Origin of the sequence: Streptomyces sp. PT12 (assembly GCF_003311645.1) — a bacterium.
GTDB lineage: Bacteria > Actinomycetota > Actinomycetes > Streptomycetales > Streptomycetaceae > Streptomyces.
Genome location: NZ_QEST01000090.1, coordinates 1 through 41,456, shown reverse-complemented (window position 1 = coordinate 41,456; position 41,456 = coordinate 1). Strand labels below are relative to the sequence as shown.

The 41,456-nt window shown below is 69.2% G+C and carries 32 protein-coding genes, 2 tRNA genes, 1 other RNA gene and 1 pseudogene; 17 read left to right on the top strand and 19 right to left on the bottom strand.

Annotation, left to right across the window (positions count from 1 at the left end; genetic code table 11):
• Nucleotides 1-920: 920 nt before the first annotated feature.
• The 6 genes from DEH69_RS32000 to DEH69_RS10470 are packed head-to-tail and all read left to right on the top strand — an operon-like array spanning nucleotide 921 to nucleotide 6,925.
• A complete protein-coding gene (locus tag DEH69_RS32000) occupies nucleotides 921-1,721 on the top strand; it encodes a hypothetical protein (protein ID WP_220131218.1) in 801 nt (266 codons plus the stop codon).
• A complete protein-coding gene (locus DEH69_RS10490) occupies nucleotides 1,711-2,628 on the top strand; it encodes an alpha/beta fold hydrolase (RefSeq protein WP_113686667.1) in 918 nt (305 codons plus the stop codon). Before DEH69_RS32000 ends, DEH69_RS10490 begins: the two co-directional genes overlap by 11 nt.
• The gene (locus DEH69_RS30960) at nucleotides 2,625-3,170 is read left to right on the top strand and encodes a hypothetical protein (RefSeq protein ID WP_147255511.1); all 546 of its coding nucleotides are present in this window, start codon (nucleotides 2,625-2,627) and stop codon (nucleotides 3,168-3,170) included. The genes DEH69_RS10490 and DEH69_RS30960 overlap by 4 nt, the downstream gene beginning before the upstream one ends.
• A gap of 17 nt (nucleotides 3,171-3,187) precedes the next feature.
• Nucleotides 3,188-3,820, top strand: coding sequence for an ABC transporter ATP-binding protein (locus tag DEH69_RS10480; protein ID WP_181727359.1), 633 nt, complete (start codon nucleotides 3,188-3,190; stop codon nucleotides 3,818-3,820).
• Nucleotides 3,817-5,097 carry a hypothetical protein gene (locus tag DEH69_RS10475; protein ID WP_113686664.1) on the top strand — a complete coding sequence of 427 codons (1,281 nt, stop codon included), beginning with the start codon at nucleotides 3,817-3,819 and terminating at the stop codon, nucleotides 5,095-5,097. Before DEH69_RS10480 ends, DEH69_RS10475 begins: the two co-directional genes overlap by 4 nt.
• A 13-nt stretch (nucleotides 5,098-5,110) precedes the next feature.
• Nucleotides 5,111-6,925 (top strand): NAD(P)/FAD-dependent oxidoreductase, encoded by a 1,815-nt coding sequence (locus DEH69_RS10470; RefSeq protein WP_113686663.1) that lies wholly within the window; start codon nucleotides 5,111-5,113, stop codon nucleotides 6,923-6,925.
• A gap of 269 nt (nucleotides 6,926-7,194) precedes the next feature.
• Here the strand turns inward: DEH69_RS10470 and DEH69_RS10465 are convergent.
• Nucleotides 7,195-7,268: transfer RNA gene (locus DEH69_RS10465), tRNA-Pro, on the bottom strand.
• Nucleotides 7,269-7,312: 44 nt separating this feature from the next.
• Nucleotides 7,313-8,254: a metallophosphoesterase gene (locus tag DEH69_RS10460; protein ID WP_113686662.1), complete on the bottom strand. Its 942-nt coding sequence runs from the start codon at nucleotides 8,252-8,254 to the stop codon at nucleotides 7,313-7,315.
• Between the two features lie 42 nt (nucleotides 8,255-8,296).
• Between DEH69_RS10460 and DEH69_RS10455 the strand changes: the two genes are divergently transcribed.
• Both DEH69_RS10455 and DEH69_RS10450 read left to right on the top strand, forming a co-directional pair.
• On the top strand, nucleotides 8,297-8,749 hold the full coding sequence (locus DEH69_RS10455; protein ID WP_113686672.1) for a GatB/YqeY domain-containing protein: 453 nt from the start codon (nucleotides 8,297-8,299) through the stop codon (nucleotides 8,747-8,749).
• A 58-nt stretch (nucleotides 8,750-8,807) separates the two neighbouring features.
• Nucleotides 8,808-9,530, top strand: a complete 723-nt coding sequence (locus DEH69_RS10450; RefSeq protein ID WP_147255509.1) for a hypothetical protein — start codon at nucleotides 8,808-8,810, stop codon at nucleotides 9,528-9,530.
• 41 nt (nucleotides 9,531-9,571) lie between these two features.
• Here the strand turns inward: DEH69_RS10450 and DEH69_RS10445 are convergent, their stop codons facing one another.
• The 3 genes from DEH69_RS10445 to DEH69_RS10435 form a co-directional block, all read right to left on the bottom strand.
• The gene (locus DEH69_RS10445; protein WP_113686660.1) at nucleotides 9,572-13,669 is read right to left on the bottom strand and encodes a GDSL-type esterase/lipase family protein; all 4,098 of its coding nucleotides are present in this window, start codon (nucleotides 13,667-13,669) and stop codon (nucleotides 9,572-9,574) included.
• Between the two features lie 303 nt (nucleotides 13,670-13,972).
• The gene (locus DEH69_RS10440) at nucleotides 13,973-14,536 is read right to left on the bottom strand and encodes a hypothetical protein (RefSeq protein WP_147255508.1); all 564 of its coding nucleotides are present in this window, start codon (nucleotides 14,534-14,536) and stop codon (nucleotides 13,973-13,975) included.
• 173 nt (nucleotides 14,537-14,709) lie between these two features.
• A complete protein-coding gene (locus DEH69_RS10435; protein ID WP_113686658.1) occupies nucleotides 14,710-17,001 on the bottom strand; it encodes a transglycosylase domain-containing protein in 2,292 nt (763 codons plus the stop codon).
• Between the two features lie 339 nt (nucleotides 17,002-17,340).
• Here DEH69_RS10435 and DEH69_RS32525 point away from each other — a divergent pair, with 339 nt between their 5' ends.
• The gene (locus tag DEH69_RS32525; RefSeq protein WP_258534575.1) at nucleotides 17,341-17,781 is read left to right on the top strand and encodes a WhiB family transcriptional regulator; all 441 of its coding nucleotides are present in this window, start codon (nucleotides 17,341-17,343) and stop codon (nucleotides 17,779-17,781) included.
• Here DEH69_RS32525 and DEH69_RS10425 read toward each other — a convergent pair.
• Nucleotides 17,763-19,091, bottom strand: coding sequence for an ArsA family ATPase (locus DEH69_RS10425; RefSeq protein WP_113686657.1), 1,329 nt, complete (start codon nucleotides 19,089-19,091; stop codon nucleotides 17,763-17,765). The two genes, DEH69_RS32525 and DEH69_RS10425, sit on opposite strands and share 19 nt — an antisense overlap.
• 11 nt (nucleotides 19,092-19,102) lie before the next feature.
• Nucleotides 19,103-20,194: an ArsA-related P-loop ATPase gene (locus tag DEH69_RS10420; protein ID WP_113686656.1), complete on the bottom strand. Its 1,092-nt coding sequence runs from the start codon at nucleotides 20,192-20,194 to the stop codon at nucleotides 19,103-19,105.
• Between the two features lie 78 nt (nucleotides 20,195-20,272).
• Between DEH69_RS10420 and DEH69_RS10415 the strand changes: the two genes are divergently transcribed.
• From DEH69_RS10415 to DEH69_RS10405, 3 genes are read left to right on the top strand one after another with little or no spacing between them, the layout of a single operon-like run.
• Entirely contained in the window at nucleotides 20,273-20,434 is a 162-nt protein-coding gene (locus DEH69_RS10415) for a DUF4177 domain-containing protein (RefSeq protein WP_113686655.1), read from the top strand.
• Complete coding sequence (locus DEH69_RS10410; RefSeq protein ID WP_113686654.1) at nucleotides 20,431-20,925, top strand: RidA family protein; 495 nt, start codon at nucleotides 20,431-20,433, stop codon at nucleotides 20,923-20,925. Before DEH69_RS10415 ends, DEH69_RS10410 begins: the two co-directional genes overlap by 4 nt.
• Nucleotides 20,918-22,774: a prolyl oligopeptidase family serine peptidase gene (locus tag DEH69_RS10405; protein WP_258534574.1), complete on the top strand. Its 1,857-nt coding sequence runs from the start codon at nucleotides 20,918-20,920 to the stop codon at nucleotides 22,772-22,774. Before DEH69_RS10410 ends, DEH69_RS10405 begins: the two co-directional genes overlap by 8 nt.
• On the opposite strand, the gene DEH69_RS10400 is transcribed toward DEH69_RS10405, so the two are convergent.
• The 9 genes from DEH69_RS10400 to ffs all read right to left on the bottom strand — a co-directional run bounded on the left by DEH69_RS10400 (nucleotide 22,692) and on the right by ffs (nucleotide 31,807).
• Nucleotides 22,692-23,612 (bottom strand): SURF1 family protein, encoded by a 921-nt coding sequence (locus tag DEH69_RS10400; protein ID WP_181727358.1) that lies wholly within the window; start codon nucleotides 23,610-23,612, stop codon nucleotides 22,692-22,694. The two genes, DEH69_RS10405 and DEH69_RS10400, sit on opposite strands and share 83 nt — an antisense overlap.
• 30 nt (nucleotides 23,613-23,642) lie before the next feature.
• The gene (locus DEH69_RS10395) at nucleotides 23,643-25,076 is read right to left on the bottom strand and encodes a DUF4232 domain-containing protein (RefSeq protein ID WP_113686652.1); all 1,434 of its coding nucleotides are present in this window, start codon (nucleotides 25,074-25,076) and stop codon (nucleotides 23,643-23,645) included.
• Nucleotides 25,073-25,672 (bottom strand): SigE family RNA polymerase sigma factor, encoded by a 600-nt coding sequence (locus tag DEH69_RS10390; RefSeq protein ID WP_113686670.1) that lies wholly within the window; start codon nucleotides 25,670-25,672, stop codon nucleotides 25,073-25,075. The genes DEH69_RS10395 and DEH69_RS10390 overlap by 4 nt, the downstream gene beginning before the upstream one ends.
• 367 nt (nucleotides 25,673-26,039) lie before the next feature.
• Nucleotides 26,040-27,311 (bottom strand): aspartate kinase, encoded by a 1,272-nt coding sequence (locus DEH69_RS10385; protein WP_113686651.1) that lies wholly within the window; start codon nucleotides 27,309-27,311, stop codon nucleotides 26,040-26,042.
• 570 nt (nucleotides 27,312-27,881) lie between these two features.
• Nucleotides 27,882-28,571 carry a DUF5063 domain-containing protein gene (locus tag DEH69_RS10380; RefSeq protein ID WP_113686650.1) on the bottom strand — a complete coding sequence of 230 codons (690 nt, stop codon included), beginning with the start codon at nucleotides 28,569-28,571 and terminating at the stop codon, nucleotides 27,882-27,884.
• Between the two features lie 39 nt (nucleotides 28,572-28,610).
• Nucleotides 28,611-29,210: a recombination mediator RecR gene (gene recR / locus DEH69_RS10375; protein ID WP_113686649.1), complete on the bottom strand. Its 600-nt coding sequence runs from the start codon at nucleotides 29,208-29,210 to the stop codon at nucleotides 28,611-28,613.
• Nucleotides 29,210-29,548 (bottom strand): YbaB/EbfC family nucleoid-associated protein, encoded by a 339-nt coding sequence (locus DEH69_RS10370; RefSeq protein WP_113686648.1) that lies wholly within the window; start codon nucleotides 29,546-29,548, stop codon nucleotides 29,210-29,212. The genes recR and DEH69_RS10370 overlap by 1 nt, the downstream gene beginning before the upstream one ends.
• Before the next feature lie 90 nt (nucleotides 29,549-29,638).
• Nucleotides 29,639-31,681, bottom strand: a complete 2,043-nt coding sequence (locus DEH69_RS10365; protein WP_113686669.1) for a DNA polymerase III subunit gamma and tau — start codon at nucleotides 31,679-31,681, stop codon at nucleotides 29,639-29,641.
• Between the two features lie 29 nt (nucleotides 31,682-31,710).
• Nucleotides 31,711-31,807, bottom strand: an RNA gene (gene ffs, locus DEH69_RS10360) — signal recognition particle sRNA small type.
• An 85-nt stretch (nucleotides 31,808-31,892) separates the two neighbouring features.
• On the opposite strand from ffs, the gene DEH69_RS10355 reads away from it, so the two are divergent.
• From DEH69_RS10355 to DEH69_RS10340, 4 genes are all read left to right on the top strand, one after another.
• Nucleotides 31,893-31,977, top strand: a tRNA-Ser gene (locus tag DEH69_RS10355).
• A gap of 380 nt (nucleotides 31,978-32,357) precedes the next feature.
• Complete coding sequence (locus DEH69_RS10350; protein ID WP_113686647.1) at nucleotides 32,358-33,932, top strand: type I restriction-modification system subunit M; 1,575 nt, start codon at nucleotides 32,358-32,360, stop codon at nucleotides 33,930-33,932.
• Nucleotides 33,925-35,091, top strand: a complete 1,167-nt coding sequence (locus tag DEH69_RS10345; protein WP_113686646.1) for a restriction endonuclease subunit S — start codon at nucleotides 33,925-33,927, stop codon at nucleotides 35,089-35,091. The genes DEH69_RS10350 and DEH69_RS10345 overlap by 8 nt, the downstream gene beginning before the upstream one ends.
• Nucleotides 35,092-35,094: 3 nt before the next feature.
• Nucleotides 35,095-38,172, top strand: coding sequence for a type I restriction endonuclease subunit R (locus tag DEH69_RS10340; protein WP_113686645.1), 3,078 nt, complete (start codon nucleotides 35,095-35,097; stop codon nucleotides 38,170-38,172).
• A 132-nt stretch (nucleotides 38,173-38,304) separates the two neighbouring features.
• On the opposite strand, the gene DEH69_RS10335 is transcribed toward DEH69_RS10340, so the two are convergent.
• The 3 genes from DEH69_RS10335 to DEH69_RS10325 all read right to left on the bottom strand — a co-directional run bounded on the left by DEH69_RS10335 (nucleotide 38,305) and on the right by DEH69_RS10325 (nucleotide 40,964).
• Nucleotides 38,305-40,071, bottom strand: a complete 1,767-nt coding sequence (locus tag DEH69_RS10335) for a site-specific integrase (protein WP_113686644.1) — start codon at nucleotides 40,069-40,071, stop codon at nucleotides 38,305-38,307.
• Nucleotides 40,068-40,367: a helix-turn-helix domain-containing protein gene (locus DEH69_RS10330; protein WP_113686643.1), complete on the bottom strand. Its 300-nt coding sequence runs from the start codon at nucleotides 40,365-40,367 to the stop codon at nucleotides 40,068-40,070. Before DEH69_RS10330 ends, DEH69_RS10335 begins: the two co-directional genes overlap by 4 nt.
• 117 nt (nucleotides 40,368-40,484) lie before the next feature.
• Nucleotides 40,485-40,964, bottom strand: a complete 480-nt coding sequence (locus tag DEH69_RS10325) for a helix-turn-helix transcriptional regulator (RefSeq protein ID WP_113686668.1) — start codon at nucleotides 40,962-40,964, stop codon at nucleotides 40,485-40,487.
• Between the two features lie 266 nt (nucleotides 40,965-41,230).
• On the opposite strand from DEH69_RS10325, the pseudogene DEH69_RS30950 reads away from it, so the two are divergent.
• Nucleotides 41,231-41,456 (top strand): annotated as a pseudogene (locus DEH69_RS30950) (hypothetical protein); the annotation flags it as partial.

Here is a 41,456-nt window from a genome sequence, read left to right as displayed (position 1 = left end):
CAGGCCATCCTCACCCTGCACCTGACCTGCTCAAACTGAGGTTGGAAAACGCTCAGTGTCGCCCTGGTCGAAACCGCCATCGAGCGACGATCCGGCCAACCTAGTACGGCTGCGTGCCGTGGACCGCAACCAACTGCCGTACCGCTTGGCGCCGGTTCGCGCTGTCGCAACAACTCGCCCTCTGCAGCCTATAGTTACGGTGCCCTCAGTCGGGAACCAGCAGCGCCGCCTACGCCGCGGCGATTGACTGCCTGGGCGAAGCACCCGCCGCGAGCGCCCCATGGAACGGCGCGTCGCCGTCCGGCCAAGCTGGTCATTCGCGCTGCTACCCCCGCGGCCGAGCCTGCGCCAGGCGTGCGCAGAGGGCCGCAGGCAAGGACCGCCGGTGCGGTTACGTTCGGCTCCCAGGCAGTCACAGTTTCACCCGGGAGCACCGAAGACCAATCTCGGCAACCACTCACCGTGACGATCGATCGACGCTTCGGTGCCGCGTTCTCGGTCAAATTTGGACGTGACCGAAAACGGGCACCGCCCAATTGCCGTCCTCTGCCGGCTGAAGTTACCGTTCTTCGCGGTCAGTAATGCTGGCGATTTAACTGGCCAGACAGTCTGTGTCTTTGCTCTTGGGAAAGGGGTGCAACATGGGAAAGTACGAGTTCCAGAATGGACGTCTACTGGAGGCAGCGAATGAACAGTTCGGGAACGTGAAGCCGGGCTTCTGCGAGGTAACGGACGCGCCGGTGCTGGTGACCGCTGTCGTTGTCCCCGCAGTCGTTGTGGCGGTTCAGGGAAGCGTTACGACCGCCGCTTGCTAGTGCACGTCGTCGACTGCTGAGCTGATCCGCTTTCTTGTATCAGGGGCAGGTGCTCGTCGGTGAGCTGGGTGCCTGCCCCTGCCATCCTTATGGCAGGGGGCAAGCGTGACAGACCCGTCCACCTATGTGCAGCGTACACTCAGAATGTCCGCCGTTGGCCAGTTGATCAACGCCGTCGAGTCGATCCGTTCAATCAAGCAGTACCGTTCGGACGGCATCATGCGAGGCCGCGCGACGGCCAACCGGACGAGTTTCCTTCCGCTTCCCGTGAGAAGATTCCTTGATTCCACGGGCGGGATCACAGCCATTCACGTGGTGAATGCTGCCGCTCCAGTACTGACTCTACTCGGTGGCAGGAAAAGCAACATAGCCGCCTCCGCTCTCTCGCTACTGGTCAACAAATCGTTCGAGACGCGCAACCCGTATGGCCGGGACGGATCGGATCAGCTGCAAGGTGTTATCAACGGATACCGATTGGCCACCGCGCTGATCCCTGACGCCAAGCGCTCCGACGACCTGTTCCTGCGGGCACTCAACGCCCAGCTGTGCCTCTCCTACCTGGCTTCGGGCCTGGCGAAGCTTGTTTCAAGCGACTGGCGTTCTGGGCGGGCCATGGAACTGATCATGCGCACGAACACCTATGGCAATACTTCATTCGCCCGCTTTATCATTTCCCATCCAGATATCGGCCGGCTGATCTCCTGGGCCACCATCGCGGGTGAGGTTGCCTACCCGGTCGTATATGTGGCCGATCCGCGTATCGCTCGGCATGGCCTGACTCTGGCGAAGCTATTCCATCTCGTCGTCGCATACACAATGGGGCTACCGCGCTTCTTCTGGACCTTCGGGGCCACCCACCCCTCAGCGCACTACGTCATCGGGCAGAGGACAGAGAATGCGTCTTGAGAGCATGGTCGGTTCCGCGCTCGCCGGCGCGCTCACCGTCAGCACCTTCGTCGCCGCCACTAGGAGGCAGGAAGAGGCGCGCCGCCGCCGAGCTCCAGGCGGTACCAGCGTACTGGCCGACAGAATCGGAGGCGAGATCGAGTACGTGCTGTCCGGGCCACCCCCGGCGGGCGGCTGTCCGGTCATCGTCTGCGAGAACGGACTAGGCTCTCCGTTGGAATCCTGGGACTGGATCGTCCAGGAACTCCAGGAGGAGTTCACACTACTGCGCTACCACCGTAGAGGCTATGCCCGGACCAGCAGTGTGCATCGCCCTGCTGCACTCATCGAATCTCTGCTCGAGGGACTATTCGGCTCCGTCCCCGTTCTCTGCTTCGTCTCGCACTCGATTGGATCGCTGGTGACGGCGAACGTGCTGCATGAATCGCCTCGGCTGAGGCAGCGCACTAAGGCGGTATTCACAATCGACGGGACGGATGCGACGCTGTTAGAGACTGCCCGTAATTCTCCGGAAGGCCTCGGTCGCTATCGCCAGATGTCCATTCAGGAAGGGTTAGCTTCGGTCACCGGACTCTCCTGGTGGACTGTGAATAAGATGGCGATCGACGTCAACTATCGAGCGAGGGTGCAGGAGAGCTACCTAGTTGAGGCATCACATCCGCGCACACTTTTCGTCGCGCACCGCGAGTATCTGAATGAGCCGCTTATTGGCCAGGAGGCTCTCGCCTCGTATGAATTTGACCGCCATGTCATAGCCGCTGGCGACAACGTGACACAGCAGCGGGAACTTGCGAAGCGGACTGCTGCGGATTTTTCGTTCATCGAGAAGAGTAATCACCGGTCAATCATCGGGAAGATTACTTTTGCCCGGACTGTCGCGCGAACCGTGAGGGATGCGCTCAAGTGAGGCTTGATCGAGCCATTTATGCCGTCGTCGCAGCCGGTATGGCTGCGCATGTGACGCTCACTGCACTGGAAAACACCCCTGATGCCAAGGTTCGCTTCAGCACCCGATCGAAATTACTTGCCCGCCTTCCGCAGTGGAGATTCTTCGCCCCAAATCCAGGAATCGACAATATTCACCTGATGTACCGGACAAGAACTGGTGGGGTATGGAGTGAATGGGCTGAGATTCCGTACAGTAACTCCCTGCGGTGGTACTCGCTGGTGTGGAACCCGGCGAGCCGGGCACCCAAGGTACTGTTTGATACCGTGGAGTCGCTGCGTGTCATGGCTGGGCTCGGAGCATCGTACGAATGGACGACCCAGACCTCAGCTTACCGACTCATTGAGGACGTGATCAGGGATATGTGCCTGAAAGACTATAAGGGTGCCGAGTATTTTCAGTTTATGGTGCTCACGACAAGGCCGGGCGACACTCACTCGGTCATGCAACCGGTCGTCGTCTCGCGGGAGGGCGCTTTGGCCCGCTCGACTGATACGGCGTGAGCCTCACTGATAGGAACGTGGAATCCCCGTTCCTACTCCAAGCGTACGGCCTGTGCAAGTCGTTCCGCGATGATGTGGTATTCGAGAACCTCGATTTGGAGATCGGCGACGGTGACATCGTCGCCGTGGTCGGCCCGAACGGCGCAGGTAAATCCACACTGTTGGAGTGTCTGGCCGGGGCTACACCGCTTAACGCGGGTTCCATCACTCTCGCAGGCAGGGTCTCCGAACCGTCGTCGGCCGCGCACTGGCGGTCGGTGTTCGGCGTGCTGGACGACTTCACCTGGCTCCCGGATCTTACTGTCACCGACCACCTGCTCTTGATGTCGCCGGAGAATGACGCGGACCATGTGGTCCGGGCCTTGACGCGCTTCGCTGTCGCCGGTATTCGAGATCGGTTACCGGAGTCGCTGAGCGCCGGTCAGCTACAGCGCGCAGCTCTGGCGACCGCATTGGTGCGTCCCTGGGAGGTGTTGCTGCTCGACGAGCCGGAACGGCACTTGGACGCCGCAGGCATCGATTGCCTCGCTGAAGAGTTAAACGTCATGGCGACGCGCGGTCGCTGCGTGCTGGTCTCGACGCACTCTTCTGAACTCCTGGCCCAGCTCGGTTGCCGCTCTTTCAGCCTGGCGGGGAGGGACTTAGCATGAGGCCGCAGTCCTGGGCCGCCCTGTATGAGCTCGCGCTCATGGTGGGCTTGACAGCGATGCTGCTTTTCGCGGTCGGCAACAGTCTCCTACCGGATGTGCTCAACCAGGCAGAGCGACGAGGTTACTCGGCTGATTGGTTCGCCGTGGCGCTGCTTCTGTTCACCCTGGGGCTGTGGGTGCGGTTCTGGTACTTTGCGGGGCCACTGGCTGTTTCGGCAGGCAGGCTCCAGTGGTTTATGTGGCAGCGGGACCCACGAGGTTGGTTGCGGCGGGAGGCAGTCAAGGCCTACCTCATCGGTGGGGGCCTTGCGACCGTGCTGGCCGTACTCAGCGCTTTGGTGATGGCAGCTGGGGACGGCCCCTACCTCGCCCTGGCGGTTGCCGTCTGGGGTTTGCTCCAGCTCTTTCTGGTGCTCGCCGTGCAGCTGCAACGCCGCGACCTTGACGCGGTGGCGCGGCTACTCCCTTTCATCCTCTGCTCGCTCGGCGTCGTGTTGGCCGTGGGCGAAGCCTGGAACGGTCCTGTCTCGGCACTTACTGGTGTATGCCTATTGAGTTGCCTAGCGGTCGCGCGACGCGGGATCTTGACCCTGCCGGGGACGCGGACTGAACTGACACCACGTTGGCAGCTGTACCGCGGTGCGCGCGGCAGATGGTCGCTGGGCGCGGGAGCCACCATGCTCGACCATGAGGTCGTCCGAGTGATGCGGCACCGCGAGGCCAAGGTCACCAGGGAGCCGTTGCCAGCCTTCGTCTACCGCCTCCGGTGGCCCCTCGGCCTCGCTGGAGCCGTCCTGGCACGCAACCTCCGAGCCGTCATCCCGACCATCGGTCTCATGTTCCCGCTGATCTTCGCGCTCCACCGGTTACTCGGCCCGTTGCCAGCCCTGTTACTCACGGCACTGCTGGAGCTAACCGTGACGGTGACGATGGTCCGAAGTTCCGAAGAGTGGCTGCGTTCAAACGCGCTGTCCCGGATCTGGGGCACCGGGGGGTCGCGCGTCCCGGTGGCTTTGGCGCTGCCGGGTGTGGCTGTCTCCTTGGCGATCGCTGCCGCGGTCTCCCTCGCACTGGGATTTCCGCCGCTGGCGGCACTAGTCCTCCTCGTGCTACCGGGCGCAATCATTGCGCGGCGCCACTCGGCGCGCGGTGGCTCGACTGAATTCGGCATCCTCGCGACACCGCTCGGCGCCGTTCCCTTGAACACAGTGAACCGAGTAATCGCCGGGCCGGACATGGCGCTGCTGTGCCTGTGGATCGCGAGCTGGGTGATGTAGAGAAGGAGCGAGAATGAGTGATACCACGGCGGTCCCGTCATTCGACCACCGGGCTGTAATGGGTGACTGGGTAGCAGCTTTTGATTGCGCGTTGTCTACAGGTGACACCCGTGCGGTCGCAGGACTCCTCGGGGCCGACCCATGGTGGAGGGATCTGTACGCGCTGCGCTGGGATATCTCTACCCTGCGCGGAGCAGTGGACATCTGCGAGTTTCTCGACGAGCGACTCGCGGCATCCGGCTTTCGCGAGGTGCGACTTGACGATCGGCATGCCGTGAGCTTCCCGGAGGAGACCTATATCGAAGCCGTGATCAATTTCACCACTCGGGTGGGAACCCGGAGCGGTGTTGTCCGGTTGTTGTCTGACAAGAGTGGCGCCTGGCGAGCGTGGACCATCTCGACCTCCCTCCAGGAGCTCACCGACCGCCCCTTTCAGCAGGTCAAGATCTCCGATATTGAGCAAGACGCCGCCACCGCATCGGCCATGTCCGCAGAGGGAGAGGCTCGCCACGCAGCTGGCGGATCACGTGGGCGGGCCCAAGCAGACGACTTGAACCCCAGCGTGCTGATCATCGGTGCCGGCCATTGCGGGCTTTTTCTGGCTGCGCACCTCAAGCGCCTGGGCATCACGACACTTCTCGTGGACCGCAATAAACAAGTTGGGGACAACTGGCGGCACCGCTACCACGGGCTCGTCTTGCACGAGCCCAAGTGGTCGGCGCAGTTCCCGTACATGAGCTTTCCCGAGACTTGGCCCCTACTGCCCAATAAGGACATGATCGCGGATTGGATGGAGGCCTATGCCCGGTTTCTCGACTTGCGCGTGTGGACCGCGGCGGAGGTTACGGAGGCGGTATACGACACGGTATCCGGCTCCTGGACCGTGGTGGTCGACCGGGGTAGACAGCGCTGCGTGCTGTCCACGAAGCAGTTGGTCTTCGCGACCGGCAACCATGGAGTGCCGCAGCTACCGGACATCGCGGGGGCGGCGGACTTCACGGGCACCATGACGCACTCTTCCGAGCATCAAGGGGGTCCCTCGCTCAGGGGCTTGGACGTGGTTGTTGTCGGAAGCGGATCAAGCGCTCTGGACGTAGCCCAGGACGCGTGCGATCAGGGCGCGCACGTGACGTTGGTGCAGCGGGGTCCCACGCATGTGGTGTCCCAACGGGCCGCGATACCCGCCTTCCACGGCGCCTACTACGGTGAGTCCGGACCATCCATTGAGGAAGCGGACTTGATGGCCACCTCAATGCCGACCCGGCTCACCTTCGAGCTGATTCCCCATCTGACGCGTTCACTCGCGGAAGCCGATAGCGAATTGCTCTTCGGGCTGGAGGAAGCCGGTTTCGCGACCACACTCGGCCCGGACGACTTGGGAATCATGTATATGACTTTCGTGCGTGCTGGAGGATACTACCTTGACAGAGGAGGGGCGCAGCTCATCATCGGCGGGCGCATCGCCGTGCGCCGAGCACAGATCGAGCGGTTAACGGCCACTGAGGTTGTATTCGAGGACGGTATGCGCGTCCACGCCGACATGGTTGTCTGCTGTACGGGATACACCAATATGCGCGACGCCGCACGGCCGATCCTGGGTGACGAGGTAACCGAGCGGTTAGCCACAGTATGGGGGCTCGACGACAGCGGCGAACTACGAACTGCCTTCCGGCATTGTGGGCACGACCGGCTGTGGTTTCTTGCCGGTGGCTTTCGGGATGCCCGTATTTACAGCCGGTACGTGGCGTTGGCGATCACTGCCGTGGAGGCCGGCATTGTGGATTCGGCCAGCCTGGCGGCTGCGAGCGCCACCACCGTGAAGGGGTGAGCACGGCCGCGCACCAACCTCGGGCGGTGGCAGCCGGTGGCGCACCCGACTCGGTTACGTGCCGCTTTCGGCAGTTGTGACCGCTCCACTGATCACCGCTTCCGCGGTGTCCAGCGCAGCCGCGAGGTTTGCGTAGGCCCGGGGGCGCGTGCCGGGACCGGGAGACCCCGACCAAGATCTTCTCCCAGGTTTCTCCCAAACGATCAGCGGAGACACAGGAAGAGTCCGACCCACACTGCGGATCGGACCCCTGACCTGCTATCTCTCTGTCGGGGTGGCGGGATTTGAACCCACGACCTCTTCGTCCCGAACGAAGCGCGCTGCCAAGCTGCGCCACACCCCGGTGCAGCGTTCAACACTGTAGCCGACCCCCGCGTGTACGGGAAATCAGGTTTCTCGCGCGGTCAGGGTCAGGAGCGTGGCCTCGGGGGGGCAGGCGAAGCGGACCGGGGTGTAGCGGTTCGTCCCGCAGCCCGCCGAGACGTGGAGGTAGCTGCGGTGGGACGGGGTCTCGTGGGTCGAGAGGCCCTTCACGCGCTCCGTGTCGATGTCGCAGTTGGTGACCAGCGCGCCGTAGAAGGGGACGCACAGCTGGCCGCCGTGGGTGTGGCCCGCCAGGATCAGGGGGTAGCCGTCGGCCGTGAACGCGTCGAGCACCCGCAGGTACGGGGCGTGCACCACGGCGAGGGAGAGGTCGGCGTCCCGGGCCGGGCCGCCCGCGACCTCGTCGTAGCGGTCGCGGCGGATGTGGGGGTCGTCGAGCCCCGTGAGGGCGATCTCGGTGCCCGCGGCCTTCACGTGGCCGCGGGCGTTGCTGAGGTTGGCCCAGCCCGCCTGGTCGAACGCGTCCCGCAGCTCCCACCAGGGGTTGCGCGGAACGTTGTGCGCGGGCGCGTTGCCGTTGAGGCCGTAGCGCCCCGAGGCGCGTTCCACCAGGTAACGCGCCGGGTTACGCAGGCGGGGCGCGTAGTAGTCGTTCGAGCCGAAGACATACGCCCCTGGGAACTCCATCAGCGGCTCGAGCGCGTCGATCGTCTCCGGGACGGCCTCGGGGTCGGAGAGGTTGTCGCCGGTGTTGATCACCAGGTCGGGGCGGAGCCCGGCGAGGGAGCGCAGCCACCGCTGCTTCTTGCGCTGGCCAGAGACCATGTGGATGTCCGACACGTGCAGCAGCCGCAACGGCCCCGCCCCCGGGGGCAGGACCGGGACGCTCACCCGGCGCAGCCGGAACGAGCGGGCCTCGAATCCCGCGGCATAGGCCACGGTCGCCGCGGTGAGGGCGGTGGCGGTGAGGGCGGCGTTGAGGGGGATGCGGTAACGGGCGCGCATGGGGCCATCGTTTCAGATGGGCGGTGCCGCACAATGGGGGGCATGACCACGTTCAAGTCCCAGCTCCAACACGATCTGACGGCCGCCATCAAGCAGCGCGACGAGCTGCGTTCCGCGACGCTGCGGATGACCCTGGCCGCGATCACGACCGAGGAGGTCGCGGGGAAGTCGGCCCGTGAGCTGTCGGACGAGGAGGTGCGGAAGGTGATCACCCGCGAGGCCAAGAAGCGACGCGAGGCGGCCGAGGCGTTCGACAAGGGCGGGCGCCCCGAGCAGGCCGCGCGGGAGCGGGCCGAGGGCCAGGTGCTCGCGGAGTACCTGCCCGCGCAGCTCACCGACGAGGAGCTGGACGCGCTGGTCGCCAGGACGTTGGCGGGGATCGGCGGGACGCCGAACATGGGCGCCGTGATGAAGGCCGTCACCCCCGAGGTCGCGGGCCGGGCCGAGGGCGGCCGGGTCGCGGCCGCCGTCAAGAAGGCCCTGGCGGGCGGCTGATCGCGCGGGGCGCTCCCCGCGGGGGTGGCGCAACGCGCTGGCGGGGCAGGTATCCGTCATGGCGAAGTCGTCGTTGGCGCGCCCGGGCCCGATGAGCCCCGCGCGCCCCCGACTGGTGCGGCCGGTGAGCGCGGCCCTGCTCGCCCTGCTGGTCCTCGCGCCGTCCGCCGCCTGCGCCCTGGCCGAAGGGGGCCCTTCGACCGGGGAGTTGCGGGCGCGGGCCACATCGGCGGCCACGGAGGAGGACCGCGCGGGCGCGGAGCGCCGGGTGCGGGACGAGATCGCGCGGGTGGCCCAGCGCCTGCCGGGGCTGCGCCCCTACGGCGTGGTGACCACGGACAGCTGTGTGCGCGGCCCCGGATACGACTGGAAGGCGCAGGGGGATTCGGGCCGGGAGATGACCTGCTCGGTGAACGCCACCGCCTACTACGGGTGGGACGAGGACATTCCCGCGCTGCTCGACGCGGTCGCCGCCGCGTTCCCCGAGCGCGCGGAGGCGGCGGCCAGGGAGGCGCGGGTGTGGGAGCGGCTCCTGGCGAACGGCGGCCCCTCTGCGCCGTCCCTGGTCACGGGCCTGGCGTGGGACATCCCCGGGGAGGGGCTGGCGGAGCCACGCCCCTGCCCCGAGGAGTCGGACCACATGGTCTATGCGCGCTGTTCGGTGGAGCCCGCCTCAGGGCCCGTGCCGCTCGACGAGATCCGGCGCGCCCACCGCCTGGTGGTCACCTGGTCGGAGGGCGCCGGGTATCTGGCGGTGGGCGGGCCCGACGCGACGGGGTGAGGGCCGGGCGGCCCTCACCCCTCCACAGCCCTGCAGCGGCCCTACAGCCCCATGCCGCTCATCGTGCGCTCGAGGGAGTCGGCGTAGAGCGCGGCGCCCCCGCGTTTGGGGTGGAACGACTGCGCCGACAGGCCGCGTTCGCCGATGAGCGGCCAGTCCACGAGCGGGTCGTCGCTCTCGGTGGTGTCCGTCACGATGCCGTGCACCTGCTCGGGGTCGCCGCACACGGACATGCCCTGGAAGTCCTGGCGTGGATCGGAGAAGTAGGCGTCCACGCCGCGGGCCCTGGCGTCGGTGACCGCGCTGTTCATCTCGTCCGCCAGCACACCGGCGAGGTCGTTGAGCCAGTTCGCGGACTCCGCGCGCAGCCCGATCCAGCCGAAGAACGTGCGCAGGCAGGAGCCGCTCGACGAGAACAGCTCGGGGTATCCCATCAGCACGATCTTGGCGTTGGGCGCCTGCTCGTGGATGCGGTCGAGCGTCGCGAGGACGTCCACGCGCACCACCTCGTGCAGCAGCGCGGGAAGTGCCTCGCGCATCGGCAGGCCCTGGTAGGGCCCGTCGCGCCCGTCGCCCCACTCCTCGTCGATGAGCGGGTCGCTGCTCTCGAACGCCTCTCCCGAGCAGCCGCTCACCCCGATCTCCAGCAGGCACTCCTGCACGACGTGCGAGAACCTGGCGTCGTTGCCGCCGATGGAGACGGTCACCAGGGAGGTGTGCTGGTCCAGATAGCCCTGGTCGAGCTGGGGCAGCTCGCCGCCGTTGTCCTGCGTGTACCGGTGCATGTTGTAGGTGCGCGCCCCCGAGCAGGCCGTGAGGTGGTAGTCCATGTCCGGGTGCAGGCCGTCGTCCATCGCGCCGATGGACTGGGAGAACCCCGGTGCCCTGGCCTGCCTCGACCAGGTCTCGGTGGAGCGGTGGCACGCGTTGCGGGTCGAACCGTCGCTCGCGCCGCGGTAGTTGGTCTCCGGGTAGTAGTGCTCGTTCCCGTCGGACGCGCCCTCGCCCGATGAGTACGAGTCGCCCATCGCGACGATCTGGTGGCGCGGCTGGTCCGGCAGCGGCTGGAACGCGACGGCGTCCCAGGCGATGTCCTCCGAGCCGTTCCCGTCCTCCGTGTAGTTGTCGAGCGAGACGGCGGGGGTGCCGGTGAAGCGGAACGCGCCCAGGCTCACCCAGCGGTTCTCGCGCGTGCGCTGGGGTACGACGCGGCGCGGGCTGGTGGAGTCGGTGCCGTGCACCTCGTAGCTGGCCTGGCGGGTGTGCGCGCCGTGGTCGGGGATGTGGACCAGCACGCGGGCCCAGCCGTCGATGGGCTGGTCCAGGGTCCAGGTGCCCTTCATGTACAGGCGCTCGTCGTCTTCGCGGGTGTGCGTGAACCAGAAGTGGTTGCCGTACGCCGCCCCGATCTGGTGAAGGTCGATCTTGCCGGGATAGGTGGCGTTCCACTGGGTGAACGCGAACGAGAAGCGCCCCGCCGACTGGACGGGGCCGCAGGAGTGGCCCGCCGATCCCGCGGGGTAGACCCCGTCGGGGACGTCGTCGACGACGAGCGTGCCGCTCGGGAGGCCGTCGCCGCACCGGGGCGGGTAGGAGGAGTTCTGGTCGGGCTGCTCGGGAAATGTCTCGTTGAACCGGTGCACGGCGTAGCCGCACGTCGCCGCCGCCCCACAGTCCTTCCACCGCGCCGCCTGGTTCCACCAGCAGTGCAGCTCGAAGCCCGGGGTGAACTCGCCGCAGGCGCCGAGGCCGGGCTCGTTGTCGTCGCCGTCGCCGATGAGGCCGGGGTCGCAGTCGTTGGACTCGTCGCAGAAGAGCGCGATCGGGGGCTTGGCCGCGGTGCGGTACTGGTTCGAGTTCCACCAGGAGGCGCGGTAGCCCTCGGCGAACTCGCCCGGCGCGGTCATGGCCGACAGCGGGCGTGCGGCCCAGCCGATGACCTTCTCCGGGTAGGGCCAGTCCTGCGGGTGCGCGGCGTGCGCGTAGTCGTCCCTGCCCTGGGCGTCCTCGAGGAACGGCGTGCGGTTCGCCTTCCACAGCGGGTTCGCGGGGTTGTTCGTCCAGCCGACGCCCCAGTGGCCGCCGTGCTCGCCCGCTGAACTCTCCGGGTAGAAGCCGGAGTTGTAGGCCCACAGGGCGAAGAACCAGTTCTCGATCCAGCGGGGGTCGCCGTCGTTGACGACGAGTCCCGCCGACATCGTCTGGTTCCACTTGTCGGCGAGGATGTCGGCCCCGGCCGCTATGTTGGCCGTGTAGTCGAGCGCCACGGCCTCCTGCTGCCGCTGTGTCAGGGCGGTCTCGCCCGGCTTCTCCCGCCCTGCCATGCGCATGCCGTCCGTGACCTGGGTGATGCCGTAGCCGCAGTCGGCGTCCGCCCAGTTGATGGCCCAGGGGTCGGTCTGCTCGCCGTCGGGGGCGTACTCGACGCCGTAGTAGTTGCCGATGAGCGGGTTCGCGGTCAGGCCCGGCACGGCGTACCTGGTCGCCTGCCACATGTTGGACTCCTGCGCGGTGATCCCGAGCATGATCTGCGCGGGGATGTGCCACTCGTCCTCGGAGTCCGGCTCGTAGGCGCCCGTCGGGTCGCCGTGCAGCACGCTCAGCGGGAACAGGCTCTGCGGCCGGTAGGCGGCCATGCCGGTGCCCTTCCAGTCGGCGCCCCGCGACACATGCCGGTCGAGGCCGCCCACGACGGCCTGGTCGACGGCCCACTCGACCTGGCGGGGAGTGGGCTGGAACGCCTGCTTGTTGACATCGCCGCGCGGCACCGAGCAGGAGCGCTCGTCGTCCACGGGGTCGGAGGGGGAGGCCGCGGCGGCGTCCGCGCCCTCGGGCGCCGCGCCGGGGGCCAGGGCCGGGGAGGGCGTGGTGCCCTGGCCGAGCCGGTCCGCGTCGAGGGGCTCGGCGGCGGGCGCCGCCTCGAGAACGGTCGAACGCCGGGTGTCGAGCGCGGTGATCTCCGCGCGCACCAGCCGGGCCGACACCGACTCCTCGGGGGTGATTCGCGCGTCCCTGCCGTCCGCCCAGCGCGCGCGCACGGCCGCCTCGCCCCGGGTGCTGACCCGCGCGTCCTTGGGCAGCGTGCCCGGGTTGCTCACCACGTCGGGCAGCGCGCCCTCGGTGTCGGCGGCTCCGGTGACGACGACGGTGCCGTCCGCGGCGCGGGCGAGGTCGAACGCCGTCAGCTCGCCGGTCGCCAACTCCTCTGGCGGGATCTCGGCGTTGGGCCGGTCCACCAGGTCGGGGCCCACCCGGGCGACGGCGGCGCGCTCGACGCCGTCCCCTTCGGGGCCCGTGCGCTCGATGAAGACGAAGCCTCCGTCGGCGTCGGCCGCGATCTGGAACGGGACGCCGCGCGTGCGGGCGAGCCTGGTCCGCTCGCCCTCGGCGTCGATGCGCACGAGGTTCGCGCCGCTGGCCGCGACGACGCCGTCCCCGTGAGGAACGGCCGACGTCACCTGCCCGGCCAGGGTCAACGGCTCGCCCAGGGCGCCGTCCGCCGCGTCGATCCCGACCAGGCGCGTGGCGTTCCGCTCGGAGGCGTCGTCGGAGAACTGGGAGACCACCGCGGTCTCGCCCGCGCCGCAGCCGGGCGAGAAGTGGGCGAGGGAGGAGAGCACGGGAAGCTTGGTCACCTCGCCGCTCGTCAGGTCCACGATGGCGGTGAACGCGCCCCTGGTCATCAGCTTCGGCTCGTTGGTGAAGGTTCGGGGCGCGTACACCACGACCGCGCGCTGCCCCGAGGCGGTCACACACGCGTTGCCGATCCAGGCGTCGGCCTCGAAGCCGGGCTCGGACAGCGACGCGGCGGTGCGCCAGGCGTATCCCCGGCTCTCCTCGGCCACGAGCACATGGAAGCCGGTGCCATCGCCCGAGGTCGTCCACAGCAGGTCGTCCGACTCCCGCCAGCCCCCGCCCAGCAGGCGGTCGCGTTCGGACGGCGGAACGGCGTCGGGCGCGGGGACCTCATCGGGGCTGTTGGCCTCGGGCTCCCGCTGGGCCGCCGCGGCGGGTGACGCCGTGGCGGGTGACGCCGTGGCGCCCTCCTGCGCCCGCGCTGGCCCGGTGGGCGCCAGCAGGACCAGCGCCGACAGCGCGGCCGTGGCGACGGCGGCGCGTCGCCTGAGGAGTCTTCGCATCGTCTTTTCCCATTCCCTCACATCGATGTGTCGTGCGGCGCCCGCTGGGTTTTTCGCGGGGTGGCGCCCTGTCGCTCGGCCGAATGTGCCGGTCGGGCCGCCGCAAGGGCGGCAAAGGTGCGGGAAAGGACCGGCGCACGGCACATGAGAAGCCTCTGGCGGGACGGTTTCTCGGCGGGAGTTCGTCCGGGCCAGAGGCTTCACATGAAAAGAGGAGTCCGCGTGCTTCGGCCTATGCCGGAAAGGTGAGCGGAAAGGCGGATCGGAGACGTGCGCGGGAGGCTTTTCTCCGTGGCGTGGTGATCACCACCAGGCGGTGCAGTAGGTGTTCCCGCCGGTCGCGGCGCAGGCCCGCATCTGGTAGCCGGTGCCGCTCCCCGCGCCCGGGGGGTTGTAGTACATCGGGGTCCAGGAGTAGTGCGCGTTGCCCGTGTCCTTGGCCGTGTAGCCGGACGGGCCTGGGATGCTCGTCCAGCCGAGGGACTCGGTGCCCTGCGTCACGCCGCCCACGATGTAGCGCCGCTGCGCCCAGAACGACGCGCTGCCCGAGGCGCCGTACCAGCGCAGCCGCGTCCAGGAGTACTGGCGCCCGTCGTAGGTGCCGTACCTGAGCTGGATGGTCCCGATCGGGGTGGGGCCGTCGGCGATCGCCGCCTGCGCGGGCCCCGAGGAGAAGTTGAGCCCGTTGGGGTTCCTGCCGTCGTGCGTCCAGAGGGGGGACACATCGGCCGGAACGCCATCGGTCGGGACCACGGCGGGTGCGGCGGACGACGACGGGGCGGTCAGCAGGCCGGTGGAGACGCACAGCACGGAAAGGAAATTGAATACGAGCAGCGGTCTTTTGCGCGACGCTCTCGGGGACTTCACGATCGCCTCTTCTCGTCACATGACCCAAAGGTCATTCACACGATTTCCGCGATCAAGCGTCCTCGGTGTCCGTAGACACGTCAACGCCATTGTTCCTGGCCTTGTTCGGCGTTGTATCTGGTATGTACGCCGACGATATGTCGGTGCATTTTCCCCGGCCCCGGCCCGGCCGTTCAGTCGAAGAAGCCGCCCGGGCCGTTGCCGTTGCCGCCGTTGCCGTTGCCGCCCAGCAGGTCGCCCCACGCGTTGCCCTCGTCGGGCGGCCCGTTGTCGCCGTTGTCGCCCTCGTCGCCGTTCCCGCTGTCGTTGTCGCCACCGGGGCGGTCGTCGTCGTCGCGGTCGTCGTCGCGGTCGTCGGGGCGGCTCGGGCGGTCGTCGCCGCGGGGGACGTCCACGTCGTTGAACGCCGTGCCCGGGACCCCCTGGAGGGCTCCGGACATCGCCTGCCGCCAGATGGGGCCCGCCACGCTGCCGCCGCCCGCCGTCTCGTAGAACTGCCCCGCGATGGTGATGTCCACCATCTGCTGGCGTTCGTTCTCGTTGCCCACGTGGACGGCCGTGGCGATCTCGGGGGTGTACCCGGCGAACCAGACGTCCTGCCGGTCGTTGGTCGTGCCGGTCTTGCCCGCGCTCTCGCGGACGAGCCTGGCGGGCGCGCCGGTGCCGTTCTCGACGACGTTGACGAGCATCTGGTTGACCGTGTCGGCGGTGCGCTGCGACATCACCTGCTGGCAGTCGGACTCGGGAACGGTCAGCTCCTCGCCGTTCGAGTCGGTGACGGCCGTGATGGCGACGGGCTCGCAGTAGGTGCCGCGGTTGGCGAACGTGGCGTAGGCGTTGGCGATCTGGAGGGGGGCGACCGTCTCGCTGCCCAGGGTCAGGGAGGCGACGGCGTCGAGCGGCTCGTTGTCGCCGCGCTCAATCCCCAGGGCGGCGGCCATCTCCAGGGTCTCGCACAGGCCGACCTGGCGTTCGAGCTCGACGAAGTACGTGTTGACGGAGTCGGCGAGGGCCTCGGTCATGTCCCAGGTGCCCCGCAGCTCCTCCCGCTCGTTCGCCAGCTCGTACTCCGTCTCGCCCGAGCCGTCGCTCAGGGGGCGGTTCTCGCAGTCGCGGAAGTCGGCCAGCGGAACGGTCAGCTCGTTGCCGGTGGTGTACTCCTGGGCCGGGGAGATGCCGTCCTCCAGGGCCGCGGCCGCGGTGATCGGCTTGAACGTCGAGCCGGGCTGGAAGCCGTAGTTGGAGCCGCCCATCTCCTGCGAGACGTTGAGGTTGATCGTGGTCTGGAACTGCTCGGGGTCGTTGCCGTAGGGGCGGCTCTGGGCCATCGACAGGATATGGCCCGTGCCGGGCTCGACCTGGACGACGGTGGCGGACACCGAGTCCTCGGGGAGCGCGCCGTCCTTGGCCGCCGCGGCGGCGGCCTGCTGGGCCCGCGGGTCGAGCGTCGTGGTGATCGTGAGGCCGCCGAGCGCCCACAGGGCCTGGCGGTCCTCCCTCGTCTCGCCGAAGACGGGGCTGCTCAGGAACTCGCGCTCGACGTAGTCGCAGAAGAACTGGGCGTCGTTGACGGCGGTGATGCAGCCGTTCCGCGGCTCGCTGACGTTCAGGCCGAGGTCGCGCTCCATGGCCTCGTCGGCCTCGGCCTGGGTGATGTCGCCAGTGTCGACCATGGCCTGGAGCACGGTGTTCCGGCGCTGGATGGCGGCCTGGTCGTCCACGGTCGGGTCGTACTGGCTCGGGGACTGCACCAGACCGGCGAGCAGCGCCGACTCGTGCAGGTCGAGCTCGGCGGCGGACTTCGAGAAGTACCGCTGGGACGCGGCCTCCACGCCGTACGCCTGCTGGCCGAAGTACGTGATGTTCAGGTAGTTCTCCAGGATCTCGTCCTTGGTGAGCTCCTGCTCCAGCTGTATCGCGTACTTGATCTCCTGGATCTTGCGGCCGAGGCCCGCGGCGCCGGTCTGCGTGATGGCCTCGGCGATCGCCTCGGCGTCGTCGCCCGCGGCCTCGACGAACACGTTCTTCACATACTGCTGCGTGAGCGTGGAGGCGCCCTGCTCGACGCTGCCCGACTCGACGTTCTGCGTCAGGGCGCGCACGATGCCGCGGAGGTCGACGGCGCCGTGCTCGTAGAAGCGGGCGTCCTCGATGGCGACGATCGCCTGCGTCAGCGTGTCGGCCATGTCGTCGAGCGGTACGACCGTGCGATTGCGGTTGTACACGTCGGCGATCTTCTCGCCGTTGGCGTCCAGGATGGTGGTCCGCTGGCTGAGCGGGGGGCGCTCCATCATGGCGGGGATCTCGTCGAACCCTTCCATCGTGCCGCGGGCCGCGAGGCCGAGGGCGCCGACCGCAGGCAGGGCGATCCCCGCGAGCACCGCGCCGGAGAGCACGCTGACCCCGAGGAACTTGGCCGTCTGCTGGAAGGTGGTCAGACCGCCACCGGGACGCTTCCTACTCATGGCGCAAGCCTACGTTCTCAAAAGCCGGACAGGGGTCCATCTGTTCGCCTAAGCTACTCACGGTTCACACAATGACCCCCGCGTCAAGCGAGCCATCACCCATAGGGGTGAGTTGGCGAAGGCGGTGTGCCGCCGACCAGCGGAACGTTTACCTGCGTCGGCCCCGCTTCACTCGTGAGGGTGGCTTCGCGCTTCCCATAGTCCGATCGGGCCATTCAAGATTAGACCCCCTGGGGGTGTTGTGCGGTGCCAGCCTTCCGTAACGTCCTCAACTGGCAAGGGTGAATATGCCACTTGCCGCCGTGGGGGAGCCTCGATTCGGGAGAGGACGGCACCGGCATGAGCTGGGTTACCGACTGGAGTGCGCAGGCCGCCTGCCGCACGACGGATCCGGATGAACTGTTCGTACAAGGGGCTGCTCAGAACAGGGCCAAAGCGGTCTGCACCGGCTGTCCGGTGCGCACGGAGTGCCTCGCCGACGCCCTGGACAACCGCGTGGAGTTCGGCGTCTGGGGAGGCATGACGGAGCGCGAGCGGCGCGCGTTGCTGCGTCGGCGCCCGACTGTCACCTCCTGGCGCCGCCTGCTTGAGACCGCGCGCACGGAGTACGAGCAGGGCACACGCCCGCTCGCCGCGCGCTCCGGCGAGCGGGAGGACCACCGGGACTACGAGGGTGGCGAGCGCTACGAGAGGTACGACGACTACGAGCGGGGTTACGAGCGGGACTTCGAGCGATACGAGGGCTTCGGGGACTTCCCCGGCTACGCGAACGTCGGCTGATCCCCCCGGCCGCCGAGCCGCTCGCCAATGGCGCGCAGCCCTGCCAGGTCGTGCACGTCGCCGGGCAGGGCGGGCACCTCCACCACGGGCACCTCGGGGTGGAGTGCGGTGAAGCGCGCCCGCGTGCGCTCCTCGCGCGCGAGCTGGCGCATGCGCTCCGCGTGCACGCGCAGCAGCGCCGCCGCGAGGCGGTCGGACGCGTCGTCGCCGGTCTCGGCCGAGGCGTCGTCGCCCCCTGGGGCCGCCGGGGAGTGGTCTTCGGGAGAGCGGCGGCCGCTTCGAGAGGCATCATCCCCAGCCGGATGATCCACAATTCCGTTTGACGCAAGATTCTTTGCGTCGAGCACCTCGGCGGCCGCAAGGGCGCGTTCCGCGCTGAGCCGTGAGGCGGCGGACGTGCCCACGCGGTTGAGCACGAGCCCGGCGAGCGGCATGCGGTCGGCCTTGAGGCGGTCGACGAAGTACGCGGCCTCGCGCAGCGCGTCGCGCTCGGGCGCGGCCACCACGAGGAACGCCGTGCCGCCCGCCTGGAGCAGCCGGTAGGTCGCGTCGGCCCGCGCCCTGAAGCCGCCGAACATCGTGTCCATCGCGGCCACGAAGGTCTGCACATCACGCAGCAGCGCCGTGCCGAGCACCTTGCCGAGCGTGCCGGTGAACAGCGAGAGTCCGGCCATCCCCAGGCTCATCACCTTGCGCCCCGCGCGCCCGCCCGCCTTGGCCGGGCCCATCAGGACCCTGATGAAGCGCCCGTCGAGGAACGAGCCGAGCCGCTGCGGGGCGTCAAGGAAGTCGAGCGCCGAGCGGCTCGGCGGGGTGTCCACCACGATGAGGTCCCACGCGCCGCGGGCGGCGAGCTGGCCCAGCTTCTCCATCGCCATGTACTCCTGGGTGCCCGCGAATCCGGCGGAGAGCGACTGGTAGAAGGGGTTGTCCAGGATCGCGCGGGCGCGCGCCGGGTCGCTGTGCGCCTCGACGATCTCGTCGAACGTGCGCTTCATGTCGAGCATCATGGCGAACAGCTCGCCCCCCGCCGACCGGTCGGCGCCCGGCACGGGGCGCGGGACGTTGTCGAGCTCGGTCAGGCCCATCGACTGGGCGAGCCGCCGCGCCGGGTCGATCGTCAGCACCACGGCGCGCCGTCCACGTTCGGCCGCGCGCAGGCCGAGCGCCGCGGCCGTGGTCGTCTTGCCCACGCCGCCCGAGCCGCAGCACACGACGATGCGGACCGAGGGGTCGTCGAGCAGCGCGTCGACCGCGAGCGCGGGCGCCCGTTCCGTCTCGCGCGCCCTCTCGTTCACCGCGTCGTTCATCAGCCCTTCCCTCACGCGCCCCCCGCCCAGTCGAACTCCCGCAGGCGGCGCGCCAGTCGGTACAGGCCCGCCAGGTCCACGCCCTCGCCAAGCAGCGGCAGCTCGCGCAGCGGTCGGCCGAGCCCGGCCAGCTCGGCGCGCTGGGCACGTTCGAGCGCGAGCCGCCGCGCGTACGCGTGGCCCTGGGCGAGCAGGGGCCCGGCCAGCCGCGTGGCGCCCCTGAGCCCGGCGCGGCCGAGCGCGGCGGCCAGCCCCGGGGCGCGCCCTGGCAGCGGGACGTCCAGGCTCTCGGCGGCGCGCACCATGTTCACCACCACGGCGCCCACGGGCAGCTCGGCGGCGCGCAGCTCGGCGACCCCGTCGGCCGTCTCCTGCACGGGCATCTCCTCGAGCAGCGTGACCAGGTGCACGGCGGTCTCGGGCGAGGTCAACACGCGCATCACGGCCTGCGCCTGGTGGTGGATGGGGCCCACCCTGGCCAGGCCAGCGACCTCGTGGTTGACGCCGAGGAAGCGCGCGACGCGGCCGGTCGGCGGGGCGTCGAGGATCACCGCGTCGTACGCCCAGCCCGTGCCGTCCCTGCCGTCCCTGCCGTCCCTGCCGTCTTCGCCGTCCCTGCTGTCCCTGCTGTCCCTGCCGTCCCTGCCGTCCTTGCTGTCCCTGCCGTCCTTGCTGTCCCTGCCGCGCCGCCTGACCGCCTCGCAGACCTTGCCGGTCAGCAGGACGTCGCGCAGACCCGGGGCGACCGTGGTGGCGAAGTCGATCGCGCCGATCCTGCGCAGGGCGCGGCCCGCGCCGCCGAGCTTGTAGAACATCTGGAGGTAGTCCAGCAGCGCCTGTTCGGCGTCGATCGCGAGCGCGAACACCTCGCCGCCGCCGGGGCCGATGGCGATCCGGCGCTCGGCGTAGGGAAGCACCTCGGTCTCGAAGAGCTGGGCGATCCCCTGGCGGCCCTCGACCTCGACGAGCAGGGTGCGCCTGCCCTCGTCGGCGAGCGCGAGCGCGAGGGCGGCGGCGACGGTCGTCTTGCCCGTGCCGCCCTTGCCGCTGACCACATGGAGCCGGGTGGCGGGCCCGGTGCCCGGATTGCCGGAAGCGCTCACGGTGGCGAGCCTAGGCGAAGGCCGCCGCGGTGTCAGAGGCCGGGACCGGTGTCAGAGGCCGGGACTAGAGTGAAGGCCATGAAGAAGTGGGAATACGTGACCGTGCCGCTGCTGGTGCACGCCACCAAGCAGATTCTGGACAACTGGGGCGATGACGGCTGGGAGTTGGTCCAGGTCATCCCCGGTCCGAATCCCGAGCAGCTGGTGGCGTACTTCAAGCGTGAGAAGCAGCAGTCATGAGTGGCGGGGGCGAAGGGGGCGGCCAGGGGTCCGTCGAGGCGCGGCTGGCCGAGCTTGGGCTCGCGCTGCCCGATGTGGCGCCGCCGGTGGCTGCCTATGTGCCCGCGGTGGTGACCGGGCCCTATGTGTACACCTCGGGGCAGGTGCCGCTGGTCGGCGGCGAGCTGCGGGGGGCGGGGAAGGTGGGGGCCGAGGTCAGCCCCGAGGAGGCGAAGGAGCTGGCGCGGATCTGCGCGCTGAACGCCCTGGCCGCCGTCAAGTCCGTTGCGGGCAGCCTCGATCGGGTGGCCCGCGTGGTGAAGGTCGTGGGCTTTGTGGCGTCCGCGCCCTCCTTCACCGGCCAGCCCCAGGTGATCAACGGCGCGAGTGAGCTGCTGGGCCATGTCTTCGGCGAGCGAGGGCGGCACGCGCGCAGCGCGGTGGGCGTCGCCGTGCTGCCGCTCGACGCGCCAGTCGAGGTCGAGATGCAGGTGGAGCTGTCCGATGGCTGAGCCGCCGCCGGAGCGTGCGGCCGAGAGGTCGGGCGAGGCCGGGGTCGCCATGCCCGACTGGGAGCGGCGCTTCAGGGCGCCGCGGGTCTCGCTGCCCGGCTGGGCGCGGGACGCCCCCGAGCGCTCGCTGTTCGTCTCCAACGCCACCGGCACGTTCGAGCTGTACGCGTGGGACCGGACCACAGGGCGGCAGCGGCAGGCCACCGACCGGCCGAACGGCACGGTGGACGGCACGCTCTCGCCCGACGGGGCGTGGCTGTGGTGGTTCGCGGACCACGACGGGGACGAGTTCGGCGTGTGGATGCGGCAGCCGTTCGCCGGGGGCGAGGACGAGACGGCGGTGCCGGGGCTCGCGCCCTCGTTCCCCGCGGGTCTCGCGCTCGGCAGGGACGGCACGGCGGTCGTCGGGCGGATGACCGAGGAGGACGGCACGACGCTCCATGTGGCGCGTCCGGGGGCCGAGCCGGTCGAGATCTACCGCCACCGGCAGTCGGCCGGGGTGGGCGATCTGTCGCACGACGGCTCGCTGTTGGCGATCGAGCACACGGAGCACGGCGACGCGATGCACTCGGCGGTGCGGGTGACGCGCCTCGACGGCACGGCGGTCGCCGAGCTCGACGACACGCGCGGTGGCACCGAGGAGCTGGGCCTTTCGGTGCTGGGGTTCGCGCCGGTCGGCGGGGACGCACGGCTGCTGATCGGCCATCAGCGGCGCGGCCATTGGGAGCCGATGATCTGGGATCCGCTGACCGGTGAGCAGACCGAGCTGCCCACCGAGTTGCCGGGCGACATCCACGCGAGCTGGCTGCCCGACGCCTCGGGCCTGTTGCTCGAGCACAGCCACCACGCGCGCGACGAGCTGTGGCGCTACGACCTGGCGGCCGGGGAGCTGAGCCTGGTCGAGACGCCGCCAGGCACGATCTCGGGGGCCACGGGGCGCCCCGAAGGCACGGTCGAGTACCTGTGGTCGTCGGCCGCCGAGCCGCCGCGGGTGGTCTCGACCGCGGGCGGCACGGTGCTCGATCCCCCGGGGCCCCGGGCGCCGCGTTCGCTGCCCGTCACGGATGTGTGGGTCGACGGGCCCGGCGGCCGGGTGCACGCGCTGGTGCAGCGGCCCGAGGTCGGCGAGGGGCCCTTCCCCACGGTGTTCGACATCCACGGCGGGCCGACGGCGCACGACAGCGACGCGTTCACGGCCGGGCCCGCGGCGTGGCTCGACCACGGCTTCGCCGTCGTCCGGGTCAACTACCGGGGCTCCACCGGGTATGGCCGCGCCTGGACGGACGCGCTCAAGCACCGGGTCGGGCTGATCGAGCTCGAGGACATCGCGGCGGTGCGCGCGTGGGCCGTCGCCTCCGGTCTCGCCGATCCCGAGCGCCTGGTGCTGACCGGTGGCTCGTGGGGCGGCTATCTGACGCTGCTCGGGATCGGGACGCAGCCCGACGCCTGGGCGGTCGGGGTCGCCGCGGTGCCCGTCGCGGACTATGTGGCGGCGTACGAGGACGAGATGGAGGCGCTCAAGGCGCTCGACCGCACGCTGCTCGGCGGCTCGCCGGACGAGGTGCCCGAGCGGTTCGAGGCGTCGTCGCCGATCACCTATGTCGACCGGGTGCGCGCCCCGGTGTACATCTCGGCCGGGCTGAACGACCCGAGGTGCCCGATCCGCCAGATCGAGAACTATGTGTCGAGGCTGGCCGAGCGCGGCGTGGCACACGAGGTGTACCGGTACGAGGCCGGGCACGGCTCGCTCGTGGTCGAGGAGCGGATCAAGCAGGTGGCGCAGGAGATCCGGTTCGCGCGGGAGCACCTTCCCGGTCCGGCGCCGACGCCTGAGCCGGTGGCCCGCTGAGGCCGCTGGGCGTCGTCCCGGGGGCGGCGGGCGCGCCGCGTGCGCCGGGGCGTTCGTCGGGGTGTGCGCCGGGGCGTTCGTCAGGGTGGAGGCCGAGCTCCGCGTCGCGCTGGGTCTCGACCTCCCTCCTGAACAGGCGGTACCACATGAAGACCGCGAACGCCGCGAAGACGAACCACTCGGCGGTGTAGCCGAGGTTCTGGAAGGCGTCCATGTCGAGGCCCGTGCCGGTGGGGGCCTCGGCGGGCACGGGCGTCAACGGCGCCTCGGTGTCCCGCACGGTGATCCAGACGTCGGCGACCGGGTAGGGCAGGACGTTGATGAGCGAGGCGGCCGAGATCACGCCGAGCTGGCCCTCGGGCAGCGCGGTGGTCGGCGCGGTGATCTCGCTCGGCGACTCGGGGGCCTGCAACGCGCCGCTGGCCGTCGCCTCGCCCTCGGGCGGCGCGGGCACCGCGGACGCGTCGGCGGCGCCGGGTAGCCAGCCGCGGACCACGGGCACCGCGGGGCCCCCGTCGGCCGGGCGCAGCGGGGTCAGCACATAGAAGCCGCGGTCGCCGTCGAGCGTCCGCTCGGGGACGAGGAGCTGGTGCTCGGCGTCGAACGTCCCGGTGATCTCGGCCTGCCGCCCCACGGTCTCCGTCGTCAGCGGCATCAGCTCGTCGAACGGCCGCGCCTCACCGGTGTCCTCGGCCAGCTCCCGCTGCTCACGGTGCGAGTCCACCTGGTCCTCGAAGCGGCCGAGCTGCCAGGTCCCCGCGATGACGCACACGGGGATCGACAGCACCACGAAGACGTTGATCGCCCACCAGCGGGGGGTCAGCAGGAACCGGTACACGCCCCCCACGGTACGTCCCGCGCGGGGCCGTCAGAGCGTCGGGGCTTCCAGAACGCCCGTGCGGTAGACGGTGCCGGAGCAGTCGCCGGTGAGCCGGATCTGGGCCGCGGCGGGCTCGCCCGCCGCGGGGGTGTACCGCAGGACGACGCCGTCGTCCTCCTCACCGTCGCCTCCGCCGTTCCCGTCGCCTCCGTCGTTCCCGTTCCCGTTGCTGCCACCGGTGCCGCCGCCGCTGCCGGTGCCGCCGCCGCTGCCGTTCCCGTTGTCGCCACCGGTGCCGCCGCTCCCGCCGCTGGGGTCGCTCGGGCTGGGCTCGTCGTCCGGGCCGCTCGCGTCGGGGGGGCTGGTGCCCGCGGTGGTGCCGGGCGACTGCTCTCCGCTGCCGCCCGGGCTGCTCGACGGGTCGCCCTCGCCGACGCCCCCCGCGCCGCCGCCGTCGGACGGGGCCGACGACGGGGCGTTCGAGGCCGACCGCGAGGACAGCGGGGCGGCCGACTCGCTGGGCGGCGGGTCGGTGGGCGCCTCGGTCTCGCCCGGCCCGTCGACCGAGCAGCTGCCCCCGGCCGAGCCGGTCGGTACCCAGGCGAACCGCACCTCGTACGCCTCGCCCGCGGGCAGCACCAGCTCGTCATAGGTCTCGTCGGGGGTGGGCAGGCCGGTCGCGCGGTCGCCCTCCGTGCGGTCGACGATCTGGATGTCCGCCGTGCCGTCGGCGCCGAACGGCAGCGCGGCGAGCTCGCCGTTCCCGGTGACGAGACAGGGGGCGTCCGACACGTTGGCCAGCCGGATCAGGCCATAGATTCGGCCTTGGGCGTCCGGTGGCTCGAGGGCCGTGGTGATCTCGCCGAGCTGGTCGCGGCGGCACGTCGGCGACGAGACGCCCATGGTCTCGTCGGAGTCGGGCGACGGGGCCTGGAAGTGCCCGTCGAACGCGCCCGAAGGCGGCGTTCCCTGGGTGGAGCCGCCCTCGGGAAAAAATCCGGGGCCTTCGCCCGTCGGGCGGCCGCCGTCGGAGGGGTTGAGGCCGAGGGAGCCGCCGTCGCCCAGGCCGCGCTCGCCGCCGTCCACCGAGTGCTCGGCCCCGGCCTCGAGCGAACCGCCGCCGCCGCGGCCGACGTTGGCCGCCGCCGACATCACCAGCGGCGCGCCGATGCCGAGCAGCGCCACGGACGCCGCGGTGCCGAGCAGCAGATGGCGCCTGCGCCGCTGGCGCGCGGGGATGGCCTCGTGCAGCTGGTCGAGCGCGTCGGGGGGCGGCTCGATGTCCTCCACGGCCGCGCGCAGCAGGCGGCGCAGCTCCTCCTCATCGTCAAACGGGCCAGGGGCGCCCGACGTGCCCGGCGCGCCCGACGTGCCCGGCTCACGCGCGCCGCCAGGCGGCCGCGAGGTCTCGCGCGGCTCATCGCCGCGGCCACGCCCCTCCCGCCGACGCCGGAGCTCCTCCCGGTCGTCGCCTCCGCTCATCGGGCCGCCTCCATCGCCACGCGCAGCGCCGCGATGCCGCGCGAACCGTACGCCTTGACGGAACCCGCCGAGATCCCCAGGGTCTTGGCGACCTCGGCCTCGGTCATGTCGACGAAGTACCGCAGCACCAGCACCTCGCGCTGGCGGCGCTGGAGCCCGCGCATCGCCTTGATCAGGTCGGCGCGCTCCAGCTGCTCGTACGCGCCCTCTTCCGCGCTCGCCATGTCGGGCAGCGGCTTGGAGAGCAGCTTGAGGCCGAGGATGCGGCGGCGCAGGGTGGAACGGCTGAGGTTGACCACCGTCTGACGCAGATAGGCGAGGGTCTTCTCCTGGTCGCGCACACGGTTGCGCGCGGAGTGGACACGGATGAACGCCTCCTGCACCACATCCTCGCAGGACGCGGTGTCGTCCAGGAGCAGGGCGGCCAGGCCGAGCAGCGAACGGTAGTGGGCGCGGTAGGTCTCGGTGAGGAAGTCGATCGTGGTCCCGGCCGCGACCTCACTCATCGCGTCGTCCGCCGCGTCCTCGCCCTGGGCGGGGATACGGGTCGGCCGGGAGGCCGGCAGAGGAGCGGTCACGGGCGCGCTCCCGGCCAGGCGTCGCGGGTGTGCTGCGGGAAAGCCGAAGACCTCTGCAACCTCTGCCACGCCAGTTGGACACGCTCTCCCCCGCGAAGGTTGTACGGCGTGGGCGAGCTGTCGGTATCAGAGGTGTCCGGTCTCATAACCCACCGCCCGCCGTGAAGGTCCCGCTCGGTCCGCGCCCCTGGCCGTTCCGCCCGTTCCGGCGCACCAAAGACACACCCCGCACCGCGGTTGGCTGGCAAAGCGGTGCGGGGACTTGAAATGGTCCCCCGGCCCCTCGTCCGGGAGCAAGCCATCCGGGCCTACGACTTGGTCACGAGAGCTTCACATCTGACCGTTGCCGGCCACCTTGCGGCGCTTTCCAATCAACTACCGGCCGTCAGCGGCCCGTTCCACCGTAGACAACGGCCTCGTCGCTGTCGCTGTCCAGGCCGAACGCCGTGTGCACGGCGCGCACCGCCTCGTTGACGTCCTCCTCGCGGGTCACCACGGAGATGCGGATCTCGGAGGTGGAGATCAGCTCGATGTTGACGCCCGCGTTCGACAGCGCCTCGCAGAACGTCGCGGTGACGCCGGGGTTGGTCTTCATGCCCGCGCCGACGAGGGAGATCTTCGCGATCCGGTCGTCATAGCGAAGCGCTTCGAAACCGATCAACTCCCGCCGCTTCTCAAGCGCGTCGATCGCTTTCTGCCCCTCGTCCTTCGGGAGCGTGAACGAGATGTCGGTGAGACCGGTCGAGGCCGCCGAGAAGTTCTGCACGACCATGTCCATATTGATCTCGGCGTCGGCGATCGCGCGGAAGATCTTCGCCGCCTCGCCCGGCTTGTCGGGCACCGCGACGACCGTGATCTTCGCCTCGGAGGTGTCGTGCGCGACCCCCGAGATGATTGCCTGCTCCATCGGCTGACCTCCTGGCGGCTGATTGCTGACCCATGTGCCCTTGAGCCCCGAGAACGAGGACCGCACATGAATCGGAATGTTGTAACGCCGCGCGTACTCCACACAGCGGTGCAGCAGCACTTTCGAGCCGGAACTGGCCAGCTCCAGCATGTCTTCGAACGAGATCCAGTCGATCTTGCGCGCCTTGCGCACGACCCTGGGGTCGGCGCTGAACACGCCGTCGACGTCCGTGTAGATCTCGCACACCTCGGCGTTGAGCGCGGCGGCCAGCGCGACCGCCGTGGTGTCCGAGCCGCCTCGGCCGAGCGTCGTGATGTTCTTGCCGGTCTGGGAGACGCCCTGGAAGCCCGCGACGATCGCGATGTTCCCGGCGTCGACGGAGCTTTGGATGCGGCCAGGGGTGACGTCGATGATGCGGGCCCTGTTGTGGACGGAGTCGGTGATGACACCGGCCTGGCTGCCGGTGAAGGACTGCGCTTCGTGCCCGAGTGAGGTGATCGCCATCGCCAGCAGCGCCATCGAGATGCGCTCGCCCGCGGTCAGCAGCATGTCCAGCTCGCGCCCCGTCGCGACGGGGGACACCTGGCCCGCGAGATCGATCAGCTCGTCCGTCGTGTCGCCCATCGCGGAGACCACGACGACCACCTGGTGGCCGTCCTTCTTGGCCTCGATGACTCGCCTGGCGACGCGCTTGATGCCCTCGGCATCGGCTACGGAGGAGCCGCCGTACTTCTGCACGACAAGGCCCACGTGTGCTCGCTCCTCGTTCTCTTGCTCCCATGGCCGAAAATCGGCCACAGCCGGATGAAGTCTACCGAGCGGGCCGCTCCGCTCGCCCGCCCAGCGACCACCCCTGCCCCGGACACGTCACCCGCACACCGGACAATGCCACAAACGTAAGAGATGTCACAGACCCGCCTCGGCCGACCGCGTGGCAGGGCGAACGCCGGTGTGCTGGCGGCATCAACCGGACGCAACGCGCAGACATGGGTGATATGCCTCCATCCGGCCCCGATCTGCTCGACCCGCCGCTCCTGCGGGCGGTGCGGGAGACCGGGACCCACGGCGGGGCGATCTACCTCCTCGCCCTCGACCGCCGCATCCTGCGGCTCGCGGTGCTGACCTGCGCGCGTCGGGCCAGGCTGGCCGCCGCGGCGGCCAGCGGGGACGTGCGGGGGCACAACGTCAAGGCCGCCGCGTTGATGGGCCAGGTCCGCACCGCGGGCCACGTCGCGCGGACGAGCGCGGACGGCGGCATGGACCGGCTGGCCGACGACCTGGTGGGCCGGGCGCTGGCCCGGCGTGAGGCGCGGCGCGGGGTCAGGCTCCCGCCGAGCGGCCCAGGCCGAGCGGGGCGGCGATCTCCGCCTCCATCACGCGGCCCGCCTGCCGCTCCAGGTCGCCGTCCTCGGCGTCGCTGTCCGTGTCGAGACCGTCGAGCTCGGCCAGCGGAGTGTCGAGGCGGACGTGGGCGACCAGGGACTGGAGGGCGCGCAGGGCGGCGCTCGCGGTGGGGCCCCAGTTCGACAGGTAGGAGAACTGCCACCACCACAGGGCCTCGCTGACCCGGCCCTCGGTGTAGTGCGCCATGCCGTGCCGCAGGTCGGAGATGGTGTCGGCCAGGTCGTCGGAGATCCGGGCGGCGACCGGCGTGCTGCGCGGCACATAGGGGTCGAAGACCTCGGAGTAGACGTCGACGGGCGCGAGGAGCGAGGCCAGGCGCTCGCGCAGCTCGTCCATGTCGGGCTCGGGACCGGTGTCGGGCTCGTAGCGCTCCTCGGGAACGATGTCCTCGTGCGCCCCCAACCTGCCGCCCGCGAACAGCACTTGGGAGACCTGGAGCAGCAGGTGGGGCACCGCGGCGTCCGGGTCGTCGCCCTTGGCGACCTCCGAGACCGCGACGATGAAGCTCTCCACCTGGTCGGCGATCTGCACGGCGAAACTGTCAGGGCCTCCCCCCGCCGCACCGTTCCTCGGCGGCGACTTCGGCATCGGCGTCTCGGAGATCATGTGATCGCCTCCCCAACGGTCCCTATGTCTGCGTCTGCATTACACATCAAGCAGGCGCCTACCCTCGAACGCACGCCCCAAGGTGACCTCGTCGGCATACTCCAAGTCTCCCCCGACCGGCAGCCCGCTGGCTAGCCGAGTGACCCGAAGGCCCAGGGAGCCGACCATCCGCGCGAGGTAGGTGGCGGTCGCCTCGCCCTCCAGATTCGGGTCGGTGGCCAGGATCAGCTCCGTGACCGAGCCATCGGCGAGCCGGGCGAGCAGCTCCCTGATCCGCAGGTCACCTGGGCCCACGCCGTCGATCGGGCTGATCGCCCCGCCCAGCACGTGGTACCGCCCCCTGAACTCGCGCGTGCGTTCGATGGCGACGACGTCCTTGGGCTCCTCGACCACGCAGATGACCGCCTGGTCGCGGCGCGGGTCGAGGCAGACGCGGCACCGCTCCTCCTGTGCGACATTGCCGCACTCCGCGCAGAATCTGACCTTCTCCTTGACCTCGGTCAGCGCGTGCGCCAGGCGCCTGACATCGGCGGGCTCGGCCTGGAGGATGTGGAACGCTATCCGCTGGGCGCTCTTGGGGCCCACGCCGGGCAGTCGGCCCAGCTCGTCGATGAGGTCCTGGACCACGCCTTCGTACATCAGAACGGCAGCCCGGGAATGCCACCTCCGCCGAGCCCCTGGGCGAGGGGGCCGAGCTTGGTCTTGGCCAGCTCCTGAGCGGAGTTGTTCGCGTCTCGAACGGCCGCGACCACGAGGTCCGCCAGGGTCTCGGTGTCCTCGGGGTCCACCGCGCGCGGATCGATCACCAGACCGGTCAACTCGCCCGAGCCCGTGACCGTCGCCTTGACCAGCCCGCCGCCCGCGGAGCCCTCGACGGGCGTCTCGGCCAGCTCCTGCTGTGCCGCGGCAAGGTCTTGCTGCATCTTCTGGGCCTGCTGCAACAGCTGCTGCATATCGACCCCACCACCGGGGAACACGGCCTCACTCCTGGCTCGTCGACGTCGTTTCCTCTGCGCCTGCCCTCTTGAGCCTACGGGCTCGGGGCGCCGCGGTCTCACCCATGGGGCTCACTCGTGGTGAAACTCCTCGATAACGGTCGCCCCCAGCTCTCGAACGATCAGCTCATGGCCGCTGAGCGCCGTGTCGTCGAGGTCCGGGTCGTCCTCCTCTGGCATGTCGTCCTCGACCGCGACGGGCTGCGGGGCGGGTGCCGCGGGGGCCGGTGCGGGCGGGGCGGCGGGCTCGGACGCCCCCGGGGCCTGTGGCGGTGGCGCCTGGGGTGCCTGAGGCGTTTGCTGCGTTCGCTGGGCTTGCTGCGCGGAGGGCGGCGCCGGGGCGGGGGCCAGGCGTGCGAGGGCGGGCGTGGGCGCCATACGCGAGGGCGAGGCGGCCGCGGCCTGGGCCGCGCCCCCTCCGGGGTCCACGATGGCCTCGACCCGCCACTGACCGCCGACGGTCTCGGCCAGCGCCGTGCGGAGGACGTCCTCGCTGCCGCCGTTCGTGAAGCTGTCCCTGGCACCGGGGGTGGTGAAGCCGAGCCGGAGCACCCCGCCGTCGGCGTCGATGACCTGGGCGTTCTGGCTGAGCAGGATCCAGGTGAACCGGCGCTTGCCCTTGACCGTGTCGAGCACCTGGGGCCAGGCGTGCCGCACGACGGAGGAGTCGGGGCCGCTCGTCGCCGCGGGGGCGGGCGCGGTCTCGGCGCGCGCGGGCGCCGCGGGGCGCGCACCCGTGGGCCACGCGCCGGGCTGGCGGGCGGCGGGGGGCGGCGCGGCGGCCTGTGGCGGCGGCGCGGCGGGCGGCGGGGTCGGCGGGGGCTGCGCGGGGGCTTGTGGGGGTGGCGCTTGGGCCGCGGGCGGGGGTGGCGGCGCGGCAACGGGCGCGGGCGGGGGTGGCGGCGCGGCGGGCACGTTCGCGACCGGTCCGGCGCCGCCGCCCACCGGCCCTGCGCCGATGCCCCGCTCCAGCCGGTCGAGGCGGCTGAGGAGCGCCGCCTCGTCCCCGTAGGCCGCGGGCAGCAGCACCCGGGCGCAGATCAGCTCCAGCTGGAGCCGCGGGGAGGTGGCCCCCCGCATCTCGGTCAACCCGGCGTTGACAAGATCGGCCGCCCTGCTCAGCTCCGCTGGCCCCATCGCCCCCGCCTGCGCCCGCATCCGCTCCAGCACGTCCGCGGGCACGTCGATGAGCCCCTTGTCCGCGGCGTCCGGCACCGCGGCGAGGATGAGCAGGTCCCGCAGCCGCTCCAGCAGGTCCGTGACGAACCGCCGCGGATCGTGACCGCCCTCGATCACCCGGTCCACCACGCCGAAGGCCGCGGCGCCGTCCCCCGCGGCGAAGGCGTCGACCACCGAGTCGAGCAACGCCCCGTCGGTGTACCCGAGGAGGGCCGTCGCCATCTCGTAGGTGACGCCGTCCGCGCCCGCGCCCGCGAGCAGTTGGTCCATGACGGACATCGAGTCCCGCACCGAGCCCGCACCCGCCCGCACCACAAGGGGCAGCACGGCGCCGTCCACGGGGATCGCCTCGCGCTCGCAGACCTCCCCGAGGTAGTCCCGCAGCGTGCCGGGCGGGACCAGCCGGAACGGATAGTGGTGCGTGCGCGACCTGATGGTGCCGATGACCTTCTCGGGCTCGGTCGTCGCGAAGATGAACTTGAGGTGCTCGGGCGGCTCCTCGACCACCTTCAGCAGGGCGTTGAACCCCGCCGGGGTGACCATGTGCGCCTCGTCGATGATGTAGATCTTGTACCGGCTCGCGGCGGGGCCGAAGAACGCCTTCTCCCGCAGCTCCCTGGCGTCGTCCACGCCACCGTGCGAGGCGGCGTCGATCTCGATCACATCGATCGAACCAGGGCCGTTGCGCGCGAGATCGACACAGGACCGGCACTCGCCACAGGGTGCGGGGGTGGGGCCCTTCTCGCAGTTGAGGCAGCGGGCCAGGATGCGCGCGCTGGTCGTCTTGCCACAGCCTCGCGGCCCGCTGAAGAGATAGGCGTGATTGACCCGGTTGTTCCGCAGGGCCTGCTGCAACGGGTCGGTGACATGCTCCTGCCCGATGACCTCGGCGAAGGTCTCGGGTCGGTAGCGGCGGTACAGCGCGAGGGAGGACACACCACCGACGATATCGGCCGCCACTGACAGACGAGGGCCCCTCACGCACCCACCAGAGCTCACCTACCCTTGCTGCCTTCCGGCCCTGGGGGAGTTCAGCGAGATAGCGTCGCGTGAGGGGCTGACGCCAACCCTACCGGATCCCCACCCCCCACCCGCCCCCGCCCAAGTGGTTCGCGACCACTCGGCGATCTCTTGTATCGTGTCCGGCGGAGGATTCGCCTAGAGGCCTAGGGCGCACGCTTGGAAAGCGTGTTGGGTTCACACCCTCACGAGTTCGAATCTCGTATCCTCCGCCCAGCTCTCACCGGGCTGACCGTGGGCCCCGACCGCTCCGGCGGTCGGGGCCCACGTCGTTGCGTGGTCTCAGTTTTGGTCTCAGTTGCGCGGGGCGGACAGCGACGGACCTCCACGGACAGGCTCCGCCTGCTCTCTGCCAACGATCAAGGCACCGGCTCGTGATCGTCGGCAGCATCGAAACCAAGATCCTCCTGGGCGAGCAGCATGAGGCTCCGCAGCAACGTGCGTGGTCGCACCAGCGCAGGTCGACTCTCCGAACCGGCCAGCAGAGGAGAACGGCTACATCGCGCTGTCAGAGGATCAAAATAGGATGCCCAGCACAGCCTCCGCGGCCATTAGACCGCCGCCCGGACACGAGCAAGGACACCCTCGACTGATGGCAGTGACCCAGCAGGAGATCGAGAACCGCTTGTGGGACGCCGCCGACGAGCTGCGCGTAGCGATGCCCGAAGCGCAGTACTCCTCGGTCATGTTCCCTCTGATGTTCTGGAAGTACCTGTCGGACACCTGGGAGCACAACCATCAGGAGTTCCTGGCCCAGTACGAGGGCCTGGACGGACTCTCCGCCGAGGAAGCCCGCGAGATCGAGTACCGCGACCATCAGTCGTTCGAGATCCCGTTCATCTCCCCTGGCACCGTCCGGCAACGTCGCGCCTCTTGGTCGTCCATCCTCGCCACCATCGCCCAGCACGGCCTCGGCCAGCGGGTTCGCAGTTCTCTCCAGGCCATCGAGACCGCCAACCCCGACAAGTTCTCCCGTCTGTTCGGGTCTATGACCTGGACGTCCGAAGCGGTGCTGCCGGGGGAGGTGCTGGCGTCGGTCATGCGGGCGATGAACCGCACCCCAAAGATGCACGAGGGCAACATGTCCCACGACGTGCTCGGTGGAGCGTACGAGTACCTGCTGAAGCGGTTCTCCGACGGGTCCGGCACCCGCGCTGGCCAGTTCTTCACCCCGCGCGAGGTCGTCGAGCTGATCATCGAACTGCTGGCCCCCAAGAACCACGAGTCGGTGTACGACCCAACCTGCGGGTCAGGCGGCATGCTCATTGCCGCTGCGAACTTCCTGAAAACCCGGGGCGGGCGCGGGTACACGCTCAGCCTGAACGGGCAGGAGGCGGTGGCGGACACCGCAGGTGTCGCCCGCATGAACCTCTTCATGCACAACCTGACCGAGTTCAAGGTCAAGGTCGGCGACACCCTGAGGGACCCGCGCTTCAAGAAGCCGGACGGGTCCGTCATGCAATTCGACGTGATCGTCGCCAATCCGCCCTACAGCCTGAAGTGGAAACCCTGGACCAACGACCCGCGCGCCATCGGAGGGGTAGCCCCACAATCGTCGGCGGACTGGGCATTCGTGCAGCACATGATCGCCAGCATGGACCCGAAGAAGGGCCGCGCCGGCGTCGTCCTGCCTCACGGCGTCCTCTTCCGAGGTGGCCAGGAGGCAGCCATCCGCCAGCGCGTCGTGAACGATAACCTCCTGGAAGCCGTGATCGGGCTGCCCGCGAACCTCTTTTACAGCACGACGATCCCGACATGCATCCTCGTGTTCTGTGCCCGCGGTACCAAGACCCCGGAGCGGCAAAGCGGGGTGCTGTTCATTGATGCTTCCACCCGGTTCGCCAAGGCCAAGAACCGAAATGTCCTGACCAAGGCGGACATCGCTGACACCGTGACTGCCTACCATGCAAAGTTCGATGCCGGCGGCACCCCAGTGGACCCGGATGGAGCGGGCGGCCTCCCAACACGGCTCGTCCCCACCACGGAGATCGTGGCAAACGGGTACGACCTCAACATCGGTCGGTACATCAAGCAAGCCGCCGCCGAAAAGGAAGACCTCGGTACCCTCATCGACGCCTACAACATCGCCCGTGCTGAACGTCAGAAGACCGAGCAGCACATGCTCGCCGTCCTCGCCGCTGCTGGAATCGAGGGCTTCGATGAGTGACTGGCAGCAAACCACGCTTGGGGCGGTGATGAGCCAGGTTTCCCGAGCGGTCAGGGTCGAGGACCTGACCGAGGCTCGATACGCCGGGGTGCGCTGGTATGCCGGAGGAGTGTACGACCGCGAGACGGTCCCTGCCCAGAAGATCAAGGGCAAGACGCTCTACCAGATCAAGCGTGACGACATCGTGTACAACCGGATGTGGGCAACCAAGGCTTCTTTCGGGGTAGTCAGGGACGACGCTGACGGCTGCTTTGTCACCAACGACTTCCCAGTTTTCACGGTCGATCCCAAGGCGGTCCTGCCGGAATACGTCGAGGCCATCTTCCACACCGCCTCGTTCCGGTCTGAGGCGGCAGGGCGAGCGGTCGGCACCACAGAGCGCCGACGTCTTCATGTGCGGGACTTCGTGAATATCCCCGTCATCCTTCCGCTCCTACCGGTGCAGGAGAGGATCATCAAGATCATCAGGGCGGTCGATGACCAGATCGCAGCGCTCGAAGCCGAGGTTGACGCCATCATTGGAGTCCGTACGGGCATGGTCGGAAGGTCTGCCGATACCGAGCAGACAGCCCTTGGAAGCCTGGGAGTTGTGTCGCAGGGAAAGGGACTTCCGAAAGAGTTTCAGGGCAAGCGGACGGGCGAGGTTTCTTGGTACAAGATTTCGGACATGACCGGCCCCGGGAACGCGTTCGGTTACACCCTTGCCGATACGAGACTCACGCTCTCAGAGGTAGCTGAGAACGGCGGGGTTGTGGCCGAGGCTGGCGCGGTTACATTTCCGAGAGTTGGGGCGGCAGTTCTCACCGAAAAGAAGCGGATCGTGGATACCCCAGGAGCGCTGGATGAGAACCATCTCATCATCACGCCCGGGGAAGGGACGAACTCGGAGTATCTGTTGGCAGTCATGGAGAGCTTCGCGCTCTCGGAGCTGGTCCGTCCGGGCGCCGTACCTTCGTTGAACATGGGCCTGATTCGTTCGACGAAAGTTCCTTGGAGCTGGACGGAGAACCGGTCCCTCGGGACTGCACTAGGCGCGCTCCGAGCTGAATCTCGTGCGCTGGCAGCTGAAGCTGCCAGCCTTCGCGCCACTCGGGCAGCCCTCCTTTCGGGCCTGCTGGACCGCACCATCGAGATTGAGTCTGCCGAGCTGGAGGTCTGAGCCGTGGCGAAGGGCGTTCGGGAGCGCGAGTTCCAGAACCTGATGATCCAGTGGTCTCTCCCCATGGGCTGGGGCTTCACAGCGGGCAGGTCGCTGCCGCGCGAGACGACACAGACGGTGCTCGCTGGCCAGCTGCGGGATGCCATCGTGCGGCTCAACCCTGGGGTGATCGATGGGTTCGACGTGGACGCGGTGGTCGAGGAGATCATCACCACGGTCAACGCTGTCGACGGCGGGCTGGTACGGGCCAACGAGCAGGTGCTGAAACTGCTGCGCGGGCAAAAGGAGTTCCGGGACGCCGACGGCGTGTGGCACACCCTGAAGATCATCGACTTCGAGCATCCGACCACCAACACGCTGGTCGTATCGGACGAGGTGACCATAACCGTCCCCGGCAAGACCCCTCGCCGGTTCGACCTCGTGTACTGGGTCAACGGCCTGCCACTGGTAGTGGTCGAGGTGAAATCACCGACCGCGAAGTCCGGGTGGGCCGACGCCGCGCGCGAGATCAACGACGTGTACGCCACCGAGTACCCGTGGTTCTTCACCCCCAACGTCTTTGCCATCGCCTCCGACGGGCTGAAGCTGCGGTTCGGCGCCGCAGGCGCGCCCATGAACGAGTGGCAGCCGTTCCGATCCACCACCGACGACGAGAACCTGTCCGGGCAGGCCGACGTGCAACGCTCCGTCGAGCTGCTGCTCAACCCGGCCACAATCCTGGACATGCTTGTCAACTTCGCCCTCTTCGGCACCTCTGGGGGAGGGGCGGACAAGAAGTACCTGCCTCGCTATCCGCAGCTGGAAGCCGCCCATCTCATCCACAAGCGAGTCCTGGCAGGCGGAAAGAAGGGTCTGATCTGGCACCACCAAGGCAGTGGAAAGACGCTGCTGATGGTGTTTGCCGCCTCGCTTCTGCTGGCCGATACCCGTACCGAGTCACCCACGATCATCCTGCTCTCGGATCGGATCGATCTCGTCCGGCAGACCTCAGGGGTGTTCACCTCCGCGATGGGGGACGCCTACTTTCACCAGCCCGCCACCAGCAAGGAGTTGCGGTCCCTTCTGGCCGACGACGTGCGCGGCGTCATCTCCACGACGGTTCACAAGTTCGCCGACGCCGGCAAGGACCTGTCGACCCGGGGCGACATCATCGTGCTGGTCGACGAGGCACACCGAACCCAGTCCTCCAAGTCCGATTCCTTGGCCGGGCAGATGCGCGCAGCGTTGCCGCACGCGAAGTTCTTTGGCATGACCGGCACCCCCATCAGGAATCTCGCCACCGACACCTTCGCCCTCTTCGGTGAGGAGGCCGACCCGGACAGGGTGCTGCACCGATACTCGGTGTCCCGCTCTCTGCAGGACGAGGCGACCGTCCCGGTCATGCTGGACCCGCACCCGGTCCTCTTCGAGATGAACGACCAAGCGCTGCAGGCTGAGTTCGACCAGTTCGCCGACGACTTCGACCTCGACGACCCCGACCGTGAAACCCTGTCCCGCAAGTTCGGGCGCCTCACCTCAGTGTTCGCCAACCCCGAACGCATTCAGACGGTCTGCCAGGACATCGTGGACCACTACCTGGCCGGCGCCTACCGCAACGGCCTCAAAGCCCAGGTTGTCGCCTACAACCGTGAGCTGGCTGTGGCTTACACGGACAAGATCAATGAACTGCTGACCGGCTACGAGGCGTCGCAGGTGCTCGCCGAGGTCGGCAAGCACGACCGGATCACCGCCGAGGTCAACATCCACGTCAAGGACTCCAAGGACGAGGACCCCGCCATGCGGCCGTACCAGCTCTCGGAGACCGACGAGGAGGACCAGAAGCGGCGCTTCCTCACTCCGGACGATCCGCTGTGCTTCCTGGTAGTGACCGCGAAGCTGATGACGGGGTTCGACGCCCCCAACGAGGGCGTCCTCTACCTGGACAAGCCGTTGAAGGCCCACAACCTGTTCCAGACGATCACACGGCCGAACCGCACCTGGGTTTCCCCGACCGGGTTCGTGAAGACCTCCGGGGTAGTCGTTGACTACATCGGCCTGGCTGAGGAAGTCCAGCGCGCCGTCGTCGACCCCACCGCGGAGGGTGCCGCCGGCAGGGGCGGAGGGTTCGTCACCGATCTGACCGAGCTGGTTGCCGAGTTCCGCACCACCTTCGCCCGCATCGAAGACCTCTTCACGGACGTGGACGGCCTGGACCTCGCGGTCCACGGATATGAGTCCGTGCGAGCCATCAACGCCTTCCTGGAGGCCGACCCTGTCGCCGCCGAGGTGTTCTCCAAGGACTACCGACTCTTGGCCCGGCTGTACCCGCTCATCAACGCCGACAAGCGGATCGCCAAGTACCGGGAGGGTTTCGGGCTTTTCGGGTCTGCGTACACGACCCTGTTCAAGAAGTCCTCCGACGAGGAGAGGAAGGAACGCCTGGGCGAGCTGGGACCGATGGTCCTGGAGATAATCAATGCCCACGTCCACTCCTTCTCTGTGGTCGCCTCCCAGGAGGAACCCCTCGTCCTCGACGCCCAGGGCATCACCATCCTCAAGGAGCTGCTGGCGCTCGTCCGCCCCAAGCCCGGCAAGGACGATGACAAGGACAAGAGGCCGCCGTCTGCGGCGGAGATCCTGGACCACATCAAGGCTGCCCTCGACAAGGGTGTCGAACCGGGGTCCGCAAAGTACACCGCCCTGGCGGAGCGGATAAGGCAGCTGCGGGACCGGATCATCCAGAACGCCCACGACGCCCTGGAGTTCCTGGCCGAAGCACTCCGGGTCGCCCGTGCCGTCGTGAATGCCGAGAAGCACCCTGACGAAGCCGTCGTGCTGGATGATGACCATGTAGGTGTCCTGTCGCGGATCATCCACGACCACGCACCGCCCGGCCTCACCGTCACAGAGCGGAACCTGGCCGAGGAGATCGACCAGGTGGTCAAGCGCACTCTCGCCCAATCATGGGACAACGCCGAAGCCCGCAACCGCGGCGTCCGCCGTGCCACCGCCGCGGTCTTCCGCCGGTACATGTTGAAGCCGGTGGGGGAGCCGTATGACTCCACCGTTGCCTACATCGAAGCCCACTATCTCGTCGACTGATGTATGTACTGAGGCCCGGCAACCCGTGGCGGTCGCCGGGCCTCGTTGCGCTGCGTGGGCCTGACGCACACCCTGACGTCACCTGGGCGGTGCGCCGGTGTGGTTCGTCCTGGTGTACGGCAAGCCGGGGCGCTACCAGTCGTCGGTGTCGCCGTACTTTCCCGGGTTCCGGGCGCGATCCACAGCCTGTGCACAAGCCTCGGCGAAGGCCACATCCACGGCGTCCTTGTCCGTGCCTCGCACCCGGGCCTCGACCTCTTGGCCCGTGCCGGGCCGCCGACTGGTGCGCCAGGCCGAGGGGCGGTCGGTGTAGCGATCGGATTCGAAGTCCCATGCCGACGCCGACCACTGCTCCGGAACTCCGGTTGCCGCGCGCTCACCGCCGGGGAGGAACAGGGCTCGGGCATGGAAGACCACGGCCCGATTCGGCACGCGATCACGGATGGCGCTCGCGGCGCCGGGGCCCTGGTGCTCCCAGCGCCAACGGTCCCATTCCTCGACCTCGGCGGTGTGGTCGGGCCAGTCCTCGCTCCATCGTGCGACGACCTCGTCGGCGTGCCCGCGGTGGAGGAAGGCAACCCGTCGTTCGCCGAGGCGGGCGACGTGGACGACCAGCTCAGCAGGAACCGGGCTTTGGTTGACCTCCGGCGCAGCACTTTCCGCCGTCTGGTCCGTGCCCCACAGGAGGCCGCCGACCTTGGCAGCAGTGTCCTTGAGGACGCGGCTGGTCAGGTGTTGGTAGCGGCGGCGCATCCGGGCGGATTTGCCGGGTTCCCAGCCCATGATGGCGTCGACGACCGTGTCGGGGACGCCGAGGATGAGGAGGACGGTCGCCGCGGTGTGGCGGGCATCGTGGAGACGGGCGTCGCGGACGCCCGCCGCCTTCAAGAGCTCCTTCCACTTGTGGTAGTCGGTGTTCGGGTTCAGGGGCTCGCCGGTGGGCGAGGTGAACACGTATCCCTTCTCCGTCCACAGGTCACGGGCCCGCGCACGCTCGCGCGCCTGCTCCTCGCGGTGCTGCCGAAGCAGCTGGAGCAGCTCGTCGGGGACGCCGATGGGGCGCTGGCCAGCGCGGGACTTGGCGTTCTTCGTCTCGCGCCGGGTGTTGATCTTCTGGGGGCAGAAGCCAGCCTTGCGTCCGCAGCGGTCTCCGCAGCCATGCTTGTAGCGGGGCCGCAATCGGCCCCGGCGTACGCGGATGACGCCGAACTCGAAGTCGACGTCGTCCCACTGCATGCCGAGGACCTCGCCCTGGCGCAGGCCGAGGGCGAGCGCGATGACCCAGCGGGCGGTGTTGCGGTGCTTGCCCGCTTCGGCGAGGAGGCGCTGGACCTCCTCGACCGTGTAGGGCTCGACCTCGTCGTCTTCGACCGTGGGGGCCTTGGCGATGGATGCCGGGTTCACAGTGAGGTTCTGGCGTCGCACGGCCTCGTTGAGGGCGGCACGAACCGTGCGGTGGACCTGGTGTGCGGTGCCGGCGGCGCTGCCGTTGTCCTGCATCTTCTTGTAGAAGCGCTCCAAGTGCTCGGGTTCGAGCCGCTCCAGGCGGTGGGCTCCGAGGCCGGGGATGAGGTGGTAGTAGACCGCTACTCGATAACCGTCGATCGTGTTCTCCGAGACGTGCGCGGCGGCGATGTTCTCGACCCAGTGGGTGAGCCACGTCTTCACGGTCCATGACTGGCCGACTTTGCGAACGATGCCTTTGTCGCGCTCCCGCTCCAGCTCGCGGACGACCTTGGTGACCTCAGGGCGGGTCTGGCGGCTGACGTGACGCCGGTCCGGGGTGCCGTCGTCCTTGACTCCGACGGTGACGCGACCGTGCCAGCGGCCGTCCTTGCCGAGGTAGATGGACGAGGCACCGTTGGGCTGGCGGGTCTTGGCGGTACGGGAGTCGGTCACGCGGCTGTCCCGAAGTCCGGCGCGCCGAGCTGGCGGGTCAGAAAGTCGTTCACCGCCTCCGCTGGGATTCGCCGGAGACTGCCGATCTTCACGGAGGCGATCTCTCCGGTGGAGACGTACTCGTACAGCTTGGTGCGGCCGATGCCCAGGCGGCGGGCGGCCTCCTCGACAGTCAGAGCAACGAGCGTGGCGTCACCGCCGACGGCGCGATGCTGGGCCACGAGGGTGCGCAGGGCGTCCTCAGGGATGTCCAGGAGATGGGCTATCTGGGCAAGCGGGAGATCGTTTTCGTACAAGGGGTGAGGTCCCTTCTTGCTGGCATGGTGCGGCAACACCGGCCTGCCGGTCGATCACTAGGGATGAGGGGTTTGCGCCCGGGGGTTTGCGGGCCCAGGCGGGGAGGGGGAGGGAGGCTACTTCTCGTCGTCGGAAGGAGCGTCGTCGTGTGCGGCAGCTGCCTTGGCGATGGCGTTGGAGACCATGACGTCGGCTTCGGTGCGGATGTCGGGGTGTTCGGTGAGGTAGGTGTCGAGGGCGTCGCGTGCCTGGGTGTAGGTGGTGTTGGCGCGTTGGGTCTGGCGGAAGGCGTCGACGACGGCGTCGATGAGTTCCATGGCGCGGGCTTTGGCGGCGAGTTGTGGGGGACCGACGAGGTTGCGCAGGTCGAGGCCGAAGACCTCGGCGAAGCCGATGGCCTCGTCGAGGTTGATGCGGCGTTTGCCGTTCTCGATGCGCCAGACGCCGGAGGGGTTCATGTCGAAGCCGGCCTCGTTCAGGCGGTCGGAGAGGGCGTTGGTGCTCCAGCCGCGGGCTTCGCGTTCCAGCTTGATGCGCACCGCGACGTTCGCCTCGCCGCTGAGCAGCACCCCCTGAGGGGAGTTTTCGTCTGCCACCGCCTCCAGCCCCTTCCGTGCGTAGTGCGCCACTGCTAGGTGCAGCGGGCGGGCTGAACCGTAGCATGCATTCTGCGACAGGGAGAATCCTCCTGCGATCTGCAATCATGTGGCATGGTGTGGCCGCGAACGCCGCGCATGACAAAAGCCCCCGGCTGTCACCGGGGGCCAAGCGCAAACCTCTCAACCGCCATCCCTAGCGATCGACCCGCGTGGCCGGGATTGCCGTCCCATATGGGCCCGCGAGCAGAGGAGCTGACACCAGTATGACCGATCCCCACTCGCCCACGCCATCCCTCCCCGCCACCGGCGCCCTGCCGGAGGGCGCGCAGGTGCTGACCGATCTGCGGGCCCAGATCAGGCGATTCGTTGTGATGCCGAGCGAGGAAGCCCTCACGGCGGTGACCTTGTGGGTGGCCACCACGCACCTGCAGCCCGCGTGGCAGCACGCGCCGCGTCTGGCCGTGGTCGGTCCGGCCAAGCGCTGCGGCA

Excerpts from the sequence above, each read along its gene's own strand:
- DEH69_RS10490 (WP_113686667.1), top strand. The coding sequence starts at position 1,711 with ATGCGTCTTGAGAGCATGGTCGGTTCCGCGCTCGCCGGCGCGCTCACC.
- DEH69_RS10475 (WP_113686664.1), top strand. The coding sequence starts at position 3,817 with ATGAGGCCGCAGTCCTGGGCCGCCCTGTATGAGCTCGCGCTCATGGTG.
- DEH69_RS10470 (WP_113686663.1), top strand. The coding sequence starts at position 5,111 with ATGAGTGATACCACGGCGGTCCCGTCATTCGACCACCGGGCTGTAATG.
- DEH69_RS10460 (WP_113686662.1), bottom strand. The coding sequence starts at position 8,254 with ATGCGCGCCCGTTACCGCATCCCCCTCAACGCCGCCCTCACCGCCACC.
- DEH69_RS10455 (WP_113686672.1), top strand. The coding sequence starts at position 8,297 with ATGACCACGTTCAAGTCCCAGCTCCAACACGATCTGACGGCCGCCATC.
- DEH69_RS10450 (WP_147255509.1), top strand. The coding sequence starts at position 8,808 with ATGGCGAAGTCGTCGTTGGCGCGCCCGGGCCCGATGAGCCCCGCGCGC.
- DEH69_RS10445 (WP_113686660.1), bottom strand. The coding sequence starts at position 13,669 with ATGCGAAGACTCCTCAGGCGACGCGCCGCCGTCGCCACGGCCGCGCTG.
- DEH69_RS10435 (WP_113686658.1), bottom strand. The coding sequence starts at position 17,001 with ATGAGTAGGAAGCGTCCCGGTGGCGGTCTGACCACCTTCCAGCAGACG.
- DEH69_RS32525 (WP_258534575.1), top strand. The coding sequence starts at position 17,341 with ATGAGCTGGGTTACCGACTGGAGTGCGCAGGCCGCCTGCCGCACGACG.
- DEH69_RS10425 (WP_113686657.1), bottom strand. The coding sequence starts at position 19,091 with ATGAACGACGCGGTGAACGAGAGGGCGCGCGAGACGGAACGGGCGCCC.
- DEH69_RS10415 (WP_113686655.1), top strand. The coding sequence starts at position 20,273 with ATGAAGAAGTGGGAATACGTGACCGTGCCGCTGCTGGTGCACGCCACC.
- DEH69_RS10410 (WP_113686654.1), top strand. The coding sequence starts at position 20,431 with ATGAGTGGCGGGGGCGAAGGGGGCGGCCAGGGGTCCGTCGAGGCGCGG.
- DEH69_RS10405 (WP_258534574.1), top strand. The coding sequence starts at position 20,918 with ATGGCTGAGCCGCCGCCGGAGCGTGCGGCCGAGAGGTCGGGCGAGGCC.
- DEH69_RS10395 (WP_113686652.1), bottom strand. The coding sequence starts at position 25,076 with ATGAGCGGAGGCGACGACCGGGAGGAGCTCCGGCGTCGGCGGGAGGGG.
- DEH69_RS10380 (WP_113686650.1), bottom strand. The coding sequence starts at position 28,571 with ATGATCTCCGAGACGCCGATGCCGAAGTCGCCGCCGAGGAACGGTGCG.
- recR (WP_113686649.1), bottom strand. The coding sequence starts at position 29,210 with ATGTACGAAGGCGTGGTCCAGGACCTCATCGACGAGCTGGGCCGACTG.
- DEH69_RS10350 (WP_113686647.1), top strand. The coding sequence starts at position 32,358 with ATGGCAGTGACCCAGCAGGAGATCGAGAACCGCTTGTGGGACGCCGCC.
- DEH69_RS10345 (WP_113686646.1), top strand. The coding sequence starts at position 33,925 with ATGAGTGACTGGCAGCAAACCACGCTTGGGGCGGTGATGAGCCAGGTT.